We start from the raw sequence: 57271 nt of genomic DNA on the forward strand, positions 1-57271 counted from the left end.
CGGTCCGCAGGCCGGTCGCGTCGTTCACGGCGTACGTCTCGAGCCCGGCCGACGACCGCCGCGTCCGCGCGGCCGCGGCGCGCGTCGACGGCCGGGTGCTGCGTCCCGGTGACGTGCTGCGGCTGCAGCGCGGCTCGGGGGCGGTCGCCACGGCCGTGTTCGGGGCGGCGTTCCGTGCCGGCCTCGCCGACCTCACGGCGGACCTGCCCGTGGTCCTCGACCCGGCCGACGGCAACGACGTGCCGGCGGGCCTGCGGTTCCGCAACGACGGCACCGCGGGCGTGCTCGTCGACGTCGCCACCCGACCGGCCCGGCCCGGCAGCCGCGGCACCGTGCGGGTCCGGCTGTGGTCGACGAGGGCCTGGACCGTCTCGGTCCGCCGGGGTGCGCACAGCGACCCGGTCGCGCCACCGACCCGCACCGAGCACGGCCCCGGCTGCCGGCCGAGTGCGGGCGTCCCGGGCTACACCGTCATGATCACTCGCGTGTTCCGAAAAGTGGGGGAGACGGTCATCGACCATTCCGAGACGTTCCGCTCGGTGACGGCACCGGTCGAGCGGGTGGTGTGCCGATGAGGCGGCTGCGTGCAGTCCCACTGCATCGGATGCACCTGATCCTGATGCTCGCGCTCACCTTCACCACCGGCATCAACGACGCGGTCGGCTACCTGGGCCTGGACAAGGTCTTCACCGGCAACATGACGGGCAACGTCGTGGTGCTCGGCATGGCGCTCGCCGGCGGGTCCGGGCTGCCGATCCTCGGCCCCGCCCTCGCCCTGTTGGGGTACGCCGCCGGGGCGGCCGTCGGCGGTCGCACGATGCGGTACGCCGGCACCGGCTGGACCCGTCCCGTCACGGCCGGATTCGGGACCGTCGCCGCGATCATGCTCGTCCTGGGCACGACGCTGCTCCTGGTCGATCACCCGAGCCACGCGGTCATGGTCGGGGTGACGACCTGCGCGGCCGTGGCGATGGGCATCCAGGCCGCGACGGCCCGCCACGTGGCGGTCGCGGACGTGACCACGGTGGTGGTGACCTCGACCCTGACCGGGCTGGCCGCCGACCCGTTCCGTGGCGAGCACCGCAATCGGGCGGTGCGCCGGTTCGGTGCGATCGCGCTGATCCTGGTCGGTGCGTTCGCCGGCGCCCTGCTGCTCAAGGTCACCCTCGGTCTCGGGCTGCTGGTCGCGGGGGTCGTGATCGGGCTGGTCACGACGGTGGGGCACCTGACCGGCCCGGCGGCCAGGGTGTGACCCACCCCACACGATGACGCCGCGATGGCGTTGAATCAGGGCATGCGGACGCTCCCGACGTACCTGACCGCCCTGCTCGCGGGGCTCCTGCTCACCGCCGGCCTGATGGCGCCGACCCCCGCACGCGCGGACACCACGATCCTGCCGCCGCTGCCGACGGTGCCCGAGGGCGACGTCCCGGGCATCAACGACTGGTCCTGTCGCCCGACCGCGGCCCACCCGGAGCCGGTCGTCGTCGTGCACGGCACCTTCGGCGACAGCCGGCACCTCATCGACGTCCTCGAGACCCGCATCATCGCCGCCGGCTTCTGCACCTTCGCCCTCAACTACGGCAACCGCGCCACCGGCGACATCCCGACCTCCGCCCGCGAGCTGAAGGCGTACGTCGCCAAGGTGCTCGCCGCGACCGGCGCCAGCAAGGTCTCGATGGTCGGCCACAGCCAGGGCGGGATGATGCCGCGCTACTACATCAAGTTCCTCGGCGGCGCCCAGTACGTCGACGACCTGGTCGGCATCGCGCCCTCGAACCACGGCACCAAGCTGCTGCCCTCCGCGAACCCGCTCGCGGCGCTCCTGCCCGGCCTGATCTGCGTGGCGTGCAACCAGCAGACCTGGGGATCGGCGTTCCTGCAGCACCTCAACGCGGGCGACGAGACCCCCGGCGGCGTGAGCTACACCCAGATCGAGTCCAAGTACGACGAGGTCGTCATCCCCTACACCTCGGCCTTCCTGACGCCGGGTCCGCGGACCACCAACGTGACCCTGCAGGACCTGTGCCCGGGCCTCTACGCCGAGCACCTGCTGATCCCGAACAACAAGGTCACCATCGCGGTCACGCTGAACGCGCTGCGGCACCCCGGTCCCGCCGCCAAGGACTTCCGGCCCGCCTGCTGACGATCATCCCCTAGAATAGGAACACGTTCTAGTTTCGAGGGGCTGATCCATGAGCACGGCAGCAGGCACACCCGTCGTCGACGGCTGGTTCACCACGGGCGACGACCCCCGGCTGCTGGCGGCGCGCTGCACCGACTGCGGCAACCTGGTCTTCCCTCCGCCGCCGGCCGACGCGGCGTCGTACTGCCGCAACCCGAGGTGCTCCGGCGAGGCCACCGAGCCCGCCGAGCTCTCGCGCCGCGGCCGGATCTGGTCCTACACCGATGCGCAGTACCAGCCGCCCGCGCCGTACGTGCCGCGCTGCGAGACCTACGAGCCGTTCGCCCTCGCCGCCGTCGAGCTGCCCGAGGGCATCGTCGTGCTGGGTCAGGTCGCCGACGGCTTCGGCGTGGCCGACCTGAGGGTGGGCGCCGCGGTGGAGCTCGTCGTGGAGCCGCTCGACCCCGACGGCCGGACCATCTACCGCTGGAAGCCCGTGGAGGTGCAGTCATGAGCAGGGCCATCGCCGTCGCCGGGGTCGGCATGCACCCGTGGGGCAAGTGGGGCAGGAACTTCGTCGAGTACGGCGTCCACGCGGCCCGCGCCGCCCTGGCCGACTCGGGCATCGCCTGGTCCGACGTCGACCTGGTCGTCGGCGGCGAGACCGTGCGCAACGGCTACGCCGGGTACGTCGCCGGCTCGACCTTCGCCCAGGCACTCGGCTGGAACGGCGCCCGGATCGCGACGTCGTACGCCGCCTGCGCCACGGGCGCCCAGGCCATCGACACCGCCCGCGCCCGCATCCTCGCCGGCATGTCCGAGGTCGCGCTGGTCGTCGGCGCGGACACCACGCCGAAGGGCTTCCTCGCGCCGAACGCGGGGGAGCGGTGGAACGACCCTGACTGGCTGCGGTTCCGGCTGCTCGGGATGACCAACCCGGCGTACTTCGCCCTCTACGCGCGGCGTCGGATGGACCTGTACGGCGCCACCTCCGAGGACTTCGCGGCCGTGAAGGTGAAGAACGCCCGCCACGGCCTGGAGAACCCGAACGCGCGCTTCCGCAAGGAGTCGTCGGTGGACCAGGTGCTGGCGTCGCCGGTGGTCTCCGACCCGCTGCACCTGCTCGACATCTGCGCCACCTCCGACGGCGCGGCAGCGCTGGTGCTGTGCTCGCTCGACTACGCGCGCCAGCACGGGATCGCCGATCCGGTGCGGGTCGAGGCCGTCTCGACGGTGACGCCGACCTTCCCGAACACCGTCATCGACATGCCGCTGCTCTCGACCGACTGCTCGGCGGTGGCCGGCGCCCCGGAGCACACCTTCAAGGAGTCGATCGCCCTGGCGGCGTACGACGAGGCCGGGATCGCCCCCGAGGACGTCGACGTCGCGGAGGTCTACGACCTCTCGACCGCCCTCGAGCTGGACTGGATCGAGGACCTCGGCCTGTGCAAGCCGGGCGAGGCCGAGGTGCTGCTCCGCGCCGGTGAGACCACGATCGGCGGCCGGATCCCGGTCAACCCCTCGGGCGGTCTGGCCTGCTTCGGCGAGGCCGTCCCCGCCCAGGCGATCGCCCAGGTCTGCGAGCTCGCCTGGCAGCTCCGCGGCCGGGCGACGGGCCGCCAGGTCGAGGGCGCCCGGGTCGGGATCACCGCCAACCAGGGCCTCTTCGGGCACGGGTCCTCGGTGATCCTCGCGCGCTGACCGAGGTTTGCCACACCCTCCGCCGACGCATGCTCCCGAGACAGGAGATCGCCGGAGCTCGGGCCCCGCCACCAGCAGGAGGGGTCCATGAAGCACCGTCTCACCACCGCGCTCGGCGTTGTCACCATCGTGTCCGGGTTGCTCGCGGCAGCGCCCACGCCCGCGCTCGCCACATCGGGCACCACGACCACCACGACGACCACGATCACCCCGTCGGCGCTGCCGCACGGCAAGGCAGCCCACGACTACCTGGTGGGCCGGACGATCCACCCGGCGACCGGCCCGGTCATCCGGCTTCCACGAGCATGGAAGCCCGCGCAGCTGCGACTGATCGGCCACAGCACCAAGGGCTGGCTGGTGTCCCGCTTCGACTACGACACCGCGCCGACGCCGACGCGGACGCCGATCAGGACACCGATGCGCCTCTACCGCGTCACGCGTGGAGCGGTCCGGCTGATCGACACGGTGGACGTCCACGGGGTCGGCACGGGCCAGCAGTGGTCGCTCACGTCGGACGGCAGCCGGATCGTCAGCCACCGTGACTACCTCCTCGACAACCAATGCGCCCGGTTCGCCCTGCTGGATCTCCGGGGGCATCGGATCGCAGCTCGTTCCACCGGCTGCAGCGGCAGTCGCGAGGACGTCCTCGGCGCATCCCGAGGCAAGGTGTGGTTCCGCCGCCAGGGTGGCGAGACCCGGGTGTGGGACGTGCGCACAGGCACCATCACCAAGCTCGGGGACGGCGTGTCGGCATCACTGATCGACCGCCGGCACGACCTGTTGTTCACCGACCCCGCCTGGTCGACGACGGACGAGGTGGGCCCGACCTCCTTCTCCTCGCCCGGTACGCCGGCGTGGACGGCGGACTTCACCCCCATCGCGGTCTCGCCCGACGGGGCTCTCGTCGTGGGCCTGAGTGGCGACCAGATCGGGGTGCGCGGCGAGTGGTGGCACACGCTGCCCGCGTGGGCCGATCCGGACATCGAGATCAGGCGAGTCAGCGACGGCACCCTCGTGCACGACTTCCACTTCGCCTCGCACGACACCGACCCGTCGGTGCGTGCCGAGAAGCTCCCGCCGCGCGACATCTGGTGGGAGAACAGCTCGACGCTGCTCATCGCGAAGACGCTGCCGCACCGCACCTGGCTCATCCGGTGCACCGTCGGCGGAGCCTGCGCGACCGCTGCTCCGAGCGTGCCGTGGACCTGGGGCTTCTGGCACCGGCACGTCACCGACTGGCACTGACGCCGACCTGCCTCAGCGACGGGTCGCCGGACCCGGAGCAGGTTTCAACGATGCGGGGCGAACGCATCATGTGGTGACGGAGCGGGCTCGGGGCCCGCCCACATGGACCTGGAGGGAACATGCGGAACCGCCTTGCCACCGCACTCTGTGCGGCCACCGCGCTCGCAGCGCTCGTCGTACCGACCGCGGCCACCGCCGCGTCGACCGCCACCGCTGCGCGCACCGAGACGATCGACCCCTCGGCGCTGAGCCGGGGCGCGGCCCCGCGCGTGGACTTCCTCGGTGGTCGCGTCCTGCACTCGTCGACCGGCGCGACCGGTCGGCTGCCCAGCACCTGGAAGCCCGCCCGGCTGCTGCTCGTCGGCCGCGTCGGCGGCGCCTGGTACGTCCAGCGCTGGGACGCCCAGCACTACCAGGGCTGGCTCTACCGGGTGACCAGCTCGAGCGTGAAGCGCATCAGCTCGGGCAGCAACGCCGGAAGCGGCGTGCTGGGCTGGTACCTCACCTCCGACGACAAGGCGATCGTCCACCACGAGACCGACGGGTACGGCGGCTGCACGCTCCAGCTGCTCGACCTGACCGGTCACGTGACGGCCCACCACGGCTGCGGGTACGACGGCAACTACATCGGCGCGACCAGCACCCAGGTCTGGTACACGCCGTTCGGTTCGACCGCGACGCAGCGTTGGACGGTCGGCGGGACCACGAGCAGCATCGGGGTGAAGGGCGCGCTCGCCGATCCCACCCACGACGTGCTCTTCCTGCGTCCCACGAGCTCGACCACGCAGGGCGGCCCGACCAGCCTCTCGGCCCCCGGCGCGCCGGCCTGGACCGCCGCCTTCCGCGCGGTCGCGGTCTCCCCGAGCGGCACGTACGTCGCCGGCTTCGCCTCGAGCACGCTCCAGATCCGCAGGATGAGCGACGGCACCGTGGTGCGCCAGGTCGCCGTCGGCACCACCAGCGGCGTGACCTGGGAGTCCGACAACAGGTTCCTCGTCGCGACGGTCGGCAGCAAGGACTGGATCGTGCGGTGCCCGCTGTCGGGCGCCTGCTCCACCGCGGCCGGCCCGGCGAGCAGCCGCTACACCTTCGACCAGGTCCCGCGCTGGCACGCCGAGGCGATGAGCTGACGCCCCTCAGCCACAGACCCGACCTGGAGGATCCATGAGGCTTCGTCTCGCCGCCGCTCTCGCCGCGGCAGCCACCATCGCCGCCGGAGTCCTGGCTGCGCCGACCGCGCCCGCCCTGGGTGCGACCGGGAACACGAGCACGACCATCACGCCGTCCGCGCTTCCGCGCGGCAAGGCCGCCCACGACTACCTCGTGGGCCGCACGATCCATCCGGCGACCGGCTCCGTAGTCCGTCTCCCGCGCTCCTGGAAGCCGGCACAGCTGACCCTCGTCGGGCACAGCACGAAGGGTTGGATCATCGACCGGTACGACGGCGTGACCGGTGCCGCGCCGGATCGGCTCTACCGGGTGACCCGCGGCTCCGTACGACTCATCCGCTCGGTCGACCTCGGCGGCATCAACGGGCAGCTGTGGTTCCTCACCGCCGACAACACCCGGATCGTCAGCACCTACATCGGGGCATACGGCAGCGGTGACCGAATCTCGCTGCTCGACCTCAACGGGAAGAAGCTGTACGGACCGCTCTCCGTCGGGGGCGAGGCCGACTTCCTCGCCGCCTCGCGGGGCAAGGTCTGGCTGTCGCTGCAGGAGACGGGGACGGTCGAGGTCTGGGACGCCGTGGCGGGAACCGTGAAGGAGCTTCCGGCGACGGGCTCGTTGATCGACCGCTCGCACGACCTGTTGTTCACCGCCCCCGGCGCCACGGGCATGACCGGGCCGACCTCTCTGTCCGTCCCCGGGACGCCGGCCTGGACGGCCTTCTTCACGCCGATGGCGGTGTCGCCCGACGGGTTGCGCGTCGCGGGTCTCGCCGGTGACCAGATCACGAACGTCGGGACCTACAATCCCAATCCGGACATCGAGATCCGTCGGGTCAGCGACGGCACGCTCCTGCGGCGCATCCACGTCACGAACTCGACCAGGTACATGAACTACGCGGGCGAGATCTGGTGGGAGAGCAACACCTCGATCCTCGTTGCTGAGACGATGCCCTATCGAAGCTTCCTGATCCGCTGCTCGGTCTCCGGCACGTGCGTCACGACGGCTCCCAGCGTCACGTCCGACTGGTGGTTCTCGCACCGCAGCCAGACCGACTGGCACCAGCTCGGCTGAGGAGTAGCGATGAGGAACCGTCTCGCGATCGCGCTGAGCGCTGCGGCTCTCATGGCGGCGGGCCCGCTCGCCGTACCGTCCGGACGGGCCGTGGCGACGACCGGCACGACCGGGACCACCACGACGATCACGCCGTCCGAGCTGCCCCGGGGCGGGGCCGCGCACGACTACCTGGTCGGCCGCTCCCTCCACCCGCGGACCGACGGTGTCATCCACCTGCCGCGTGCGTGGATGCCGAGCCAGCTCACCCTCGTCGGCCACAGCGCGAAGGGGTGGATCGTCCAGCGCGTGCACACCCCCACGCCCGCCCGGATGCGGCTCTACCGGGTGACCCGCACGCGGGTGCGCCTGATCAGCTCGATGCACCTGGACGACGACTGGCAGCTGTGGTTCCTGACCGACGACGGCAGCCGCATCGTCAGCATCCACAGCAGGAGTTTCGGCAACGGCGACCGGATCTCGCTGCTCGACCTCGACGGCAGGGTGCTGTACGGGCCGATCAGCAGCCGCTACGCCCTCGACTTCCTCACCGCGTCGCGGGGAACCGTCTGGTTCGCCCAGCAGAACGACTCCAGCCAACCGGGCGACGTGCCGACGCAGTGGACCGTCAAGGTGTGGCACGCGGCGGCGGGCACGTTGACCGCGCTCGGTCCCGGGGTGACGTCGACGCTCATCGACCGTCCGCACGACCTGCTCTTCACCGCGGCCGACCAGGCGGACGCGCCCGTCGGGCCGACCTCGTTCTCCAGCCCGGGCACGCCGACGTGGACCGCCCCGTTCACGCCGATGGCGGTGTCGCCGGACGGTCGTCGGGTGGCGGGCATCGTCGAGAACTACCCGCTCGTGGACGTCGAGATCCGCCGGGTCAGCGACGGGGCGCTGCTGCGCACCATCCACACCGAGCCCCTGAACAACCTCGCGGGCCTGTGGTGGGAGAGCAGCACCGCACTGCTCATCTCGGAGAACCTGAGGTACCGCAGCTGGCTGATCCGGTGCACGGTCGCCGGCTCCTGCTCGACTCCAGCCCCCAGCGTGCCGAGCAGCTGGACGTTCACCCACCGCAACAGCTACGACACCCACCAGGTCTACTGAGCAGGCGGCCGATCAGCCGATCTCGAGCCGGCTGATCGCGTGCTCGCCGGACAGGCCCTTGAGCTCGTAGACCCCGACCGGGACGGGCGTGAGGTCGCTGTCGGCGATGGCCGCGGTGACAGCCTCGCTCACGAAGGTCTCGCCGCCGCCGGCCACGCTGGCGACCCGGGCGGCCATCGCGACGTTCGTGCCGAAGTAGTCGCCGTCGCGGGCGACCACCTGGCCGGTGTGGATGCCGATCCGCACCTGGATCGGGTGTCGGCGCAGCATCGAGTCGCTGGGCCGGGCGAGGTCGCGCTGGATCGCGATGGCCGCCCGGCAGGCGGCCTCCGCGTCGCGGAACGCGACCATGAACCCGTCGCCGGCGGTCTTCACGACCTGGCCCAGGTGCTGCTCGATGCGGGTGCGCAGGACCCGGTCGTGGGCCGCGAGCACCTTCACCCAGGTCTTGTCGCCGAGCTGGTCGTTGAGGGCCGTGGAGTCCTGCACGTCGGAGAAGAACAGGGTGACCGTGCCGTCGGCAGCGGCCATGTTGAGGATGTCGGCGCGCTCGGTGCTCGCCCACGCCGTGATGTCCTCGATGGTGGACTGGATGACGCCGGTGATGCCGCGCTCGCGGACCCGCGACGCGGTTCGGATGACCCGGCGCATGGCACGCTCCGCCGAGCTGGTGGGCGGGCCGGGCCGCAGCGCGGCGTCGAGGTCGCGCTCGAGGGTCTCGATGTGCAGCCGTGCCAGCGACAGCTGGCGGTGCGTGAACGCGAGCCCCCAGCCGAGCGCGACGCAGGCGATGAGCAGCACCGCGCATCCGACCACCAGCAGCACCGTCACGGCCGCAGCCTAGGCGGTTGCGGCGCCCGACGGGCCGAACGCCGTGCGTTGCTCAGGTCACGTCCCCGTCGACGTACACCCAACGCCCGCGGCGGAGCTCGAAGCGGCCCCGCTCCCGCATCGAGCCGGTCACCGATCCCCGGTACGACGCGGTGAAGTCCACCCAGTCCTCACCGGAGTCGTGGATGACCAGGCCGGTCCAGGTGAGCGCGTCTGGAGCGATCACGGCGGGACGCGTGCGCGGGTGCCAGGTGCGGAAGACGTAGTCCACGTCGCCCCGTGCGTACGCCGAGTAGCGCGACCGCATCAGCTCCTCGGCCGTCGCGGCCTCGCGAGCGCCACGGTGCAACGGCCCGCAGCAGGCGTCGTACGCCGTCCCCGATCCGCACGGGCATCCAGTCAGCACCGGTCAAACCTATTGCGCGCCGTCGTAGCGTGGGAACCGTGACCGCCTCTGTGACCCAGGCCCCCACCCCCAGCCCCAGCATCAGCACCGTCGGAGAGCTGCGCGCCTCCGGCCACGTCCAGAAGTCCCTGCGCCAGGAGATCCGCGACAACCTGCTCGCCAAGCTGGCCGCCGGGGAGAACCCCTGGCCCGGGCTGCACGGGCTCGACGACACCGTCGTGCCGCAGCTGGAGCGCGCGCTCATCGCCGGCCACGACATCGTGCTGCTGGGCGAGCGCGGACAGGGCAAGACCCGCATCCTGCGGACCCTGATGGGCCTGCTCGACGAGTGGTCGCCGGTGATCTCCGGCAGCGAGCTCGGGGAGCACCCGTTCGACCCGATCACCGTGCAGTCGCGGGCCGCGGCGGCCGAGCACGGCGACGCCCTGCGCGTCTCGTGGCGCCACCGCAGCGAGAGGTACGCCGAGAAGCTGGCCACCCCCGACACCTCGGTCGCGGACCTGATCGGTGACGTCGACCCGATGAAGGTCGCCGAGGGCCGCTCCCTGGGCGACCCGGAGACGATCCACTTCGGGCTGATCCCCAGGTCCCACCGGGGGATCGTGGCCATCAACGAGCTGCCCGACCTGGCCGAGCGGATCCAGGTCGCGATGCTCAACGTGATGGAGGAGCGCGACATCCAGATCCGCGGCTACGTGCTGCGGCTGCCGCTCGACGTGCTCGTCGTGGCGTCCGCCAACCCCGAGGACTACACCAACCGCGGCCGGATCATCACCCCGCTCAAGGACCGCTTCGGCGCCGAGATCCGCACCCACTACCCGACCGAGCTGGACGCCGAGATCGCGGTGATCCGGCAGGAGGCGGACCTGCTGACCGACCTGGTCGACGTACCGGACTTCCTGGTGGAGATCCTGGCCCGCTTCACGCGCAACCTGCGCGAGTCCTCGTCGGTCGACCAGCGCTCCGGGGTGTCCGCGCGGTTCGCGATCGCGGGCGCGGAGACGATCGCGGCGGCCGCGCTGCGGCGGGCCACGCTGCTCGGCGAGGACCGCGCCGTCGCCCGCGTCGTCGACCTGGAGACCGCCGTCGACGTGCTCGGCGGCAAGATCGAGTTCGAGTCCGGCGAGGAGGGCCGCGAGGACGAGATCCTCACCCACCTGCTCCGCACCGCCACCGCCGAGGTCGTCCGTGCCCGCTTCCGTGGCATCGACTTCGCGCTGCTGGTCGACGCGGTCGAGGGCGGCGCCACCGTCGTCACCGGTGAGCGGGTGGCTGCCCGCGACCTGCTGTCCGGGCTGCCGGTGCTCGGCGAGTCCGACCTCTACGACACCGTCTGCGAGCGGGTCCTCGGGCCGGGTGGCGGCACGACCGACGGCGAGCGGGCGGCGGCGATCGAGCTGGCCCTCGAGGGCCTCTACCTGGCCCGCAAGATCGGCAAGGACTCCGCCGGTTCCGAGACCATCTATGGCTAGGTACGAGAGGTACGCGGGCGGCGACCCGCTCGCCCCGCCGGTCGACATCGCCGAGGCGCTGGACGCCATCGGCCAGGACGTCATGGCCGGCTACAGCCCGGAGCGGGCGATGCGGGAGTTCCTGCGCCGCGGCGGGCAGGACAACGCCGGCCTGGACGACCTGGCCCGCAAGGTGGCCGAGCGGCGCCGCGAGCTGCTGCAGCGCAACAACCTCGACGGGACCCTGCAGCAGGTCAAGGAGCTGCTCGACAAGGCGGTGCTGGAGGAGCGCAAGCAGCTCGCCCGCGACGTCACGATGGACGACGGCGACCGCGCGTTCCGCGAGCTGCGGATGGAGAGCCTCCCGGACTCGGCGGCCGCCGCCGTCACCGAGCTGGCCGACTACGACTGGCAGTCGAGCGAGGCGCGGGCGGCGTACGAGGAGATCAAGGACCTGCTCGGGCGCGAGCTGCTCGACCAGCGCTTCGCCGGCATGAAGAACGCCCTCGAGAACGCGACCGACGAGGACCGGGCCGCGATCAACGAGATGCTGAACGACCTCAACGAGCTGCTCGAGAAGCGGGCGCAGGGGACCGACACCCAGCAGGACTTCGACGACTTCATGGCCAAGCACGGCCAGCAGTTCCCGGAGAACCCGCAGAACCTCGACGAGCTGCTCGACTCGCTGGCCCAGCGTGCGGCCGCGGCCCAGCGGATGCTCAACTCGATGACTCCCGAGCAGCGCCGCGAGCTGATGGAGCTGTCGGCCGCCGCCTTCGGGTCGCCGCAGCTCATGGAGCAGCTCGATCGGCTCGACGGCAACCTGCAGGCCCTGCGCCCCGGCGAGGACTGGGGTGGGTCGGAGCGGTTCGAGGGCGACCAGGGGCTGGGCCTCGGTGACGGCACCGGCGCGCTCCAGGACATCGCCGACCTCGACGCGCTCGCCGACCAGCTGGCCCAGTCCTACCGCGGTGCGGGGCTGGACGACATCGACCTGGACAAGCTCGCCCAGCAGCTCGGGAACGACGCGGCGGTCGACGCGCGCCGCCTCAAGGACCTCGAGCGCGCACTGCGCGACACCGGCGCGATGGAGCGCGGCTTCGACGGCGAGCTGCGGCTCACGCCGAAGGCGATGCGGCAGCTGGGCAAGGCGCTGCTCCGCGACGTCGCGCAGAAGCTGTCGGGACGGCAGGGGCAGCGCGACGTACGACGCTCCGGCGCGGCCGGCGACCTCACCGGCGCCTCGCGTCCGTGGGAATTCGGGGACACCGAGCCGTGGGACGTCCCGCGCACGGTGCTCAACGGCGTCGTACGGCGTGCGGGTGAGGGCGGTGGCCGGCGCTTCGCCATCGACGACATCGAGGTCCAGGAGACCGACAGCCGCACCCAGGCCGCCGTGGCACTCTGCGTCGACACCAGCTTCTCGATGGCGATGGACGGCCGATGGGTGCCGATGAAGCAGACGGCGTTGGCGCTGCACACCCTGATCGGCACCCGCTTCCGCGGCGACAGCCTGGAGCTGATCGGCTTCGGCCGGCACGCCCAGACCATGCAGATCGAGCAGTTGACCGCCCTCGACGCCCGCTGGGCGAAGGGCACCAACCTGCACCACGCGCTGCTGCTGGCCAACCGACACTTCCGCAAGCACCCGAACGCGCAGCCGGTCCTGCTGATCGTCACCGACGGCGAGCCGACCTCCCACCTGGAGCCGAACGGGGAGGTGTTCTTCGACTACCCGCCGCACCCGCTGACGATCGCGCTCGCCGTACGCGAGCTCGACAACGCCCGCCGCCTCGGCGCGCAGACGACGTTCTTCCGGCTCGGGGACGACCCGGGCCTGGCCCGGTTCATCGACTCGATGGCCCGCCGGGTCGACGGCTCGGTCATCGCGCCCGAGTCCGGCGACCTCGGTGCCGCGGTGGTCGGCTCCTACCTCGGCTCCCGCTCCAGCAGGCCGGCCCCCGGCTCCTACGGCGACTTCTTCCCCGGTCGCGGGTTCTGGGTCGGCTGAACCCCTCCGGTCGTCAGGTTGTGAGCGGCCTATAGGCCGGTCTCAACCTGACGACCCGAGGGCTGTGGAGGACGCCAGCGCGAGGGCCCGATCCGGGGCACGCTCATCGGCATGCTGGATGAGCGGTGGAGGCGTCTGGCCGCGACCCAGGGCGGCCTGCTGACGCGTACCCAACTGGCTGGCTTCGGCGTCGATTCAGACATGGTCCGACACCGCATCAGCTCTGAACGGTGGGCGGAACGCAGCGAGACGGTCATCAGTACGACGACGGGCGTGCTCACCCGCGAACAGCTCATGTGGCTCGGGGTCCTGCACGCCCACGGCCACGGGGTCGTCGGAGACCTGACCGCAGCCGAGCTCGCCGGGCTGCGCAACTGGAACCGCGACGTCATCACGATCCTGGTGCCGCGAGGCACCGAGGTGGGCGATCCGATCGCGGGGATCCGGTTCGCCGAGACGCGGCGCCCGATCCAGCGCTGGATCCGCCCCGACCTCGCACTCCCCGTCGCCCGGATCGAGCCGGCCATCCTGCACTTCGCGGCGTACCAGCCTTCGAAGCGGACGGCTCAGGGAGTGCTCGCGGCCGCGATCCAGCAGCAGCTGACGACGCCCGAGCACCTGGTCGAGGAGATCCTGCAGATGCGACCGCTGCGATGGGCGAAGCTGATGAAGCGCGCGCTCGGCGAGATCGCCGGTGGCGCGCAGTCGGTCGCGGAGCTCGACGTCCGGCGGATGTGCCGCGCCTTCCGGCTCGCCCCACCCGCGCGCCAGGTCAAGCGGCGCGACTCCTCGGGCAGGATCCGGTTCACCGACTGCGAGTGGTCGCTGGCCGACGGCCGCACGCTGGTGCTGGAGGTGGACGGAGCGTTCCACATGGAGGTCGAGCAGTGGGAGGACGACATCGCGCGGCAGCGTGCCCTCACCGACCCGAGCCGCATCATCGTGCGCTGCACCAGCCGCGAGCTCCGCGACGATCCGGGCCGGGTCGCCCGCGACCTGCTCAACCTCGGCGTCCCGCGTGCTGCCTGAGCCGGTCGTCAGGTTGAGAGGGGCGGAAAGCGCACCGCTCAACCTGACGACCGGTGGGGCTGTGGAGAACCCGGGCGGCCGGTTTTCGCGCATCAGGGCCCGGGCAACCGGCTCCCATGTCCACCACACCGCTGCGCCAGGTCGACCCCTCGGTGGTCGATGCCGACCCGTTCTGGGCGACGGTCGTCGCTCGGCACCCGCACGCCACCTACGTCCTGCTGCCACCGGACCCGCCACCGGCCGACCTCCCGCCTGACCGCGTCGCGGCCGCCGAGCGGGCGGTCGCCTCGACCTGGCACCTGCTGGAGGAGTACGTCGAGGCGGCCGGATCGAGCGACACCCCCGCCGTCTCCTGGCGCGGGTCGGGCACGAGCCGGCGACTCGTCGCCCGCCTCGCCCTGATCGGGATCGGCCGCGAGGCCGGCGCTGAGCTCGCGGCCGGCATCGGCGTGGCGCTCGGAGGGCGCGGCTGGTCGCTGCGCCCGTGGCGCGGCCCGGACCTGGCGACGCTGCACCTGCGCAACACGGCGTGCGAGCAGGGCGAGCAGAGGGAGCAGGCCGAGCCGCCGGTCGAGGTCGATCTCGCGATCGGTGAGGGCGCGACCGTCCTGTCCGTCACCGCACACCCGGGGGTGAGGTCATGGCGGTGAGGATCGAGGTCGACTACAGCGTCCTGCGCGACGCCGAGCACGGCTGGGGCGTGGTCGGCGACGACCTGGACGGTGCGGTCGCGCGGATGGGGCTGATCAGCGGTGCCGGTCTCCCGGCGCCGGTCCGGGCCGAGGTGGACGACTTCGTGCACCGGTGGCACCGGGAGGTGGGGGCCATCGCCTCCTCGGCACGCAGCGCACGCATGGCGTTCGGACTGGTCGGCGGCGACTACCGGATCACCGACCGCCACCTCGCCGAGCAGATCCGGTCGCTGATGCCATGGGGCCAGCGCCACGACGCGATCCGGCAGGCCTGAGATGACCGTGCTCCCGGACATCGTCGGCGGCTTCGAGGAGCTGCCCTGCCGGCCGGCCGAGGTCGGCACCCTCGGGTCCGACCTGCGCGGCGTCGCCGCGACCCTGCAGGACGTCTGCGCGTGGGCCGACCGCGGCGCCGCGCCCGCCGGCTGGTCGGGCGACGCGGCGGAGGCGGCCGGGCACGCCCGCACCCGCTTCGCGCGCCGCGCCGACGTGGCGCACAGCGCCCTGCAGCGCGCCACGGTCGCCACCACCGTGTTCGAGGACCGGCTGACCGTGCTGAGGCGCCGTCGTGGGCCGCTCGCCTTCGAGCGGCACGTCCTCAACCAGGAGATCCGCCGCGCGCAGGTGGACCTGCACAACGGTGACTTCACCGGCCCCACCGCCGTCCAGGAGGCCGCCGGACTCCGCTCGCGGGCCGCCCATCTGACCGCTGCGATCGAGGCCTGGGTGCGTGACCTGGCCGAGGCGCAGGCGACGTACGTCGCCGCCCTGCGCCGCATCGACACGGTGGCCGAGGCACGCCGCGAGGCGCGGAGGTCACCACTGCCGCAGACCGGAGGACTGCTGCGCCACCTGGAGGCGATCGGCGGCGACCCGGCCACGGTCGCGGCCTGGTGGCGGACCCTCAGCGTCGCCCAGCGCCAGGCCCTGATCGTGGCGCATCCCTCGATCGTCGGCCGGACCGACGGCATCCCGATCACCGGGCGCGACCGGGCCAACCGCGCCGCGATCGCGGCCCGCCGCAGCTACCTGCAGCAGCGCAGCGCCGCGGGCACCACCACCGCCGCCGAGCAGCACGCCCTGTCCAACCTCGACGCCGTCCAAGCGGTCATCGACGACCACCGGCACGACGTGGACCCGGTGACCGGTCGCGGCCTGCTCAACGTGATCGAGTACAGCCCGGCGGCGTACGGCGGCGACGGTACGTCGATCGTCAGCCTCGGCAACCCGGACCACGCCCAGCACGTCGCGACGTACACGCCGGGCTTCACGACCGACGGTGGCACGCTCAGTGACGTCGGCCGGATCGAGGACCTCCGTCACGCGATGCACCGGCACGCGCACTCCGTGGCGACGGTCCTCTACGAGAACTACGACGCGCCCAGCGCCGACGAGATCCACAGCTTCAGCGACGTCCTCGACCCCGCGAAGCGGCACGCGGCGCTCACCGACGCGATCGGGGTCACGAACACCGCCGACGCCGAGGACGGTGGCCGGCGGCTCGCGGGCTTCCTCGACGGCCTCGACGTGACCCGGGACCACCGCGGCGCCGACGTCACGGTGATCGGCCACAGCTACGGCTCCGTCGTGGCGTCGTACGCCGCCCAGGACGCCTCGCCGCACGGCCGGACCGACCTGGACGCCGTCGTCCTGCTCGCCGACCCCGGCGCCCCCGGCAGCAACGTCCACGACCTGGTGGGGGACAGCGGGATCCGGGTGTACGTCGGGGCCGACGACCACGACCCGGTCTCCCTGATCGGCAGCGGGCCGCACGGCGGTCCGGGCACCCTGGGCGCCGACCCGGCCACGGCGACGTACGGCGCCCAGCGGATCGGGGAGCAGACCGGCCCGGAGAGCATCGACGGCGTGATGAAGTTCGGCAATCACGGGTCGAGCAACTACCTCGGCCCGGGCACGCCGGGTCTGGGCAACGTCGCGGCGCTCGCGACCGGGGGGACGCCGGACGTGGTGCCGGGTCGCGATGCCGACAACTACGAGAGCCTCGGGGACCTGGCCGCCCACAGCCTGCTCAACGCGACCCCGTCCTCCGCGGACAACCTGGTCTACGACTACGGCGGCAAGCAGCTGCTGCACGCGGCCACCAAGCTCGCGGGGCCGATCAGGCTCGCGACGGAAGCGACCCCGGTCGGCGTCGGAGCCGACGCCCTCCTCAGCACCCTGAAGGGATTCCTGTCATGAGGCTCCGCGCCCTCGTCGCGGCACTGCTCTGCGCTCCGGTCCTGGCCACGTGCGGCGCCGCCACACCCGGCCAGGATGCGGGCGACGCGGCCGGCGCAGGTGCCGGCTCGCTCACCGGGACCGCCGCCGCCCGCCAGGCCGAGGCCGAACGGATGGCCGACCTCCTGCTGTCGCTCGCCACCGAGGACGCCGACCCCCAGGGCCTCGTGGGCTGGGCCGGCGGCTGGCAGGAGTGCGTGGTCTACAGCGGGCACCAGGTGGAGTTCCGGGCGTCGGGCTCCTTCGACGTTGAGGGCAGCGGTGACCTGCAAGCCGTCCTCGAGCGCGCGCGGGCGTCGCAGTGGCAGGTCCGCGGGGTGCGGATGCGCCCGGGGCACCTCGCGTTCGACCTCACCGGCGCCGACTTCGACGACCGCCCCGCCGGCAGCTACTACGACGGCCTGTTCGGCGGCCTCGTGCTCAGCGACCACTTCGCCGAGCTGGACGTCGCCACGGGCTGTGTCCCGGTCTCCGGCCCGGAGGCCGAACGGCTGGTGACGGCGGGCTCGGTCTCGAGCGACGACTGACCGCAGCGAAACTCGGTGGCGTTCCGCGCGGGCCGCGAGAACAATCAAGGATCGTGCCCGACCTGAGGATCACCCGCCCGAAGGGGTACGACGACGCCGAGCTGGCCGCCTGGTGGGAGGTCTACCGGGCGGGTCTGGCGCACGACCTGGGCCGGCACGCGACGTACTGGCAGCTGCCGGAGATCGCGGCCATGGTCCGGGGTGAGTGGGTCCGCAACGCCTACCAGATGTTCGCGGCCGAGGCCGACGGCACCGTGGTGGGTGCGGCCTTCTCGACGTACCCGCTGCTCGACAACCTGACCTCGGTCGACGTCGAGATCGCGGTGCCGCCCGCGCACCGCCGGCACGGTGTCGGCACCGCGCTGCTGGCGGCGGTCGAGGAGGCGGCGCTCGAGCGCGGCCGCACCACCGTCACCTCGCTGACCGCGTGGCGGATCGAGGACCCCGACGGGCAGGCGGGCAGTCCGGGCGCGCGCTTCGCGGACCGTCACGGCTACGCGATCGGCCTGGGCGACGTCCAGCGCGAGCTGGAGCTCCCTGCCGACCCGGCCGTCCTCGACGAGCTCGAGGCCGAGGCGGTGGCGCACGCGCAGGCCTACGAGCTCCGCTCCTGGGCCGGTCCGGTGCCCGAGGAGCTGCTGCCCGGCTACCTCGAGCTGTCCTCCCGGCTGAACACCGAGGCGCCGCTCGGCGAGATGGAGTGGGAGAACGAGACCACCGACCTGGAGGCCGGCCGCGAGATCGACCGGCTGCACCAGGCCTGCGGCCGCACGCCGTACCGCGTCGTCGCGCTGGCCGAGGACGGCACCGTGGTCGCCTACTCCTCCCTGGTCCTCGCCGAGCACGACCCGGACTGGGTCTTCCAGTGGGGGACCCTGGTCGACCCGGCGCACCGCGGGCACCGGCTCGGCCTGGCGGTGAAGGTCGCCAACCTGCGCCAGGTGCAGCGTGACCCGCGCGCGGCCGGCCGCCGGCTGGTCACCTGGAACGCCGGCGTCAACGACCACATGATCGGCATCAACGAGCGGCTCGGGTTCCGGGCGACCTGCACCGGCGGCGAGCTGATCAAGAAGCTCTAGGAGTTGCTGCCCGCGTCCGAGCCCAGCTTCAGCTCGGTCGTCGCGGTCTTCCCGCCACGCTCGTAGGTCACCTTCACCTGGTCGCCGGGCCGGTAGGCGCGGATCGTGGCGATCAGCGAGTCGGCGCTGGTGATCTTGTGGTCGTCGATCCCGGTGATGATGTCGCCGCTGCGCAGGCCCGCGCTGCCCGCCGCGGAGCCGGACGTGACCTCGCGGATCCGGGCGCCGTCGGTCACCTCGGCGAGGGACTGGCCGCCCTGCTGCGGGACGTCGGAGATCTGGATGCCGAGCTTGGCGTGGGTGGGGGTCTGGCCGTTCTCGAGCTGCTCGACCACGGGCAGGATCTCGTCGATGGGGATCGCGAACCCGAGGCCGATCGAGCCGCCCTGACCGCCGGTCGTGCTGCTGTCCGACGCGGTCTGGATGGAGGCGTTGATGCCGACCAGGTGCCCGGCCATGTCGACCAGGGCGCCACCGCTGTTGCCGGGGTTGATGGCGGCGTCGGTCTGGATGGCGGGGTACGCCGTGGTGTTGCCCGCGGAGTCCTGGCCGACGTCCACGGGCCGGTCCAGCGCGCTGACGATGCCGGAGGTGACCGTCGAGCTCAGCCCGTACGGCGATCCGATGGCCACCACCTGCTGGCCGACCTGCAGGTTGTCGGACCTGCCGACGGTGACCGGCGTCAGGTCGCTCACGCCGCTGACCTGGATGACCGCCGTGTCGGTGAGGGGGTCGGTGCCGACGACCTTCGCCGCGACCTTGGTGCCGTCGTTGAAGGACACCGAGATCTGGGTGGACTGCGCGGACACGCTGCTGTCCAGGGTCACGACGTGGTTGTTGGTCAGGATCATCCCGGCCTTGTTGAGCACCACGCCCGACCCGCTGCCGGCGCTGCCGCCGCCCTCGACGTCGATCTCGACGACCGAGGGCAGGACGGCCTTCGCCACCGCCTCGACGCTGCCGGACTTCACCACCGACACCGGCGTGCCGTCGACGGTGATGGTCGAGGCGCTCCCGGCGGGACCGGAGCCGTCCAGGGCGTTCCACGCCGCGGCACCGCCGACGCCGGCGGTGCCGCCGACGACGAGGGCGCCGGTCAGGACGGCGGCCGCGAAGCGGCCGCGGCTCGGGGCCGGGCGCTGGGGAGGCAGGAGCGGGGATCCGCTCGGCGGGGGGAACGAGGGAGGTCCGTACGGCGGCAGCGTGCTCATGACCCCACGATCGCTCCGGAACCTGTGCCGATCCTGAGGCTCCGGATGGGGTTCCCTGAGACTTGGGCGGAGACTTACACCTGCCGCTCCTGCGCCTCCCAGTACGGCTTGCGCAGGTCCTTCTTCAAGATCTTCCCGGTCGGGTTGCGGGGGAGCGCGGCGACGATGTCGACGGTCTTGGGGCACTTGAAGTGCGCGAGCCGCTCGCGGCAGAACTCCACCAGCTCGGTCTCGCTCGCCTCGGTCCCGGGGCGGAGGGCGACCACGGCCTTCACCGACTCACCCCACTTCGGGTCCGGTACGCCGATGACGGCGACCTCCGCCACCGCCGGGTGCTCGGCCAGCACCCGCTCCACCTCGGGCGAGTACACGTTCTCGCCGCCGGTGATGATCATGTCCTTGAGCCGGTCCGAGACGTAGAGGTAGCCGTCCGCGTCGAGGTGGCCGATGTCACCGGAGCGGAACCAGCCGTCGTCGGTGATGACCTCCGCGGTCGCCTCGGGCTTGCCCAGGTAGCCCTTCATCAGCTGCGGGGTCCGCAGCCACACCTCACCGGACTCGCCGGTGGGCAGGTCGCGCAGGGTCGCGGGATCGACGATGCGGAGCTCGCACTCCGGCAGCGGCCGCCCGGCCGAGAGCAGCCGCTCGGGCCGGTCGCCCGCGACGGCGGTCCGGTGGTCCTCCGCGAGCAGCTCGGTGGCGACACCGGACACCTCGGTGAGTCCGTAGACCTGGATGAAGTCGGTGCCGGGCCAGGCCTGCATGGCGGCGCGCAGCAGCGGCGGCGGCATCGGGGCGGCGCCGTACGTGTAGGACTTCAGCGCCCCGAACAGCGCGACGGCGTCGCCGCCCGCACCGAGCACCTGCGCGAGCACTGCGGGCACCAGGAAGGTGCGGTTCGCGCCGGCCATGATCGCCCCGGCGAGCGAGGCGGCGTCCGGCTCGCGGGTCATGATCGACGGCACGCCGTCGTTGATGCCGAAGAGCACGTACGACGACCCGCCGACGTGGAACAGCGGCATGGCGACCATCGACTTGTCGCCGGGGTCGAACGCCCAGCCGTGGTGGCCGTTGCGGGTGTGGCTGACCATGTTGTCGTGGGTCAGCATCACGCCCTTGGGCCGGCCCGTGGTGCCCGAGGAGTACATCACCAGGCAGGTGTCGTGCGGGTCGGTCGCGGACTCGCCGGTCTCCGGCTCCACGCCCGCCAGGAACGCCTCGTAGCCGCACCCGTCGGCACCGTCCGGCGTCACCTCGACCACCTGGCGTACGCCGGGAAGCCGGTCGCGCACCGCCGCGATGGCCGGCATCAGCTCGGCCCCCACGAAGAGCACCTTCGCGCCGCAGTCGTTGACGGCGTACTCGACCTCGTCGGGGCTGGAGCGCCAGTTGATGATCGCGTTGGCCGCGCCGAGGTAGCCGGCCGCCATCGAGATCTCGACGCACGCGGGATGGTTCTTGTCGAGGAACGAGACGACGTCGCCATGGCCGATCCCGAGCGCGCGCAGCCCGGCCACGGCCCGGCGGATCCGCTCGCCCCACTCCGCCCAGGTCCAGGTGCGGCCCAGGTAGGTCATCGCCTCCGCATCGGGGGTCGTGGCCGCCCAGTGCAGCGCCCGGTCCGACATCAGCCGCGGCGTGGGCGGGTCGCCGAACGGGACGGTGGGCGCGGTGGTCGGCTCGACGGTGGTCACGTGCCGATTGTGTCCCAGACCACAGGGTCATGTCTCCGGCCCGAGCGGGTGCCGGTCGCCGTCCGTTCACCTGCGTCGACTTGGATGCTCACGTGTCATCCCCGTTGTTGCGCGCCGCCGAGGCGCCCCTGCCCCGCACCCTGGTCGACATCTTCCGGGCCACGGTCGCGCAGCACCCGGACGCGATGGCGCTCGACAGCGGCGCGGACGCGGTCACCTATGCGGAGTTCACCGAGGCGGCCGAGACCGTCGCGGGCGAGCTCGCGGAGCTCGGGATCGGGCGGGGCGACCGCGTCGGCGTACGGCTCGCGTCAGGGACGACCGACCTCTACGTGGCGATCATGGGCGTGCTGTTCGCCGGGGCGGCGTACGTGCCGGTCGACGCCGACGACCCGGAGGAGCGGGCGCGCCTGGTCTTCGGCGAGGCCGACGTGGCTGCCCTGATCACGTCCGGCCTGGCGATCGAGGTGCGCGGCGCCGCGGGTCGTGCGCCCCTGGACGCGGTCACCGGGCCGGACCTCGACGACGACGCCTGGATCATCTTCACCTCCGGCTCGACCGGTACGCCGAAGGGCGTGGCCGTCCGGCACCGCAACGCGGCCGCCTTCGTGGACGCCGAGTCGCTGATGTTCCTCGTCGACGCACCCGTCGGCCCCGGCGACCGGGTGATGGCCGGGCTCTCCGTCGCGTTCGATGCGAGCTGCGAGGAGATGTGGCTGGCGTGGCGGTACGGCGCCTGCCTGGTGCCCGCGCCGCGCACCCTGGTCCGCAGCGGTGTGGATGCCGGACCGTGGCTGGCCGCCAACGAGATCACCGTCGTCTCGACGGTCCCGACGCTGATCAGCCTGTGGCCCGACGAGGCGATCGACCGGGTGCGGCTGCTGATCCTGGGCGGCGAGGCACTGCCGCCGGAGCTGGCGGCGCGGCTGCCGCGCGAGGGCCGCGAGGTGTGGAACACCTACGGCCCGACCGAGGCGACCGTGGTCGCCTGCGGGGCGCTCGTCGACGGGACCGGACCGGTCCGGATCGGGCTGCCGCTCGCCGGGTGGGACCTCGAGGTCGTCGATCCGGCCGGGAACCCCGTGGCCGACGGGGAGCGCGGCGAGCTGATCATCGGCGGCGTGGGCCTGGCCCGCTACCTCGACCCGGCCAAGGACGCCGAGAAGTACGCGCCGATGCCGACCCTCGGCTGGGAGCGGGCCTACCGCTCGGGCGACATCGTGGTGAAGGACCCCGCCGGCCTGCTGTTCGGCGGCCGCGCCGACGACCAGGTCAAGCTCGGCGGGCGCCGGATCGAGCTCGGCGAGATCGACTCGGCCCTGCTGGCACTTCCCGGCGTGACCGGCGCGGCGGCCGCCGTACGCCGCAGCGCCACCGGCAACCAGCTCCTGGTCGGCTACCTCGCCACCACCGAGCAGTACGACGCCGCTGCCGCCACCGCCCACCTCCGCGCCACCATGCCCGCTGCCCTGGTGCCGCGGCTGGCGGTCGTCGACGACATCCCCACCCGCACCTCGGGGAAGGTGGACCGCGACGCACTGCCCTGGCCGCTGCCGACCGGCGACACGGGCGCAGCGGGCTTCCACGGTGTCCAGGCCCGGATCGCCCAGGTGTGGGAGCTCGCCATCGGCGCCGCCCCGACCGCTCCCGGCGACGACTTCTTCAACCTCGGCGGCGGCAGCCTCACCGCCGCGCAGGTGGTGACGATGCTGCGGGCCGACTACCCCGAGCTCGTCGTCGCCGACCTCTACGAGCACCCGACGGTCGCCGGCCTGGCCGGCTACCTCGACACCCTCGGGGGCATGGCGCTGGCCGAGCAGGACCGGTCGGTCGCCCCGATCCCGCGCAAGACCCAGCTGGGCCAGGCCCTGGCGGTGCCCGCCATCCGGCTGCTCGCGGTGCCCCGCCTGGCGACCTGGACCTTCGTGGCGGCGCACGTCGTCCACGACCTGCACCACGCCACCTGGCTGCCGGCCGCGTCGTGGTGGCTGCTGGCCCCCGCCCTGCTGCTGTTCATCAGCCCGTGGGGGCGGATGCTGCTGGCAGCGGGCCTGATCCGGCTCGTGCTCAACGGCATCGGCCCGGGCACCTATCCGCGCGGAGGCAAGGTGCACCTGCGGCTGTGGGCGGCCGAGCGGATCGGCGACGAGCTCGGCGCGACCGGGCTCGCGGGAGCGCCGTACATCACCTGGTACGCGCGTCTCCTCGGCGCCAAGGTCGGCCGGCATGCCGACCTGCACTCGCTGCCGCCCGTCACCGGGCTGCTCCGGATCGGCCGGGGCGCCTCGGTCGAGCCCGAGGTCGACCTCTCCGGGCACTGGGTCGACGGCGACCGGCTCGTGGTGGGCGAGGTCCGGATCGGGCGCGACGCCCGGGTCGGCACCCGCTCCATGCTCTGCCCCGGCGCCCGGATCGGCGACGAGGCGGAGGTCGCACCCGGCTCGGCCGTCTTCGGGCAGGTGCCGGCGGGGGAGTTCTGGTCGGGAGCCCCGGCCACCCGCGCCTCCTCGGCCGCCCGCGGCCCCTGGGCGGAGCGCCCGGCGTCGAGCCGCGCCTGGGTCGTCCTGTACGCCGCCGTGGCCGCCCTCCTCGGATCGCTGCCCGGCATCGCCGCGGCGGCCGTCGGCTCGATCGCCCTGGCGGCCTCCGGCCCGGGCGACGACGTCGGCGACCTGGTCCGCATCGCCGCGATCTGGCTGGTGCCCGGTGCGCTGCTCGGCATGGTCGTGCTGGCCTGGCTGATCGTGCTCGTGGTCCGCGTCGCGGGCGTCGGCCTGCAGCCGGGTGCCCACCCGGTGCGCAGCCTCGGCGCGCTGCGGGTGTGGGCCACGATGCGGGTGCTCGACGAGGCCCGCACCTGGCTGTTCCCGCTCTACTCCTCGCAGCTGACGCCGCACTGGCTGCGGCTGCTCGGCGCGAGGATCGGCAAGGACGTCGAGGCGTCGACCGTCCTGATGATCCCGAGCCTCACCCAGGTCGGCGCGCAGGCGTTCCTCGCCGACGACACCCTGATCGGCGGCTACGAGCTCGGCGGCGGCTGGCTGCGCGCCGAGCGGGTCAAGGTCGGCAAGCGGGCGTTCGTCGGCAACTCGGCGATGGCCGCGCCCGGTCGCAAGGTGCCCAAGCGCTCGCTCGTGGCCGTGCTGTCGCTGGCCCCGAACCGCAAGACGACGACCCCCGGCGCGAGCTGGCTCGGCAGCCCGCCGGCCGAGCTCCGGCGTACCGCCCAGGAATCGGCGGACGAGCGCACCTACGCGCCCCCGGCGCGGCTCAAGGTGGCCCGCGCGTGCTGGGAGCTGGCCAGGATCCTTCCGGTCGCCCTCTCCCTCGCCCTGTACGCCGGCGTGGTGCTCGCCGCGCTGGCCGCGGCCGGCCGGCACGGGCTGACCGGCGGCGTCCTTGCGCTCGTGGCGCTCGGCCTGGCGCTGGTGCTGGCCGGCATGGCCGCGGCCGCCTCCGCGGTCCTCGCGAAGTGGCTGCTGGTGGGCCGGGTCCGCGAGGGCCGACACCCGCTGTGGAGCTCGTTCGTGTGGCGCAACGAGCTGGCCGACACCTTCGTGGAGTCGGTGGCGACGCCGTGGTTCGCCGGCATCGCGACGGGCTCGCCGCTGCTCAACCTGTGGTTCCGGGCCATGGGCGCGCGGATCGGCCGAGGGGTCTGGTGCGAGACCTACTGGCTGCCCGAGCCCGACCTGGTCGAGCTCGGAGACGGCGCCACCGTGAACCAGGGGAGCGTGGTCCAGACCCATCTGTTCCACGACCGGCTGCTCGCCACCGACACCGTCCGGGTGCGCCGTGGCGCGACCCTCGGCCCCAACTCGGTGATCCTGCCCGCGGCGGTCGTGGGCAAGCACGCTACGGTCGGTCCGGTGTCGTTGGTGATGAGGGGCGAGACGGTGCCCGACAAGACCCGTTGGATCGGCAACCCGATCGCGCCGTGGCTCGACGAGCCGGCCGAGCAGTCCGACCAGGCGCCCACCGTCTGATGCTCCCCACCGCCGACGACTACCTGCCCGGCCACGGCGACCGCAGCTTCGCCGTCCACCACTACGACCTCGACCTGGGCTACAGCGTCGAGGGCAACCGCCTCGACGCCACCGCGACGCTCACGATCGAGACCCTCGAGGGCACCCGCCGGCTGGTGCTCGACCTGGCCGGCCTCAAGGTCGCCAAGGTGCGGCTGGCCGGGGCGCGGTTGAAGAAGTTCTCGCAGCGACAGGACCGGCTGGTGCTGGACCTCGCCGACGGCGTCCCCGCGGGCACCGAGATCACCGCGACCATCCGCTACTCCGGCAACCCGCGCCCGACCATCGACGAGCGGCACGGCGACGCCGGGTGGGAGGAGCTCGAGGACGGCGTCATCGTGGCCGCCCAGCCGCACGGATCGCCGACCTGGTTCCCCTGCAACGACCGCCCCGACGACAAGGCCACCTATCGGATCGAGCTGGCCGCACCGGCCGGCTACACGGTCGTCGCCAACGGCGAGCTGACCTCCCGCAAGCGCGGCGGCAGCTACGAGACCTGGGTCTATGAGATGGACCGGCCGATGGCGACGTACCTCGCCACCGTGCAGATCGGGAGGTACGTCGTCCGCGAGCACCCCGCCGGCGACCAGCCCGGCGCGCCGACCCGGACCGTCGCCACCCCCGACGCCGACCTCGCCGGCTGCTTCGACCAGCAGCCCGCCATGATGGCCTGCTTCGAGCGGCTCTTCGGCCCGTACCCGTTCACCTCCTACACCGCCGTCGTCACCGAGGACGACCTCGAGATCCCGCTGGAGAGCCAGGGCCTGGCGACCTTCGGCGCGAACTTCTGCTCGACCGAGTGGTCCCATGTGCGGCTGATCGCGCACGAGCTCGCGCACCAGTGGTTCGGCAACGCGGTGACCCTCGCGCGCTGGCAGGACATCTGGCTGCACGAGGGCTTCGCCTGCTACGCCGAGTGGCTCTACTCCGAGGAGTCCGGCGGCCCGCGCACCACCGAGGAGTGGGCCCAGCACCATCACCAGCGGCTCGGCGAGGCCGACCAGGACGTGGTGCTCGCCGACCCCGGCCCCGCCGACATGTTCGACGACCGCATCTACAAGCGCGGCGCGCTCACCCTGCACGCCCTGCGCCGAACCATCGGCGACGAGGAGTTCTTCGACCTGCTCGCGGCCTGGGTCGAGGAGTACGCCGGCTGGTCGGTCACCACCGAGGACTTCCTCTCCTTCGCCACGACCCGGACCGGCGTCGACGTCGCCGACCTGCTGCGGCCCTGGCTCTACGACACGGCTCTCCCGCCCTATCCGGCATAGTCGCCCGCCCGCAGGGCATGCTGGCGCCATGCGCACGACCCCCTTCAAGGCCTTCGACTGGAGCACCCGCTCGTGCGGGCTCCACGGCCACGTCACCTACCGCCCGACCGAGGAGTCGCTGGCGGCCCGGCTGCACACCGAGACGGCGGCGGGGGAGGCGTGGCGATGCCTGCGCTGCGAGGCCTTCGTCGTCGGGGAGCCGTCCGCCACGGGACCGGCCGACGAGGCGCCGATCGTGCTGCGTGGCAAGGCGCTCAAGGACGCCGCGATCCTGCGCGCCCTCGCCGTCGAGCGCGGGGTGCGCGGCCTGCTGCTGGTGATCCTCGCCTACGGCATCCACCGCTTCGACGGCTCGAAGACCTCGCTGCAGCAGACCTTCGACACCTACCTGCCGCTGCTCCGGCCGCTCGCGACCAAGCTCGGCATCGACCTGCAGACCACCGGCCCGGTCAAGCTGATCGAGAAGGCCCTGAGCCTGCACCACACCACCCTGATCTGGGTGATGATCGGCGTCCTGGCCTACGGCGTCCTGCAGCTCACCGAGGCGACCGGCCTGTGGCTGATGAGGCGCTGGGGCGAGTACGTCGCCGTCATCGGCACCTCGATCTTCATCCCGCTGGAGGTCTACGAGCTGGTCGAGGGCGCGACCTGGCTCAAGGTGGTCGCGTTCCTCGTCAACATCGCGGCCGTCGTCTACCTGGTCTGGTCCAAGCGGCTGTTCGGCGTCCGGGGCGGGCACGCCGCGTTCGAGGCCGAGCGGCACGCCGACTCCCTCCTGGAGGTCGAGCACGCCGCCCTCACCTCCGCGTGAGCGCCGCGCGGAGCGGCCTGGCCGGCCTGCCGGCGTACCGCTGGCTCCTGGTCGGTACGACGATCAACAGCCTCGGCAACTCGATCTCGCCGGTGGCGCTGGCCTTCGCGGTCCTCGACCTCGGTGGCAGCGCGACCGACCTGGGGCTGGTCGTGGCGGCGTACGCGCTGGCCGACCTGCTGGCCGTGATGGCCGGCGGCGTCCTCGGCGACCGCCTGCCGCGGACCGTGCTGATGCGCCTGTCCAACGCGGGTGCGGGACTGGTCCAGGTGAGCGTCGCCGTGGCCCTGCTGATGGACTGGGCGACCATCGCGTACCTCGGCGTCGCCGGTGCGCTCATCGGAGCGCTGGGCTCGCTCGCCGGGCCGAGCACGCAGGCGATCCTGCCGCAGACCGTGCCGACGGGCCTGCTGCGCACCGGGATCACGGTCAGCCGGCTCAGCCAGAACGTGGCCCGGATCGTGGGGGCGGGCGCGGCCGGCCTGCTGGTGGAGTGGATCGAGCCGGGCGGCGCGGTGGCGGTCGACGCGGCCACCTTCCTGGTCGCCGCGGCGTGCTTCCTGCTGATCCGCGTCCCGCGGGTGCGTGACGAGGATGCCGCGCCGAGCCGCTTCCTGACCGAGGCGCGCGAGGGTCTCAGCGAGGTCATGCGGCACTCGTGGCTGTGGTCGCTGATCGCGATGGCGCTGATCTACCACCTGTTCTTCGGCGGTGCGCAGGGCGTGCTCGGCCCGGTGGTCGTCGGTGGCCGCGCGGGTCCCGCGGCCTGGGGCTACGCCCTCGCGGCGATGATGGCCGGCTTCCTGGCGGGCGGCCTGCTGAGCCTGGTCTGGCGCCCGCGCCGGATCCTGCTCGCCGGCGAGCTCGGGCTGCTGCTGACGGTCTGCTTCCCGCTCGCCATGGCGCTGTCGGACCAGGCGTGGGTCGTGGTGCTCGGCGCCGCCCTGCACGGCTTCGGGCTGGAGATCTTCAGCGTCGGCTGGGACCTCGCGATCCAGGAGAACGTGCCGGAGCGGATGCTGGCGCGGGTCTACTCCTTCGACCAGCTCGGCTCGTTCCTCGCCCGGCCGCTCGGGCTGGCGCTCACCGGCCCGATGGCCGCCCTGGTCGGCGACCGGACCTGGCTGCTGGTCGTCGTCGGCGCGATGCTGGTGGCCGAGGTCGTCCCGTTCGCGCTGCCGGACGTACGCCGCCTCGAGCGCCGGCCGGCCGCTGCCGCCTGAGCCGGCGGATCAGACCGGCAGGCCCAGCCCGCGCAGGTCCGCCCGCAACGACGCCGCGTCGGTGAACACGAACGCGTGGAAGCCCAGCTCGCGGGCGGCCGCCACGTTCCCCGGGCCGTCGTCGACGAAGACCAGCCGGTCCGGCGCCAGCCCGGCCCGCTCGGCCGCGATCCGGTAGACCGCCGGGTCCGGCTTCGCCACGCCCTCGGTGCCGGAGACGACCACGTCGTCGAGCAGCCCGATCACGTCGTACGTCGCCGGGGCGATCGGGTAGAGCTCGTGCGACCAGTTCGTCAGGCCGACCTGCGGCACCCCGGCCGCATGCAGCGCCCGCACCAGCGCGTGGGTGCCCGGGACCGGCCCGGCCAGCGAGGCGGGGAAGTTGTCGACGTAGGCCCGGCCGTGCGCCAGCCACTGCGGCGTCTCCCGCTCGAGCCGGGCCAACGCGTCGGTCCACGTGCCGCCGGCGTCGCAGGAGTGGTTCCACGCGGCGAAGTCGTAGCCCGACAGGAAGCGGTCGGCCTCGGCCTCGCCGACCCCCGCCGCGACCGCGCGCCGCGGCTCCCAGCGGATCAGGACGTTCCCGAAATCCCAGACGACCCCCGACACGGCGGACGTGTCGGGGGTCGTCATGGGAGGTCGAGGGCTCAGGCCCAGCGCTCCTCGCGCGGGACGAAGGTCAGGCCGCGGTCACCCGTGTAGATCTGCTTGGGGCGCGCGATCTTCTGCTCCTTGTCGGTGGTGAGCTCGAGCCACTGCGCCAGCCACCCCGGCGTACGCCCGATGGCGAACAGGACGGTGAACATCTCCGGCGGGAACTGGAGCGCCTCGTAGATCAGGCCCGAGTAGAAGTCGACGTTGGGGTAGAGCTTGCGCTTGATGAAGTACTCGTCCTCGAGCGCGATCTTCTCCAGCTCCTTGGCCACGGCCAGGAGCGGGTTGACCCCGGTGACCTCGAAGACGTCGTCGCAGGCCTTCTTGATGATCTTGGCGCGCGGGTCGAAGTTCTTGTAGACCCGGTGGCCGAAGCCCATCAGCCGCTCGTTGCCGGCCTTGACGCCCTCGATGAACGCGGGGATGTTCTCGACCGAGCCGATCCGGCGCAGCATCTTCAGCACGGCCTCGTTGGCGCCGCCGTGCAGCGGGCCGTAGAGGGCGCCGACGCCGGCCGCGACCGCGGAGTACGGGTCGACCTGCGAGGAGCCCACCGAGCGCACCGCGTTGGTCGAGCAGTTCTGCTCGTGGTCGGCGTGCAGGATGAAGAGGGTGTCGAGCGCCTTCGAGATGCGCGGGTCGGCCTGGTAGCGGGCCTCGCTCATCTTGAACAGCATCGAGAGGAAGTTCTCGGTGTAGGACAGCTCGTTGTCCGGGTAGATGTACGGCTTGCCCTGCGCGTGCCGGAAGGCCCAGGCGCCGAGGGTCGGCATCTTGGCGATCATCCGCACGATCTGCAGGTGCCGGTTGTCGGGGTCGGCGATGTTGCCCGACTCCGGGTAGAACGTGGACAGCGCGCCGACGGAGGCCATCAGCATGCCCATCGGGTGGGCGTCGTACCGGAAGCCCTGCATGAAGCCCTTGACGTTCTCGTGCACGTAGGTGTGGTAGGTGATCTCGTGCACCCAGGCGTCGAACTGCTCCTTGGTGGGCAGCTCGCCGTAGATGAGCAGGTAGGCCACCTCGAGGAAGGTCGACTTCTCGGCCAGCTGCTCGATGGGGTACCCGCGGTACTCCAGGATGCCCTTGTCGCCGTCGATGAAGGTGACGGCGCTGCGGCAGGAAGCGGTGTTGACGAACCCCGGGTCGTAGGTGGCGATGCCAGGCTGGTCCTCAGCCGTCCTGATCTGGCCCAGGTCGGCGGCGCGGATGGTGCCGTCGACGATCGGGATCTCGTACTCCGCTCCGGTGCGGTTGTCGCGAACGGTGAGAGTTTCAGTCACGCTTGCCACCGTAGTCGGCGAGGTCACACCGCGATAACCCGGTGTCCCGAAGAATGGCTCGTGCCGAGATTTGGCCGGCGCCTCCGCGCCGCCGTACTCTGCTTGCTGCGTCTCCTGCCGCTCTCACACGTGAGGGCAGTCTCCCCGCCGGCTGGCCGGGAGCAGTGTTCGTCAGAAGATGCCTCCGGCCAGAGCCCTGGACGGGGTCCGACACGAACGAAATGGTCTCTCCATGCGTACGTATGCTCCGAAGCCGGCTGACGTCGAGCGTCAGTGGCTCGTGATCGACGCCGAGGATGTCATCCTCGGCCGTCTCGCCGTCACCGCGGCCAACCTCCTGCGCGGCAAGCACAAGGCGATCTACGCCCCGAACGCCGACACCGGTGACTACGTCATCGTCATCAACGCCGAGAAGGTCGCCCTCTCCGGCAACAAGCGCACCAACAAGATGGTCTACCGGCACTCCGGCTACCCGGGCGGCCTCACGGCCACCCCGATCGGCCAGGTCATCGACAAGGACGCGCGCAAGGCCATCGAGGCTGCTGTCTGGGGCATGCTCCCCAAGAACCGTCTCGGTCGTCAGATCATCAAGAAGCTGAAGGTCTACACCGGCCCGGCCCACCCGCACCAGGCCCAGCAGGCCGTCCCCTTCGAGATCACGCAGATCTCCCAGTAATCGACTTCGAGGATCAGACACATGACTGAGAACAGCACCGAGGTCGAGGAGACCTTCGAGACCGACGAGCAGGGCCTCGCCTACACCAGCGAGTCCAGCCCCTCCGCCGACACGCCCTCGCGCCCCGCGACGATCGCCCCGGGTGCCGCGACCGGCCGCCGCAAGGAGGCCGTCGCCCGCGTCCGCATCGTCCCCGGCACCGGCGTCTGGACCATCAACGGCCGGACCATCGAGGACTACTTCCCGAACAAGCTGCACCAGCAGGTCGTCAACGAGCCGTTCTCGGCTCTCGGCCTCGAGGGCCGCTTCGACGTCATCGCCCGCATCCACGGCGGCGGCATCACCGGCCAGGCCGGCGCCCTGCGCCTCGGCGTGGCCCGCTCGCTCAACGAGATCGACGTCGAGGGCTACCGGCCGACCCTGAAGAAGGCCGGCCTGCTGACCCGCGACGCCCGCGCGACCGAGCGCAAGAAGGCCGGTCTCAAGAAGGCCCGCAAGGCCCCGCAGTACAGCAAGCGCTGATCGTCCTCCGGGACTCATTGCCAGCAGGGCCACCTCCGTTCGCGGTGGTGGCCCTGCTGCCTTTTCCGTCGCGTAGGTGTGAGCGTGACCGATAGGTCACTCTGGCTCCTACGCGAGCTCTAGATTGGAGAACTGTGGCGCGCATCTTCGGGACCGACGGGGTCCGCGGACTGGCCAACACCGACGTGACGGCCGAGCTGGCGCTGGACCTGTCCGTGGCGGCGGCCCACGTGCTGGCCGAGCGGGGCACCTTCGACGGGCACCGCCCGCTGGCCGTCGTCGGCCGGGACACCCGCATCTCCGGGCAGTTCCTCGAGGCCGCCGTGGTGGCGGGGCTGGCCTCGGCCGGGGTCGACGTGCTGCTGCTCGGTGAGATCCCGACGCCCGGCGTCGCCCACCTGACCGCGTCGCTCGGCGCCGACCTCGGCGTGGTGCTGTCCGCCTCGCACAACGCGATGCCCGACAACGGGATCAAGTTCCTGGCGCGCGGCGGGGTGAAGCTGGACGACGCCATCGAGGACGCGATCGAGGCACGTCTGCGCGAGCCGTGGGAGCGGCCGACCGGTGCCGAGGTGGGGCGGGTCCGCCCGCACCCCACCGCGATCGAGGAGTACGCCGCCCACCTGGTCGCCAGCGTCGGCGACCTCGGCCCGGCGACCGGCGAGCGGCCGCTGCGGGTCGTGCTCGACTGCGCCAACGGGGCCGCGTCCGTGGCCGGCCCGCGGGCGCTGCGCGACGCGGGCCTCGACGTGGTCGCGATCTGCGCCGAGCCGGACGGGCTCAACATCAACGACGGCTGCGGCTCCACCCACCTCGAGGTGCTGCAGAAGGCGGTCCTCGAGCACGGCGCCGACGTCGGCTTCGCCCTCGACGGCGATGCCGACCGATGCCTGGCGGTGGACGCCTCCGGCGAGATCGTCGACGGCGACCAGATCCTGGCCGTCCTCGCCCTCTCGCTGCGTGAGCAGGGCCGCCTGATCGACGACACGATCGTGGCGACGGTGATGTCGAACCTGGGCTTCGTGCAGGCCATGACGGCGGCGGGGCTGGTCGTGCGGCAGACCGCGGTCGGCGACCGCTACGTCCTCGAGGCCATGAAGGCCGGCGGCTTCTCGCTCGGCGGCGAGCAGTCCGGCCACGTCATCCTGAGCGACCACGCCACCACCGGCGACGGGATCCTCACCGCGCTGCAGGTGCTGTTCCGGATGGTCGCCACCGGCCGCACGATCGCCGACCTCGCCGGGGTGATGACCCGGCTGCCGCAGGTGCTCGTCAACGTGGCGGGCGTCGACAAGGACCGGTGCGCCGCCGACGAGGCACTCGCCGCCGCGGTGGGCGAGGCCGAGGCGTCGCTGGGCGGCCGGGGCCGGATCCTGCTGCGCCCCTCGGGCACCGAGCCACTCGTGCGGGTGATGGTGGAGGCGCCGACCGCGGAGCAGGCCCAGGCCGTGGCGGACGACCTCGCGCTCGTGGTGCGGGAGCGGCTGGCCCTGTGAGGTCGTCAGGTCGTGGCCGGCCTCCAGACCGGTCTCAACCTGACGACCCTCAGATGCGGCGGACCCGGACGTAGCGGACCGAGTGGTCCGACTCCTTGCGCAGCACCAGCCGGGCCCGGGAGCGGGTCGGGAGGACGTTCTGCTCCAGGTTGGGGCCGTTGATGGTGTCCCAGATCCGGCGCGCCTCGTCGACCGAGGTGTCGTGGGAGAGGGCGGCGTACTTGGCGAAGTAGGAGTCGGGGTCGCGGAAGGCCGTCTCGCGCAGGCGGAGGAAGCGGTCGACGTACCACTCGCGGATGTCGGGCACGGCCGCGTCGACGAAGATCGAGAAGTCGAAGAAGTCCGAGATCGCCAGCCCGGTCCGCCCGTCCTCGCGCACGCGCGCGGGCTGGAGCACGTTGAGGCCCTCGATGATGACGATGTCGGGGCTGTGGATGGTGATCCGCTGGTCGGGAACGACGTCGTACACCAGGTGGGAGTAGACCGGCGCGTCGACCTCCTCCTTGCCCGACTTGATGTCGACCACGAACTTCATCAGCGCGCGCCGGTCATAGGACTCCGGGAAGCCCTTGCGCTCCATCAGCCCGCGCCGCGCGAGCTCGGCGTTGGGGTGCAGGAAGCCGTCGGTGGTCACGAGCGCGACCTTCGGGTGCTCCGGCCAGCGCGCGAGCATCTGCTGCAGCACGCGCGCGGTGGTCGACTTGCCGGCCGCCACCGAGCCCGCCAGGCCGATCACGAACGGCGTGCGGACCCCCGCGTGGCCGTGCAGGAAGGACTGCTGCTCGCGGTAGAGGCTGCCCGCGGCCTCGACGTACAGGCTGAGCATCCGGGACAGCGGCAGGTAGACCTCCACGATCTCGCGCAGGTCGATCGCCTCGCCGAGACCGCGCAGCTTGGCGAGCTCCTCGGCCGTGATGGGGCTCTCGGTCTCGTGCGCGAGCGCGGCCCAGGTGGCGCGGTCGAGCTCGAGGTACGGCGAGGCCTCACGGGCGTGCTCGCCCGCCGGGATGCCGGTCGACATGGCAAAGATTGTTCCAGGGTGCCGGTCTGACGTGGCGGCGGGTCCACGTCAGGGCGAACCTCTAGAGTTGGCGACCATGTGCGGGATCGTCGGGTACGTCGGAGGCCAGCAGGCCCGGGACGTCGTGATCGGCGGTCTCCGGCGTCTGGAGTACCGGGGCTACGACTCGGCCGGCATCGCGGTCGTCACCGGCGGCGAGGTCGTCGTGGCGAAGCGGGCCGGCAAGCTCGGCAACCTGGAGAAGGCGCTCGACGAGACGCCGCTGGCGCCCGCCACGCTCGGCATCGGGCACACCCGCTGGGCGACCCACGGCCGCCCCTCGGACGCCAACGCGCACCCGCACACCGGTGGTGCCGGCCGGGTCGCGGTCGTCCACAACGGCATCATCGAGAACTTCCACGAGCTGCGCAGCCGGATCGAGGCCGACGACCACGTCTTCCTCTCCGACACCGACACCGAGATCGCGGCGCACCTGGTGGAGCTGCAGGTCGAGTCCGGGGTGGACCTGCCCACCGCCATGCAGCGCGTGTGCCAGCAGCTCGACGGCGCGTTCACGCTGGTCGCCGTCGACGCGGAGGACCCGGAGCGCGTCGTCGCCGCGCGCCGCAACTCGCCGCTGGTCGTGGGGCTGGGCGACGGGGAGAACTTCCTGGGCTCCGACGTCGCCGCGTTCATCGACCACACGCGCGAGGCGCTGGAGCTGGGGCAGGACCAGATCGTCGTACTGACGCGGGACGGGGTGGAGGTCACCGACTTCTACGGCCGCCCGGCCGAGGCGACCCGGTTCCACGTCGACTGGGACCTGTCGGCCGCCGAGAAGGACGGCCACGACTGGTTCATGCGCAAGGAGATCTTCGAGCAGCCGCGGGCGGTGGCCGACTCGCTGATCGGCCGCCGCGGCGTCGGCGGGCTGCTCCAGCTCGACGAGATGCGGCTGGCCGACCAGGAGATCCGCGACCTCGACAAGATCATCATCATCGCCTGCGGGACCTCCTTCTACGCCGGCATGGTCGCCAAGTACGCCATCGAGCACTGGACCCGTACGCCGGTCGAGGTCGAGCTCGCCTCGGAGTTCCGCTACCGCGATCCGATCATCGACGCCACCACCCTGGTCGTGGCGATCTCGCAGTCGGGGGAGACGGCCGACACGCTGCAGGCGATCCGGCACGCGCGCTCGCAGCGGGCCAAGGTGCTCGCGATCTGCAACACCAACGGCTCCTCGATCCCGCGCGAGTCCGACGCGGTGATCTACACCCATGCCGGCCCGGAGATCGGGGTCGCGTCGACCAAGGGCTTCCTGACCCAGCTGATCGCCTGCTACCTGCTGGCGCTCTACGTCGCGCAGACCAAGGGCACCCGGTTCGGCGACGAGATCGCCGAGATCATGCAGCAGCTCGAGGACATGCCGGGCAAGATCGAGGAGGTGCTCGACCGCTCCGAGCTGGTCTATCGGCTGGCCCGCGACCACGTCGGCAACAAGTCGGTCCTCTTCCTCGGCCGGCACGCGGGCTACCCGGTGGCGCTCGAGGGCGCGCTGAAGCTCAAGGAGCTCGCCTACCTGCACGCCGAGGGCTTCGCCGCGGGCGAGCTCAAGCACGGCCCGATCGCCCTGGTCGAGGAGGGTCTGCCGGTGCTGTGCGTCGTACCTCCCCGGGGCCGGGACCAACTGCACGAGAAGATGCTGAGCGGCATCCAGGAGGTCCGCGCGCGCGGCGCCCGCACGCTCTGCCTCGCCGAGGAGGGCGACACGTCCATCCAGCCGTACGCCGACGAGCTGATCCCGCTGCCCAAGGTGCCCGTACTGCTCCAGCCGTTGGTGGCGATCGTGCCGCTGCAGCTGTTCGCCTGCGAGCTGGCGACCGCGCTCGGCCACGACGTCGACCAGCCGCGCAACTTGGCGAAGTCCGTCACCGTCGAGTGACCCGGGCGCGGGGCCGGTCGGGCGGTCCCCTCTGCGCAGGCAGGCGCCGCTTGCCTGCGCAAGCAAGGAGCGAGCCGGGGCACTACCGTGGGACGGGTGATCCGCGCGTACACGGTCGAGCAGGTCCGGGCGGCGGAGGCCGAGCTGATGGCGCGCGTGCCCGAGGGCACGCTGATGCAGCGGGCGGCGGCCGGGCTCGCCGCTGCGATCGCCGACCTCCTCGGGGGCGTGTCCGGGCGGCGGATCGTGCTGCTCGTCGGCAGCGGCGACAACGGCGGCGACGCGCTGTACGCCGGTGCGCGGCTCGCGCGCCGCGGTGCCCGCGTGGAGGCATGGCTGCTCTCGTCCGGCGCCCACGAGGCAGGAGTCGCCGAGCTGCGGGCCGCCGGCGGCCGGATCATCGACGAGCCGCCCCGGCAGCGCCCCGACCTGGTCGTGGACGGCATCGTCGGGATCGGCGGCCGCCCGGGCCTGCGCCCCGTCGCCCAACTGGCCCTCGACGCGCTCGCGGGCGTCCCCGTGGTCGCCGTCGACGTCCCGTCCGGCGTCGGTGTCGACGACGGCAGCGCGTCCGCCCCCCACGTGACGGCCGACCTCACCGTCACCTTCGGCACCCACAAGGTCGCCCACCTGGTCGACCCCGCCGCGCGCGCCTGCGGCGCCGTCCAGCTGGTCGACATCGGTCTCGACCTCCCGACCAGCGCCGCCGTCGAGGCGCTGCAGCCCGACGACGTCGCCCGTCTCCTGCCCCGGCCGACCCCCGACGCCCACAAGTACACCCGCGGTGTCGTCGGCGTCCGGGCCGGCTCCACGACCTACCCCGGCGCGGCCCTGCTCAGCGTCGCCGGCGCGAGCTGCGGCCTCGCCGGCATGGTGCGGTACGTCGGCGACGCGGCCCCCGCCGCGCTGATCCACGGCCGGCACCCCGAGGTGGTCGGGGCCGGCCGGGTGCAGGCCTGGGTCGTCGGCTCCGGCAGCGCCGGCACGGCCGATCGGCACCTCGCCGAGGCGATCGCGGACAACGTGCCGCTGGTCGTCGATGCCGACGCGATCCGCCACGCCGACCAGGTCCGCGGACGGTTCGCGGTGCTCACCCCGCACGCCGGCGAGCTGGCCGAGCTGATCGGTGTCCCACGTGACGACATCGAGGCCGCGCCCCTGTTCCACGCGCGCCGCACCGCCCAGGAGTACGCCGCCGTGGTGCTCCTCAAGGGCCGGCGCACGATCACCGCGCACCCCGACGGCCGGGTCCGCGTCACGACCAGCGGCACCCCGTGGCTGGCCACCGCCGGAGCCGGCGACGTGCTCGGTGGCCTGATCGGCGCCCTCCTCGCCGCCGGCCTCGACCCGTACGACGCCGCCTCGGCCGGCTCCTGGCTGCACGGCGCCGCCGCCACCCTCGCCACCGACGCCGGACCGATCGTGGCGGGCGACGTCGCCCGGGCCCTCCCGCGCCTCATCGGCCGCGTCCTGGGAGAATCGACCCCATGACCGCGCCCGCCGACGCCCGCCCGGGCCTGGGCCCCGGCCGGATCGAGGTCGACCTCGGCGCCATCCGGCACAACGCCGAGGTCCTGCGCGCCACCACCGGAGTGGCCCTGATCGCGGTGGTCAAGGCGGACGGCTACGGGCACGGCATGGTCGCCTCGGCCCGGGCCGCGAAGCAGGGCGGCGCCGAGTGGCTGGCCACGGCCACGCCGGAGGAGGCGGTCGCGCTCCGGCGGGCCGGCCTGGGCGGCCCGATCCTGTGCTGGCTGACGGTCCCCGACACCGACCTCACCCCCGCGATCGAGGCGGGCGTCGACCTCACCGCCTACAGCACCGACGAGCTCGAGGCGATCGCGGCCGCGGCGCCCGACGGAACGACGCCCCGGGTCCAGCTCAAGGTCGACACCGGCCTGTCCCGCGGCGGCGCACCCCGGAGCGCCTGGCCAGAGCTGTTCGCCCACGCAGCAGCAGGGGAACAGCAGACCCGCTGGCGGATCACCGGCATCTGGTCGCACCTCGCCTCCTCCGACGAGCCGGACGACCCCGCCAACGACGAGCAGGAGAAGCGCTTCCGTGAGGCGCTCGACGAGGCCGCGCAGGCGGGCCTGACGCCCGAGATCCGCCACCTGGCCAACTCCGCGGCCGCGATCCTGCGCCCGAGCGCCCGCTTCGACGCCGTCCGGTGCGGGATCGCGCTCTACGGCCTGGACCCCGCGCCCGGCCACACCCCGGACCTCGGTCTGGTCCCCGCCATGACCGCCCGCGCCCAGCTGGCGATGGTCAAGGACCTCGCGCCCGGCGATGCCGTGTCCTACGGCCGGATCTGGATCGCCGACCACGCCACCACGGTCGGGCTGGTCCCGGTCGGGTACGGCGACGGCATCCCGCGCCACGCCTCCTCCCCGGACCCCGCCACCAGCGCCCAGGTGGGTGTCGGGGACAAGTTCCGGCCGATCCGCGGGCGGGTCTGCATGGACCAGTTCGTGGTGGACCTGGGCGGCGACCGGCCGGCCCCGGGCAGCGACGTACTCCTCTTCGGGCCGCCGTCCCTCGGTGGCCCGACCGCCCAGGACTGGGCGGAGGCGTGCGGCACCATCAACTACGAGATCGTCACGAGGATCGGAGGGCGGATGGCCCGCACCTACGTCGACTCCGAGCCGATGGAGAAGCCATGAGCACCCGCAATCGCATCCTCGGCTCCGTCGCCGGCGCGCTCGGCATCGCCGCGGCCGGTACGGCGATCAGCATCGCCCGCCAGCAGCGCCAGATCAGCCACCGGGCCGGTGAGCGGGTGCCCTTCGGCACGCTGCACTCGGACCCGATCATGGTGATGGCCGACGACGGCGTACCCCTGCACGTGGAGATCGACGAGGTCGCGCCGCCCACCGGAGGACGGTTCTTCGGCAAGAAGCCGCTCGGCGGGGTGACGATCGTCTTCGTCCACGGCTACTGCCTCAACCTCGACTGCTGGCACTTCCAGCGGGCGGCGTACCGCAATCTGGTGCGCGCGGTCTACTACGACCAGCGCTCGCACGGCCGCTCCGGCGACAGCAGCCGCGAGAACTGCACCATCGACCAGCTCGGCCGCGACCTCAAGGCCGTGATCGAGACGGCCGCCCCCGACGGCCCGGTGGTACTCGTGGGTCACTCCATGGGCGGCATGTCGATCGTGGCGCTCGCCGAGCAGTTCCCGGAGATGATCGGCACGAAGGTGATCGGCGCCGGCCTGATCTCGACCACCGCCGGCGGTCTCGACGTCGGCCGGATCCTGCTGCCGATGGTCCCGGCCCGGCTCGGGATGCCGTTCGCCAGCGGCGCGATCCGCACCCTCCACCTGGGCCACCGTGCCGTCGACGTGCTCCGCCGCCTGGGCAGCAACGTCGCGACGGTGGTGACCGACACCTTCGCGTTCGGCGACGAGGTGCCCTACGGGTACGTCGAGTTCGTCGACTCCATGCTCGCCGCGACCCCGTTCGAGACGGTCGCGGAGTTCTTCCCGAACTTCGCCTCGCTCGACAAGTTCGACTTCGTCGAGCACCTCGGCGTGATCCCGACCTCCATCATCTGCGGCACCAAGGATCGGCTGACCTCGATCGGCCACTCCCGCAAGCTGCACTCGCGGATCCCCGGCTCCAACCTGCTCGAGTGCGACGGCGCGGGCCACATGGTGATCCTCGAGCGGCACGAGCTGGTCAACGCCGAGCTCGACCAGCTGATCACGGCCGCGACCGAGGGGGCCGCGCGCCGGTGACCCAGACCGTCCCCGGGGTCGTCGTCGAGGTGGTCGGACCCGCATCGGCCGTCGACGTCCTCGCCGTCGTCCAGGCCGCCTTCGCCGCGCGCCCGCCCCTCGATCCGCCCGCCGACGCGCTGGCGGAGACCGAGGTGACCATGGCCGGGCACCTCACCTCCGACGGCGGCCTGCTCGCCAGCGTCGACGGCCGGCCGGTCGGCGCCCTGGTCTTCGACCGGGTGCCCGGCGAGGACGCCCTGTACCTGCGGCGGGTCGGCGTCGTCCCGGGCGCGCAGGGCCACGGCGTCGCGCACGCGATGGTCGCGGCCGCCCTGCGCGAGGCCGAGGCCCGGGGTGTCGAGCGCGTGTCGCTGCTCGCCCGCGAGGAGCTGCCCGCCACGATCGCCTTCTGGCGCGACGCGGGGTTCACCGAGACCCACCGGAGCTCGCCCTACGTCCACTTCGCGCGTCGTACGCCGCAGCGGGTCGAGGTGCCGACCGCGGACGCGATGCGCGACCTCGGCATCCGCCTCGCCGCGCAGCTGCGGGCCGGCGACGTGCTGGTGCTCAGCGGTGAGCTGGGGGCCGGCAAGACGACGTTCACCCAGGGCCTGGGCGCCGGCCTGGGCGTGCGCGGCGGCGTCACCTCGCCCACCTTCGTGATCGCCCGCGTGCACCCGAGCCTCGCCGCGGGTCCCGCCCTGGTGCACGTCGACGCCTACCGGCTGGGCGGTGCCCCCGAGCTCGACGACCTCGACCTGGACGCCGACCTCGACCAGGCCGTCACCGTCGTGGAGTGGGGGAGCGGACTCGCCGAGGCGCTGAGCGACTCCCCGCTGGAGATCCGCATCGAGCGGGCCGTCGCCGCACCCGACCTCGACCCGGAGGACGACCCCCGGGTCGTCACCCTCGAGCCGATCGGCCCGTCCTGGTTGGGCCGCCCGCGGCTCCTGGCCTAACCTTCGCCACGTGCTCCTCGCCCTCGACACCGCCTCTCCGACGGTCGCCGTGGGCCTGTACGACGGCACCTCCGTGCTCGCCGACCTCGTCTCCGAGCAGGCCATGCGCCACGGCGAGGCCCTCGCCCCGCTGATCGAGGCCGCGCTCGCGGCGGGCGGGATCACCCCCGCCGACCTGACCGGCATCGCCGTCGGTGTCGGCCCCGGCCCGTTCACCGGCCTGCGCGTCGGGCTGGTCACCGCCCGCACGCTCGGCCTGGTCCTCGGCCTGGAGGTGCACGGCGTCTGCTCGCTGGACGTCCTCGCCGCCGAGGCCGTGGCGACGGGCGCGGTCACCGGCCCGTTCACGGTCGCCACCGACGCGCGCCGCAAGGAGGTCTACCTGGCGGCGTACGACGCGGCGGGCCGGCGTACCTCCGGACCCGCGGTGGAGCGCCCGGCCGCCGTCGCCACCCACGGCCCGGTCGTGGGGGAGGGCGCGCTGCTCTACCCCGAGGCCTTCCCGCACCCGGTCGGCCCGGCCCGGCCGTCGGGCGCCTGGGTCGCGCGTGCCGTCGCCGACGGGCTCGCCGAGGTGCTGCCCCCCGATCCGCTCTACCTGCGCCGACCGGACGCCGAGATCCCGCGCGCGCCGAAGCCTGCATGACCGCCACCGTCCGCACGGCCGTTCCCGACGACCTCGCCGCGATCGTCGCCTCCGAGGCTGCCGGCTTCCCCGAGGACCCCTGGGGCGAGGGCCTGGTCGGCGAGGGCGTGGCCGGGCTGCTGCCGACGATCGCCTACCTGGTGCTGGAGCAGGACGGTGAGGTGGTCGGCCACGCCGTGGTCAGCGTCGCGGCCGAGGACGCCGAGCTGCAGCGCATCGCCGTCGACACCGCGCACCGCGGCCGCGGGCTGGGCCGGCGGCTGCTCGACGGCTGCCTGGCCGACGCCGCCCGGCGCGGCGCGGAGCGGCTGATCCTCGAGGTGCGCGAGACCAACGCCCCCGCGCTGGCCCTGTACGCCGCCGCCGGCTTCACCGAGCTGGGTCGGCGCGAGCGCTACTACCGTGACGGGTCGACCGCCGTCGTACTCTCCCGATCCCTGGAGGTCACCCCATGACCGACGAGCCCCTGGTCCTCGGCATCGAGACCTCCTGCGACGAGACCGGCGTCGGCATCGTCCGCGGTCACACCCTGCTGGCCGACGCCGTCGCGAGCAGCGTCGAGGAGCACGCCCGCTTCGGCGGCGTGGTGCCCGAGGTCGCCAGCCGGGCGCACCTGGAGGCGATGGTCCCGACCATCCAGCGGGCCTGCGCGACTGCCGGCATCGCGCTGGGCGACGTCGATGCGATCGCGGTCACCCACGGCCCCGGCCTCGCCGGTGCCCTGCTGGTCGGCGTCGCGAGCGCCAAGGCGCTCGCGCTGGGCCTCGGCAAGCCGCTGTACGGCGTCAACCACCTCGCCGCCCACGTCGCGGTCGACCAGCTCGAGCACGGGGCGCTGCCCGAGCCCAGCCTCGCGCTGCTGGTCTCCGGCGGTCACTCCAGCCTGCTGCGGGTCACCGACATCACCGGAGGCGGCCCGGGCGGCAGCGGTGTCGACCCGCTCGGCGCGACCATCGACGACGCGGCGGGGGAGGCCTTCGACAAGGTGGCGCGACTGCTCGGGCTGCCGTTCCCCGGCGGGCCGCACATCGACCGCGCGGCGCGCGAGGGCCGGATCACCATCGACTTCCCCCGCGGGCTGTCGACGCGCAAGGACCTGGAGCGGCACCGCTTCGACTTCTCGTTCTCCGGGCTCAAGACCGCGGTCGCGCGCTGGGTCGAGGCCCGCGAGCGCTCCGGCGAGCCGGTCCCGGTGGCCGACGTCGCGGCGTCCTTCCAGGAGGCCGTGTGCGACGTACTGGTGCGCAAGGCCCTCGACGCCGCCGCGAGCGAGGGCATCGAGGACCTGATGATCGGCGGCGGCGTGGCGGCCAACTCGCGGCTGCGAGCGCTGGCCGAGGAGCGGGCCGCGAAAGTCGGCGTACGCATCCGGGTGCCGCGGCCCGGGCTGTGCACCGACAACGGCGCCATGGTGGCCGCGCTGGGGTCCGCGATGGTGGCCCGCGGGCGTACGCCGAGCCCGCTGGACCTCCCGGCCGACTCCAGCCTGCCGGTCACCGACGTGCTGGCCGGCTGATCCCCGCTAGCCCTGCTCCGCGGGGCGCCGCCTCCGCCGCAGCGGCTGCAGCACCAGGCTGGAGACCACGGCGCCGATCGAGGACAGCCACAGGCTCATCGCCGCACCGCCAGGTAGGCGGCCACGATCAACAGGATGATGCCGAGGGCGGCGGCGATGGGGAGATCGCTGCTGCGGCCCGCGCGGTGGTGTGCGGACACCGAGGGTCGCTCATCGCGCAGCGGCTCCGTGGCGCGATGCTTCGAGGTCGTGGTGCTCATCGAGTGCTCCTTGTCCGAGACGGTCACCAGTCCAGACGCAGCGGAACCCGCGAACATCACGCGATTTCCCGGACTTCTGCGTCGTTGTAGAAGTCCGCTGCCAGACTCGGACGGATGAGGGCACTCCTGAGGCGGCTGCCGGGCCACCGGGTCTGGATGCTGCTGAGGATGTGGGTCGACGGCGGCGAGCAACGGGAGGCCGCGGTGGCGCTCGCCCTGCGCCCCCGCAACCTGTTCCAGCCGTTCACCACCACAGCGAGGGATCGGTACCCGGAGGAGCTGGCGTGCATGCGCGACGCCCTCGCCGACGTACCCCCGGACCGGCTGCGGCTGCTGTCCTTCGGCTGCGCGTCCGGCGAGGAGCTGCTGACGCTGCACGAGCAGTTCCCGCAGGCCCGGATCACCGGGATCGACGTGAACCCGTTGGCGCTGCGCACGGCCCGCCGGCGCATCGACGAGGCGGCTGCGGGCGCGTGGATCCGGCTGGTCCGGGCGGGTGACGCGCTGGGGGAGGAGCCGGCGGCGTACGACGCCGTCCTGGCCTTCGCGGTGCTGCGCCACGGCGGGCTCAACGACGCCCCGCCGACCTGCGCGCCGATGCTGCGCTTCGACGACTTCGAGCGGACCGTCGAGGGTCTGTGCCGGGCGGTCCGGCCGGGTGGGATCCTCGCGATCCGGCACGCCAACTTCCGGTTCACCGACTGCTCGGTCGCGGCCGGCTTCGAGCCGGTGCGGACCGGCTTCCCGTCGGTCTCCGCGATCGGGCCGACGCCGGTCTACGGCCGCCACGACGAGCTGCTCGACGTGGCCCTCCGCGACGACGGCCTCTACCGCAGGCTCCGTCGTACCTGACGATCAGGTACGACGGAGCCGGGCGGGTCAGGCCTTCTTCTCGTCCCCGTGCCCGGGCCACCAGGCGGCGTGCCCGACGAGCGCGGTGAGGGCGGGGGTGAAGAACATCGCCATGATGAACGCCGCGGTGAAGATGCCGAACGAGAGCGCGAAGCCCATCGACACGATCAGCGAGTTGCCGCCGAGCATCAGCGAGGCGAAGGTGCCGGCCAGGATGACGCCGGCGGCCGCGATCGTCGGGCCGGCGTGCTTGACCGCCTCGGCGGCCGCCTCGCGGGGCTCGCGCCCCTCCTGCGCCTCCTCGCGCAACCGGGCGATCATCAAGATGTTGTAGTCGGTGCCGAGGGCGACCACGAACAGGTAGATGTAGATCGGCAGCATGAAGATCAGGCCGTCGTCGCCCTTGATGTGCTGGATCACCAGGACCGTCGCGCCGAGCGAGGCGAGGAAGCCCAGGCCGACCGAGACCATGAGGTACCACGGCGCGACCAGCGAGCGCAGCAGCAGCGCCAGGATCAGCAGGATGATCGCCGCGGCGACCGGGAACACGACCTTGTAGTCGCGCACCATCGCCGCGTCGATGTCCACGAAGACCGAGGTCGTCCCGCCGACGTACGCCGTCGCACCGATCTGCTGCGCGGCCGCGTGCGCCTCGGAGCGGATGGGTCCCTTGACCGCGGCGGCTGCCGCGTCCGAGCCGGGGGCGTCCTTGAGCACGGTGGCGATCACGACGGTCGTGCCGTCGGAGGAGATCGGGCCGATCGGGGCGGCGGCGCTGACGCCCTCGGTCCGGCCGAGGTCGCCCGCGAACGCTCCGACCTGGGCGTCGGTGAGCTTGTTGCCCGACGACTTCAGCACCACCAGCGCCGGGTCGGTCGCACCCGCCGAGAAGTGGGACTGGATCACCGCGTCGGCCTTGGACGACTCGAGGTCCTTGGGCTGGCTGGAGGTGAAGTCGAAGGAGGGGTGGAAGCCGAGCGAGAACACCGCGAGAACGACCAGGATCAGGCCGGAGCCGGCAGCGAACAGCGCGGGGCGCCGGCCCAGGGCGTCGCCCACCTTCGCGAACCGCGCGCCCTCGGACTCGACGCGCCACTTCTTCGAGGGCCAGAACAGCGCCCGGCCGAGCAGGGTGACGATCGCCGGGACCAGCGTGAGCGCGGCGACCAGGGTCACCGCGACGGCGATCGCGAGCGCCGGGCCGATGGCCTTGAAGATCCCGAGCGAGGACAGGATCAGCGCACTGAACGCCACGATCACCGCGCCGCCGGCCGAGGCGATGGCCTCGCCGGCGCGCTCCATGGCCGTCACGATCGAGGTCTTGACGTCCTCGCCGAGCCGGAGCCGCTCACGGTGCCGGAAGATCAGGAACAGGATGTAGTCGGTCCCGATCCCGTAGAGGACCACGATCAGGATGACCTCCAGCGAGGAGTCCGCCTGCAGGTTGAACGCCTCGTTGGCCCAGCCGATGAGGCCGGTCGCGACCTGGGACACCAGGCCGACGACGAGGATCGGCAGCAGGCAGATGATCACGCTGCGGAAGATGATCGCGAGCAGCAGCACGATGAGGACCACGGTCGCGATGCCGACGATGGCCAGCGTCTTGGCGCTGGAGTTCTGCGAGTCGAGCTGCTGGGCGGCCGGGCCGCCGACGTACAGGGTGAGATCGGTGCCCTGGGTGAGCTTCGCGGCGTCGTCGCGCAGGGTCTGGGCGTCGTCCATCGCCGTCTTGTCGTACGCCGTCCGGTCCTTGGTGATGCCGAACGCCGCCTTGGCGGCGACCTTGTCCGGGGACGGCTGCGCGACCGCGGCGGCCGGGGCCAGCTTCTGGAAGGTGCCCGGCAGCTCGGCGTTGAGGTCGCGCACGATCGAGCTGGCCTTGGTCAGGTCCTGCGGCGTCAGCGCGGCGCCGTCGCTGCGCGAGAACGCGAGCGTCGCTCCGGTCTGGGTGCTGAACTGCGGGAACTCGGCCGCCATGGTGTTCGCGGCCTTGATCGACTCGTACTTGGCGGGCAGGAACGAGGACTGGTCGGTCGTTGACTTCAGGCCGGGAGCGAAGGCGATCACCAGACCGGCCAACAGGATCCAGGCACCGACGACGTACCAGGGGCGACGGGAGACGAAGCGTCCTAGGGCAGCGAACATGCAGCGGAATCTACGACCTCGATGCTTGTCAGTCGCATGCTTTTCGTCATGGGCCCGCGGTGACCTGGGCCACGAGCGGAGCGGGACGGGCGGAGGGCGGGTACGCCGCCGTCACGCCGGGCGGATCGGCTCGACCAGAAGGCAGGTGCCCTCGCCGGCCACCCGCGTCAGCACGATCGTCGCCTCGTCGTCGCCGGCCAGCGCGAGCCGCTTGCGCAGCTGCTCGGGGGAGACGTCGACGCCGCGCTTCTTGATCGTGATCCGGCCGATGCCGCGCTCGCGCAGGGCCGCCCGCAGCGGCTTCTCGCGGTAGGGCAGCTCGGTGATGACCCGGTAGCCGCGGGCGAACGGCGTCGTGAAGGGCTGGTCCGAGGTCACGTAGGCGATCTTCGGGTCGACCAGGGCCCCGCCCACGCCGGCGGCGACCGCGGTGACCAGGCCGGCCCGGATGACGGCGCCGTCGGGCTCGTAGAGGAAGCCGCCGATCGCCCGCACCCCGACCGCGTCGGGGCCGGGGTCGTCCTCGTCGTCCAGCGTGGCAAGGCCGCCGTCGAGGATGACGGTGGCGCGGCGGGCGGCCGTCGCCGTACGCCCCGACCACAGGGCCGCCTCCTTGACCTCGCCGCCGTCGCTGACCCACTCCGCCTCGACGCCGTCGGGGATCAGGTCGTGCGGGATGCCGGGCGCGACCTTGACGCAGGCGTCGCGCGCAAGGAGCTGCTGGACCCAGGCCCACGGCGGCGTCCAGTCGTCGACGTGGAAGCTGCGGCCCGCGCCGGTACGCCGCGCGGGGTCGGCGAACGCGAGGCCGAAGGGCGTGTGGTCGACGGTCGTGGCGTCGGCGACCGCCACCGCGCCGGGCAGCCCGAGCGCGGCCAGGTTGGCCTCGGCCATCGCCACCCGCAGCGGGTCCAGGTCCACGCCCGCGCAGACGATGCCGGCGCGGGCCGCCGCGACCAGGTCGCCGCCGATGCCGCAGCCCAGGTCGATCAGGGTCTCGGCGCCGAAGGCGCGCATCCGGGCCGCCCGGTGCTCCGAGACGCGGAGCCGCGTCGCCTGCTCGAGCGCGTCGCGGGTGAAGTACATCCGTCCCGCGAGGTCGCCCAGCTTCGCGGCGGCGTGGGCGCGCAGCTCCACCTGGGTGAGCACCGTGGCGGCCTGCTCCGCCGTCGTCGTACGCCGCAGCAGGGACTGGACCTGCAGCTCGGACCCACCCTCGCCCACCGCGTCCGTGGCGGACGCGAGCGCGGCCTGGCCGTCGTCGGTCAGCAGCCAGGCGAAGGTAGTGAGGTCCACGGCCCGATCCTCTCAGGATCGGAGCCCGGACCGGAGTCGGCCCGCTCTGGCACTCGTCCCAGGTGAGTGCTAACGTCTGAGTTGGCACTCTCCACCGGAGTCTGCCAATGCCTGCGGCCGGAGTGCGGCACCCGCGACGACGCCCTCTGCGTGCGCAGGCGAAGACGTGAATTGCCACATCAACCATGTGAAGGGGAGGTCGACACCGTGTCGATCAACATCAAGCCTCTCGAGGACCGCATCGTCGTCAAGCAGGTCGAGGCCGAGCAGACCACCGCTTCCGGCCTCGTCATCCCGGACACCGCCAAGGAGAAGCCCCAGGAGGGCGAGGTCCTGGCCGTCGGCCCGGGCCGCATCGACGACAACGGCAACCGGGTCCCGCTCGACGTCGCGGTGGGTGACAAGGTCATCTACAGCAAGTACGGCGGCACCGAGGTCAAGTACTCGGGCGAGGAGTTCCTGATCCTGAGCGCGCGCGACATCCTCGCGGTCGTTTCCTGATTTCCATCGAGTCGTGAGTGTCAGCGTGACCCCCGGGTCACGCTGACACTCACGACTCGTTCTCGTTAAGGAGAAAGCATGGCTAAGATCCTCGAGTTCGACGAGAAGGCTCGTCGCTCGCTCGAGCGCGGTGTCGACGCGCTCGCGAACGCCGTCAAGGTGACGCTCGGCCCCAAGGGCCGCTACGTCGTCCTCGACAAGAAGTGGGGCGCCCCCACGATCACCAACGACGGCGTGACCGTCGCGCGTGACATCGAGCTGGACGACCCGTTCGAGAACCTCGGGGCGCAGCTCACCAAGGAGGTCGCGACCAAGACCAACGACGTCGCCGGTGACGGTACGACGACCGCGACGGTCCTGGCCCAGGCGATGGTCCACGAGGGCCTGCGCGCCGTCGCGGCCGGCTCGAACCCGATGGGCATCAAGCGCGGCATGGACAAGGCCGCCCAGGCCGTCTCCGAGGCGCTGCTGAAGTCGGCTCGCGAGGTCGACTCCAAGGAGGACATGGCCTCCGTCGCCACGATCTCCAGCCGCGACGCCCACATCGGCGCGCTGCTGGCCGACGCCTTCGACAAGGTCGGCAAGGACGGTGTCATCACCGTCGAGGAGTCCAACACCATGGGCACCGAGCTGGAGTTCACCGAGGGCATGCAGTTCGACAAGGGCTACATCTCGGCGTACTTCGTGACCGACCCGGAGCGCATGGAGGCCGTCCTCGACGACCCCTACATCCTGCTCAACCAGGGCAAGATCTCCTCGATCCAGGACCTGCTCCCGGTGCTGGAGAAGGTCATGGCGACCGGCAAGCCCCTGTTCATCCTGGCCGAGGACGTCGAGGGCGAGGCGCTCTCGACCCTGGTCGTGAACAAGATCCGCGGCACCTTCAACGCGGTCGCCGCCAAGCAGCCCGCGTTCGGCGACCGCCGCAAGGCGATCCTGCAGGACATCGCGATCCTGACCGGTGGCCAGGTCATCAGCCCCGAGGTCGGCCTCAAGCTGGACCAGGTCGAGCTGGAGTCCCTGGGCCGCGCCCGCCGCGTGGTGGTCACCAAGGACAGCACCACGATCGTCGACGGAGCGGGCGACAGCGCGCAGGTCGAGGGCCGGGTCAACCAGATCAAGAAGGAGATCGAGGCCTCCGACTCCGACTGGGACACCGAGAAGCTGCAGGAGCGCCTGGCCAAGCTGGCCGGCGGCGTCTGCGTGATCAAGGTCGGCGCCGCCACCGAGGTCGAGCTCAAGGAGAAGAAGCACCGCATCGAGGACGCCGTCTCCGCGACGCGTGCCGCGATCGAGGAGGGCATCGTCCCCGGCGGTGGCTCCGCGCTCATCCACGCCGTCTCGGTGCTCGAGGGTGACCTCGGGCTCGAGGGCGACGAGGCCGCCGGCGTACGCATCGTGCGCAAGGCCGCCGACGAGCCGCTGCGCTGGATCGCCGAGAACGGTGGCGAGAACGGCTACGTCATCACCTCCAAGGTGCGCGAGGCCGGCCCGGGCGTCGGCTACAACGCCGCGACGGGCGAGTACGGCGACCTGGTCGCCCAGGGCGTCCTCGACCCGGTCAAGGTCACCCGCTCGGCGCTCGTCAACGCGACCTCCATCGCCGCGATGCTGCTCACGACCGAGACCCTGATCGTGGAGAAGCCCGAGGAGGAGACCGAGGCCGCGGCCGCCGGTCACGGCCACGGGCACGGTCACTGACCGATCGCTCCGAGCGCCCCGTCTGCCCCGGCAGGCGGGGCGCTCTGCGTTTCTCGCGGTCCGGTCAGTGGCTCAGTTGTAGTGGACCCACGGGGTCCAGTGGTACGGCGACGGGAGGTAGTCGTCGGTCGTCACCGTGTCCGTGATCTCGTGGTAGGTGTCGCCCTTGACGTTCACGCGAACGCGGGGCGGGCGATCGATGCACCAGCGCGGGATGTTCGCGACGATGATCGGGTAGAGGCCCCCGACGCCGAAACGACGGCCCGCTCGCTCAGCTCCGGCCGAGCCGCCATCCGCCGGTGGGCAGCGCGAGTGCGTCCTCCGGCCCCCAGGAGCCCTTGGCGTAGGGCTGCACCCGCGGCCGGTGGTCGAGCACCGGCTGGCAGATCTCCCAGAGCCGCTCGACCTCGCGCGCGCCGATGAACAGCGTCCGGTCGCCGCGCATCACGTCGAGCAGCAGCCGCTCGTAGGCCTCCAACGGGCCCGCGTCGGGTGCGTCGCACAGCAGGTCCAGCCGGAACACCGCCTCGACCAGGGCCATGTCCGGCCCCGGCCGCTTCGCCCGTACGTCGATCGCGATCCGCGGCTCGTCGCTGAGCTCGATGACCAGCTCGTTGGGCTCCGAGCGGGTCGCGTGCGCCGGCTTGAGCCATTGGTGCCGCGGGTCGCTGAACCGGATGGTGATGGTCCGCTGGCCGGCGGCGAGCGCCTTGCCGGTGCGCAGGTAGAACGGCACGCCGCGCCACCGGTCGTTGTCGATCCACGCCTCGATCGCGACGAAGGTCTCGACCTCGGAGTCCGGCGCGACGTCGGGCTCGTCGCGGTAGCCGTCGTACTGGCCGAAGACGACGCGCTGCGGGTCCAGCGGCCGTACGGCGGCGAAGGCCGCCGCCTTCGCCGCGCGGATCGCGCCCTCCCGGAACGCGTGCGGGTCCTCGATCGCGACGAAGCCCAGCAGCTGGCACAGGTGCGTGGTGACCATGTCGCGCAGGCAGCCGGTGCCCTCGTAGAACGCGCCGCGCCCCTCGATGGTCAGCTTCTCCGGCACGTCGATCTGCACCGACTCGATGCTGTGCCGGTTCCACGCGGGCTCGAACAGGCCGTTGGCGAAGCGCAGCGCGAGCAGGTTCTGCACGGCCTCCTTGCCGATGAAGTGGTCGATCCGGAAGACCTGCTCCTCCTCGAACACCGCGCCGAGCGTGGCGTCCAGCTCGCGCGCCGTCGCCAGGTCGGTGCCGAACGGCTTCTCGCAGACCAGGCGCGCCCGCTCCGCCAGCCCCTCCTGGGCCAGCATGCCGACCATCGCGGGCACGGCCGACGGGGGCACGGACAGGTACAGCAGGCGGCGTACGTCGCCCAGCGTCAGCCCCGCGTCGATGGCGAGCCGGTCCTCGGCCCGGTGCACGGCGTCGGCGAGCGCGGAGCCGTCGTCGTCGGAGGAGGCGACGAACGAGATCCGCTCGAGCAGGCGGTCGGCGACGACGTCGTCGAGGTCGCCGACGAACTCCTCGAGCGACTCGCGGACGTGCGCGCGGAAGTCGTCGTCGGAGCCGGGGGACCGGCGCCCGCTGCCGATGACGGCGACGTGCTCGGGCAGCCGCTTGGCCAGCGCGAGGCGGTACAGCCCGGGGAACAGCTTGCGGGCGGCGAGGTCGCCGGTCGCGCCGAACAGGACGAGGACGTGGGGAGGGAGGTCTGCGGCCATGTCTCCAGCCTGCCCGTCCCGTCAAGGTCGGCCGCAACACGGGAGCGACGGCGACGCAACCTCCGCGACATGTGCCCGGCGCACCATCGGTGCATGTTGTGGAGAGTCCGTGCCAAGCTGCCCGACCGCCCGGGCGTCCTCGCCCTGCTGGCGTCCGCCTGCGGACGGGCGGAGGGCAACATCGTGGCGCTGCACGTCTTCCGGGACCGCGGATCGGTGACCGACGAGCTGGTGATCGACCTGCGCGACGAGGCGGGCCTGCCCGCGATCACGGCGATGGTCGCCGAGGCCGGTGGCGAGCTGGTCTCGGCCGCGCCCTGCTCGGCTGCGGCGGCCGACGACCAGCCGACCCGCTACGTGCGGGCGGCCGAGCAGATCCTCAGCCAGCCCACCGCGTTCCCCGAGATCGCGGCGGAGCTCTTCGACGCCCGGGTCGCGGTGGACGACCCGGCCGCGGACGTCCTGGAGATGGTGGTCGGCGACAGCGCCACCCTGCAGATCCGGCGTGCGGTCCCCTTCACGGCGGTCGAGCGCGAGCGCGCGGCGGCGCTCGCCGACCTGGTGGGCCGGGCGCTGGAGGCACGGGTCCCCGTCCCCTCGCGCACCTTCGGCTCCGCGCTCGAGTACGTCGCCGACGGCGCAACGATCTCGGCGCTGGCCGGCGGGCTGGTCGCCGGTCGGGCGACGTACGAGGTGCCCGATGCCGGGCCCTGGCCGGTCGACATCTGGGTGGACCCGGCGTGGCAGCGGCGCGGCATCGGCACCCGCCTGCTCACCGAGATCGCCCGCGCGGCCAGGTCCCGCGACGCGGCCGAGATCGTGCTGCTCGCGCCGGGCGACTCCCGCGCGGTCCTGCCGATGGTGCTGGCCGCCGGCCTGCGCGGCCGGATCCGGGTCGCCGAGGGCACCCTCACCGTGCGGATCTCGCTGGCCGAGCTGCGAGCGTCCGCGCCGGCGGGCTGATCAGCCGCGCCGCACCCAGGGCGTCCAGTGGTAGCGGGTCGGCAGCCGGTCGAAGACGGTGCCGGTCTCGAACACCGACTCCACGTTGACCCGGACCCGCGGCGGCCGGGCGATGCAACGGTTCGGGATCGAGATCCAGACGGTCGCCGGCATCGAGGACCCGTAGTGGGCGGCGCCGCTGCACCCGGGGCGGCCGAGCGGACCGCCCGACTCGTCGCTGGCCCACTTGTTCGCGTGCGCCATCCCCCACTGCTCGACCTCGCCGTAGATCCCGACGAACCAGTCCGGGTAGCCGTGACCGGCGGTGTCGAGGTAGACGTGGAAGTGGTCGCTGAAGTAGCCCTCGGAGCCGGAGACGATCCGGATCGTCAGGGCGCGTGGACCGTAGGTGACCTTGACCCTGCCGATCTGGTCGTGGCCGCCGGGCTGGTCGACGGTGTCGATGAAGGTGCGGGTCTGCGCCATGGCGGGCGCCGCAGTGACCGTGGGGGCCAGGGCGGCTGCTGCCACGACGACGCCTGCGATCGAGTTCCTGAGCTTCATGAGGGCGCTCCGCGGGTTGAAGGGATCGTCACCCGTCGTGCTGCCCGGGTGGCCGGTGGCCGAAACGGCAGGCGGGCTGCCCGGGTCGCGGTCAGGGGGCGTTTCCCCGCCTAGATCACACCCCGGTCGGTTCGTTCAGCCGGGTGTGCGCGCCGTAGGATCTCTGCATGGATGAGGTTCCCGCGAAGTTCGCCCCGCTCGGTCTCACCTACGACGATGTGCTGCTGCTGCCGGGTCATTCCGACTTCGCGCCGGACGAGATCGACACCACCGCGCGGCTGACCCGCGAGATCTCGATCAAGGCGCCGCTCATCAGTGCCGCGATGGACACCGTGACCGAGTCGCGGATGGCCATCGCGATGGCCCGCCAGGGCGGCATCGGCATCCTGCACCGCAACCTCTCCGCCGACGAGCAGGCCTATCAGGTCGACCTCGTCAAGCGCACCCAGACCGGCATCATCTCCAACCCGGTCACCATCGGGCCCGATGCGACGCTGGAGGATCTGGACCGCATCTGCGGTGAGTACCGGGTGTCCGGCCTGCCCGTCGTCGACACCGACAACCGGCTGATCGGCATCATCACCAACCGCGACCTGCGGTTCACCCCCGTCGCGGAGTGGAGCACCACCAAGGTCGACGAGGTGATGACGCCGATGCCGCTGATCACCGGCCACGCCGGGATCTCCCGCGAGGACGCCACGCTGCTGCTGCGTCAGCACAAGCGCGAGCGCCTGCCGCTGGTCGACGACGCCGGCCGGCTCGCCGGTCTCATCACGGTCAAGGACTTCGTCAAGGGCGAGCAGTTCCCCAACGCGTCCCAGGACGCTGACGGCCGGCTCATGGTGGGCGCCGCGATCGGCTACTTCGGCGACGCCTGGGACCGCGCCACGATGCTCATCGAGGCCGGTGTCGACGTGCTCGTCGCGGACACCGCGCACGGCAACGTCCGGATGCTGCTCGACATGGTGGCGAAGCTCAAGAGCGACCCCGCGACCAAGCACGTCCAGGTGATCGGCGGCAACGTCGCCACCCGCGAGGGCGCGCAGGCCTTCATCGACGCAGGATCCGACGCGATCAAGGTCGGCGTGGGCCCCGGCTCCATCTGCACGACCCGCGTCGTCACCGGCGTCGGCGTCCCGCAGATCACCGCTGTCTACGAGGCCTCCCTCGCCGCCGGCCCCGCCGGCGTACCCGTCATCGCCGACGGTGGCATGAAGCACTCCGGTGAGATCGCGAAGGCCCTCGTCGCGGGCGCCGACGCGGTCATGGTCGGCTCGATGCTCGCCGGCACCGAGGAGTCGCCGGGCGAGATCGTGTTCCACAACGGCAAGCAGTACAAGGCCTACCGCGGCATGGGCTCGCTGGGCGCCATGTCGAGCCGCGGGAAGAAGTCCTACTCCAAGGACCGCTACTTCCAGGCCGAGGTCACCAGCGACGACAAGATCGTGCCGGAGGGCATCGAGGGCCGCGTGGCCTACAAGGGCCCGCTGGCCACCGTCGCCCACCAGCTCCTCGGCGGCCTCAACCAGTCGATGTTCTACATCGGTGCGCGCAACATCCCCGAGCTGAAGGAGAAGGGCCGGTTCGTCCGGATCACCTCCGCCTCGCTCAAGGAGAGCCACCCGCACGGCGTCGAGATGACCGTGGAGGCCCCGAACTACTCCGGTCGCTGAACTACTCCGGTCGCTGACCGCGGCCCCTCCTGCTCCGGTCGCATGGCCGGTGGCGGGTCGGGTACCGCCCCGTCGGCGAGAGGAGCCGACGATGAGTCTCAACGAGTGGTTCGGAGAGTGGAACGACCCCGGCTGGATCGCGGTCTACGTGATCGTGGCGCTGCTGGTCCTCGGTGCGCTGCTGACGGCCGGGCGGAGGAAGAAGCACGACCGCGACCGGCAGCGCGCGGAGTCCCTCCGCGCCGAGGCGCGGGGCGACGAGCCGATGCTGGCCCGCCGCGAGGCGGAGGCCCGACGGCTGGAGGCCGAGTCGCAGGAGGCCCGCGCCGAGGCGGACCGGCGCGAGGCGATGGCGCGCTCGCAGCGCGAGAAGCTCGACAGCCAGCGCGCGGCGTACGCCGACCGGATGCAGGAGGCCGACCGGATCGACCCCGACGTCAAGACCGGCAAGAACGGCGAGCGGTTGGACACGAGCGACACGGCCGACACGACCCGCGGCGACACTGCGCGCGATCCTGAGCGGCACGACGTCAGTCACTGAGCTCCGGCGTACCGCCACCGGCGTATCGTCCCTGCTGCAGGAGGGGCGATATGTCGGTGCGTGTGGATGCCTGGTGCTGGGCGGTGCGGCTCTACAAGAGCCGCTCGCAGGCGACCGCTGGCGTCAAGGCCGGCCACGTGCGCATCAACGGCGCTCGCGCGAAGCCGTCGCAGCCGGTGAGGGTCGGCGACGAGGTGCGGGTGTTCACCGACCGCGAGCACATCGTCGTGGTCAAGGAACTGCTCGCTAAGCGGGTCGGCGCGCCGCTGGCGGTGCTCGCCTACGAGGACCGCACGCCCGCGCTGCCGCCCAAGGAGGCGCGACCCGCGCCGGTGTTCCAGCGCGAGCGCGGCGCCGGCCGGCCCACCAAGCGTGATCGCCGGGTCCTCGATCGGCTGCGCGACCCCCGTTAGGCGAAGGCCGCCCTGCTCTTCGCGCGCTCGCCGTGGATGGTCGCGACCGTGAAGATGGCGACCAGGGGTGCCTCCAGGCAGATCGCGAGGAGCGCTGCGCCGAGGACGGCTCCGCGGGGGCTGGTCCACACGTCGAACCAGGCATCGACGGCGAACATCACCGCACAGATGCCGGTGAAGATCGTCGTCGATCGGTGGTGCCGCCAGGAGGCGAACGCCGCGAGCGCGACCATCGACCACTCGAGCAGGTCGAACCCCAGCCACGCGACGTCGTAGTGGCGCGTCGTCACCTGCGAGGTGATGGACGTCGAGAGGTACACGATCCAACCGAGGAACCCGACGGCGACGCACAGGGCGAACCACGTGATCCATCGAGGCAGGCGCGCGGGGATCCTCACACCTGTCCATCGGCGCGTACGGAACGGTCCTGAGCCGGCCATCGAGGACGCCCGTCCTCGAGCCGGATCAGGCCACTCGCCGGTGCCGAGAAGTGAAAGCTGTTCTCGTTCCGAGGTCGGGAGTGTGTGTCGATAGGATCCCGGGGTGAGTGAGATCGAGATCGGCCGTGCCAAGCGGGCCCGCCGCGCCTACTCCTTCGACGACATCGCGATCGTGCCGTCACGGCGCACGCGCGACCCGGAGGAGGTCTCGACGGACTGGCAGATCGACGCCTACCGCTTCGAGCTGCCGATCCTGGCGGCGCCGATGGACTCGGTGATGTCGCCGGAGACCGCCGTCGCGTTCGGCCGGCACGGCGGCCTGGGCGTCTTGAACCTCGAGGGCCTCTGGACGCGGTACGACGACCCGACGCCCCTCCTCGCGGAGGTCGCCGAGCTCGAGGGCGTCGAGGCGACCCGCCGGCTGCAGGAGATCTACACCGAGCCGATCCGTGCCGAGCTGATCACCGAGCGGCTGCGGTTCGTCCGCGACGCCGGCGTGACGGTGGCCGGCTCGCTGAGCCCGCAGCGGACCAAGGAGTTCGCCAAGACCGTCGTGGACGCGGGCGTCGACATGTTCGTCATCCGCGGCACCACGGTGTCGGCCGAGCACGTCTCCAGCCAGGCCGAGCCGCTGAACCTCAAGGAGTTCATCTACGAGCTCGACGTGCCCGTCATCGTCGGCGGCTGCGCCACCCACCAGGCCGCGCTGCACCTGATGCGCACCGGCGCCGCCGGCGTGCTGGTCGGGTTCGGCGGGGGCGCCGCGCACACCACGCGGACGGTGCTGGGCATCGCCGTACCCATGGCGTCGGCGGTCGCCGACGTCGCCGCCGCCCGCCGCGACTACCTCGACGAGTCCGGCGGCCGCTACGTCCACGTCATCGCCGACGGCTCCATCGGCACCTCGGGGGACCTCG

The 57271-nt window shown here is 72.4% G+C and carries 53 protein-coding genes (1 of these 53 cut by a window edge); 40 read left to right on the forward strand and 13 right to left on the reverse strand.

Translation table 11 applies throughout. From position 1 onward, the window contains the following. From ACYU8V_RS19840 to ACYU8V_RS19880, 9 genes are all read left to right on the forward strand, one after another. Positions 1-575: hypothetical protein (locus tag ACYU8V_RS19840; RefSeq protein WP_460849828.1), on the forward strand; the 575-nt coding region annotated here is incomplete at its 5' end. A 29-nt stretch (positions 576-604) separates the two neighbouring features. Continuing rightward, entirely contained in the window at positions 605-1252 is a 648-nt protein-coding gene (locus tag ACYU8V_RS19845) for a YoaK family protein (RefSeq protein WP_460849830.1), read from the forward strand. Positions 1253-1294: 42 nt separating this feature from the next. Next, complete coding sequence (locus tag ACYU8V_RS19850; protein ID WP_460849831.1) at positions 1295-2146, forward strand: esterase/lipase family protein; 852 nt, start codon at positions 1295-1297, stop codon at positions 2144-2146. A gap of 49 nt (positions 2147-2195) precedes the next feature. Continuing rightward, positions 2196-2639 (forward strand): Zn-ribbon domain-containing OB-fold protein, encoded by a 444-nt coding sequence (locus tag ACYU8V_RS19855; protein ID WP_460849832.1) that lies wholly within the window; start codon positions 2196-2198, stop codon positions 2637-2639. Beyond that, the gene (locus ACYU8V_RS19860; protein WP_460849834.1) at positions 2636-3826 is read left to right on the forward strand and encodes a lipid-transfer protein; all 1191 of its coding nucleotides are present in this window, start codon (positions 2636-2638) and stop codon (positions 3824-3826) included. Before ACYU8V_RS19855 ends, ACYU8V_RS19860 begins: the two co-directional genes overlap by 4 nt. Positions 3827-3913: 87 nt before the next feature. Then, entirely contained in the window at positions 3914-5071 is a 1158-nt protein-coding gene (locus ACYU8V_RS19865; RefSeq protein WP_460849836.1) for a hypothetical protein, read from the forward strand. Positions 5072-5190: 119 nt separating this feature from the next. Further along, the gene (locus ACYU8V_RS19870) at positions 5191-6201 is read left to right on the forward strand and encodes a hypothetical protein (RefSeq protein WP_460849837.1); all 1011 of its coding nucleotides are present in this window, start codon (positions 5191-5193) and stop codon (positions 6199-6201) included. Between the two features lie 34 nt (positions 6202-6235). Next, entirely contained in the window at positions 6236-7315 is a 1080-nt protein-coding gene (locus ACYU8V_RS19875; RefSeq protein ID WP_460849839.1) for a hypothetical protein, read from the forward strand. Between the two features lie 9 nt (positions 7316-7324). Then, positions 7325-8407, forward strand: a complete 1083-nt coding sequence (locus tag ACYU8V_RS19880) for a hypothetical protein (protein WP_460849840.1) — start codon at positions 7325-7327, stop codon at positions 8405-8407. 12 nt (positions 8408-8419) lie between these two features. Here the strand turns inward: ACYU8V_RS19880 and ACYU8V_RS19885 are convergent, their stop codons facing one another. Together ACYU8V_RS19885 and ACYU8V_RS19890 are read right to left on the reverse strand one after the other, a co-directional pair. Further along, a complete protein-coding gene (locus ACYU8V_RS19885; protein ID WP_460849841.1) occupies positions 8420-9238 on the reverse strand; it encodes an adenylate/guanylate cyclase domain-containing protein in 819 nt (272 codons plus the stop codon). 52 nt (positions 9239-9290) lie between these two features. Then, entirely contained in the window at positions 9291-9644 is a 354-nt protein-coding gene (locus ACYU8V_RS19890; RefSeq protein WP_460849842.1) for a YchJ family protein, read from the reverse strand. A gap of 38 nt (positions 9645-9682) precedes the next feature. Between ACYU8V_RS19890 and ACYU8V_RS19895 the strand changes: the two genes are divergently transcribed. The 8 genes from ACYU8V_RS19895 (at position 9683) to ACYU8V_RS19930 (ending at position 18671) form a co-directional block, all read left to right on the forward strand. Then, positions 9683-11116 (forward strand): MoxR family ATPase, encoded by a 1434-nt coding sequence (locus tag ACYU8V_RS19895; protein ID WP_460849844.1) that lies wholly within the window; start codon positions 9683-9685, stop codon positions 11114-11116. Beyond that, positions 11109-13106 (forward strand): vWA domain-containing protein, encoded by a 1998-nt coding sequence (locus ACYU8V_RS19900; protein WP_460849845.1) that lies wholly within the window; start codon positions 11109-11111, stop codon positions 13104-13106. Before ACYU8V_RS19895 ends, ACYU8V_RS19900 begins: the two co-directional genes overlap by 8 nt. A gap of 273 nt (positions 13107-13379) precedes the next feature. Beyond that, positions 13380-14135 carry a hypothetical protein gene (locus ACYU8V_RS19905; RefSeq protein ID WP_460849846.1) on the forward strand — a complete coding sequence of 252 codons (756 nt, stop codon included), beginning with the start codon at positions 13380-13382 and terminating at the stop codon, positions 14133-14135. 116 nt (positions 14136-14251) lie between these two features. Then, positions 14252-14785, forward strand: coding sequence for a hypothetical protein (locus ACYU8V_RS19910; RefSeq protein ID WP_460849848.1), 534 nt, complete (start codon positions 14252-14254; stop codon positions 14783-14785). Beyond that, positions 14776-15102, forward strand: a complete 327-nt coding sequence (locus tag ACYU8V_RS19915) for a hypothetical protein (protein ID WP_460849849.1) — start codon at positions 14776-14778, stop codon at positions 15100-15102. Before ACYU8V_RS19910 ends, ACYU8V_RS19915 begins: the two co-directional genes overlap by 10 nt. Before the next feature lies 1 nt (position 15103). Beyond that, positions 15104-17026 carry an alpha/beta hydrolase gene (locus tag ACYU8V_RS19920; RefSeq protein ID WP_460849851.1) on the forward strand — a complete coding sequence of 641 codons (1923 nt, stop codon included), beginning with the start codon at positions 15104-15106 and terminating at the stop codon, positions 17024-17026. After that, complete coding sequence (locus ACYU8V_RS19925) at positions 17023-17592, forward strand: hypothetical protein (RefSeq protein WP_460849852.1); 570 nt, start codon at positions 17023-17025, stop codon at positions 17590-17592. Before ACYU8V_RS19920 ends, ACYU8V_RS19925 begins: the two co-directional genes overlap by 4 nt. A 53-nt stretch (positions 17593-17645) precedes the next feature. After that, a complete protein-coding gene (locus tag ACYU8V_RS19930) occupies positions 17646-18671 on the forward strand; it encodes a GNAT family N-acetyltransferase (protein ID WP_460849854.1) in 1026 nt (341 codons plus the stop codon). Here the strand turns inward: ACYU8V_RS19930 and ACYU8V_RS19935 are convergent. Both ACYU8V_RS19935 and ACYU8V_RS19940 read right to left on the reverse strand, forming a co-directional pair. Continuing rightward, a complete protein-coding gene (locus ACYU8V_RS19935; protein ID WP_460849855.1) occupies positions 18668-19882 on the reverse strand; it encodes a S1C family serine protease in 1215 nt (404 codons plus the stop codon). The genes ACYU8V_RS19930 and ACYU8V_RS19935 overlap by 4 nt on opposite strands. Positions 19883-19956: 74 nt before the next feature. After that, a complete protein-coding gene (locus ACYU8V_RS19940; RefSeq protein WP_460849857.1) occupies positions 19957-21576 on the reverse strand; it encodes a long-chain-fatty-acid--CoA ligase in 1620 nt (539 codons plus the stop codon). Between the two features lie 92 nt (positions 21577-21668). Here ACYU8V_RS19940 and ACYU8V_RS19945 point away from each other — a divergent pair, with 92 nt between their 5' ends. The 4 genes from ACYU8V_RS19945 to ACYU8V_RS19960 are packed head-to-tail and all read left to right on the forward strand — an operon-like array spanning position 21669 to position 28906. Further along, positions 21669-25562: a Pls/PosA family non-ribosomal peptide synthetase gene (locus ACYU8V_RS19945; RefSeq protein ID WP_460849858.1), complete on the forward strand. Its 3894-nt coding sequence runs from the start codon at positions 21669-21671 to the stop codon at positions 25560-25562. Further along, a complete protein-coding gene (locus ACYU8V_RS19950; protein WP_460849859.1) occupies positions 25562-26872 on the forward strand; it encodes a M1 family metallopeptidase in 1311 nt (436 codons plus the stop codon). The genes ACYU8V_RS19945 and ACYU8V_RS19950 overlap by 1 nt, the downstream gene beginning before the upstream one ends. Positions 26873-26900: 28 nt before the next feature. Further along, the gene (locus ACYU8V_RS19955; protein ID WP_460849861.1) at positions 26901-27683 is read left to right on the forward strand and encodes a DUF2127 domain-containing protein; all 783 of its coding nucleotides are present in this window, start codon (positions 26901-26903) and stop codon (positions 27681-27683) included. After that, entirely contained in the window at positions 27680-28906 is a 1227-nt protein-coding gene (locus tag ACYU8V_RS19960; RefSeq protein WP_460849862.1) for an MFS transporter, read from the forward strand. Before ACYU8V_RS19955 ends, ACYU8V_RS19960 begins: the two co-directional genes overlap by 4 nt. 9 nt (positions 28907-28915) lie before the next feature. On the opposite strand, the gene ACYU8V_RS19965 is transcribed toward ACYU8V_RS19960, so the two are convergent. Then, the gene (locus tag ACYU8V_RS19965; protein ID WP_460849864.1) at positions 28916-29539 is read right to left on the reverse strand and encodes an HAD family hydrolase; all 624 of its coding nucleotides are present in this window, start codon (positions 29537-29539) and stop codon (positions 28916-28918) included. Positions 29540-29553: 14 nt separating this feature from the next. Beyond that, positions 29554-30843 (reverse strand): citrate synthase, encoded by a 1290-nt coding sequence (locus ACYU8V_RS19970; RefSeq protein ID WP_460849865.1) that lies wholly within the window; start codon positions 30841-30843, stop codon positions 29554-29556. 232 nt (positions 30844-31075) lie between these two features. Between ACYU8V_RS19970 and rplM the strand changes: the two genes are divergently transcribed. The 3 genes from rplM (at position 31076) to glmM (ending at position 33537) form a co-directional block, all read left to right on the forward strand. Further along, positions 31076-31519, forward strand: a complete 444-nt coding sequence (gene rplM / locus ACYU8V_RS19975) for a 50S ribosomal protein L13 (protein WP_460849867.1) — start codon at positions 31076-31078, stop codon at positions 31517-31519. A 21-nt stretch (positions 31520-31540) separates the two neighbouring features. Next, entirely contained in the window at positions 31541-32041 is a 501-nt protein-coding gene (gene rpsI, locus ACYU8V_RS19980) for a 30S ribosomal protein S9 (RefSeq protein ID WP_460849868.1), read from the forward strand. A gap of 134 nt (positions 32042-32175) precedes the next feature. After that, entirely contained in the window at positions 32176-33537 is a 1362-nt protein-coding gene (gene glmM, locus ACYU8V_RS19985) for a phosphoglucosamine mutase (protein ID WP_460849869.1), read from the forward strand. A gap of 49 nt (positions 33538-33586) precedes the next feature. On the opposite strand, the gene coaA is transcribed toward glmM, so the two are convergent. After that, positions 33587-34558: a type I pantothenate kinase gene (gene coaA, locus ACYU8V_RS19990; protein ID WP_460849870.1), complete on the reverse strand. Its 972-nt coding sequence runs from the start codon at positions 34556-34558 to the stop codon at positions 33587-33589. A gap of 76 nt (positions 34559-34634) precedes the next feature. On the opposite strand from coaA, the gene glmS reads away from it, so the two are divergent. From glmS to tsaD, 8 genes are all read left to right on the forward strand, one after another. Then, positions 34635-36479, forward strand: coding sequence for a glutamine--fructose-6-phosphate transaminase (isomerizing) (gene glmS / locus ACYU8V_RS19995; protein WP_460849871.1), 1845 nt, complete (start codon positions 34635-34637; stop codon positions 36477-36479). Between the two features lie 96 nt (positions 36480-36575). Further along, positions 36576-37970 carry an NAD(P)H-hydrate dehydratase gene (locus ACYU8V_RS20000; RefSeq protein ID WP_460849873.1) on the forward strand — a complete coding sequence of 465 codons (1395 nt, stop codon included), beginning with the start codon at positions 36576-36578 and terminating at the stop codon, positions 37968-37970. Beyond that, positions 37967-39142 carry an alanine racemase gene (gene alr, locus ACYU8V_RS20005; RefSeq protein WP_460849875.1) on the forward strand — a complete coding sequence of 392 codons (1176 nt, stop codon included), beginning with the start codon at positions 37967-37969 and terminating at the stop codon, positions 39140-39142. The genes ACYU8V_RS20000 and alr overlap by 4 nt, the downstream gene beginning before the upstream one ends. Beyond that, entirely contained in the window at positions 39139-40218 is a 1080-nt protein-coding gene (locus ACYU8V_RS20010; protein WP_460849876.1) for an alpha/beta fold hydrolase, read from the forward strand. Before alr ends, ACYU8V_RS20010 begins: the two co-directional genes overlap by 4 nt. Continuing rightward, a complete protein-coding gene (tsaE, locus tag ACYU8V_RS20015; protein ID WP_460849878.1) occupies positions 40215-41159 on the forward strand; it encodes a tRNA (adenosine(37)-N6)-threonylcarbamoyltransferase complex ATPase subunit type 1 TsaE in 945 nt (314 codons plus the stop codon). Before ACYU8V_RS20010 ends, tsaE begins: the two co-directional genes overlap by 4 nt. 10 nt (positions 41160-41169) lie before the next feature. After that, complete coding sequence (gene tsaB / locus ACYU8V_RS20020; protein WP_460849880.1) at positions 41170-41805, forward strand: tRNA (adenosine(37)-N6)-threonylcarbamoyltransferase complex dimerization subunit type 1 TsaB; 636 nt, start codon at positions 41170-41172, stop codon at positions 41803-41805. Continuing rightward, the gene (rimI, locus tag ACYU8V_RS20025; protein ID WP_460849882.1) at positions 41802-42260 is read left to right on the forward strand and encodes a ribosomal protein S18-alanine N-acetyltransferase; all 459 of its coding nucleotides are present in this window, start codon (positions 41802-41804) and stop codon (positions 42258-42260) included. Before tsaB ends, rimI begins: the two co-directional genes overlap by 4 nt. After that, a complete protein-coding gene (gene tsaD, locus ACYU8V_RS20030; protein WP_460849883.1) occupies positions 42257-43321 on the forward strand; it encodes a tRNA (adenosine(37)-N6)-threonylcarbamoyltransferase complex transferase subunit TsaD in 1065 nt (354 codons plus the stop codon). Before rimI ends, tsaD begins: the two co-directional genes overlap by 4 nt. 95 nt (positions 43322-43416) lie before the next feature. Here the strand turns inward: tsaD and ACYU8V_RS20035 are convergent, their stop codons facing one another. Further along, positions 43417-43581, reverse strand: coding sequence for a hypothetical protein (locus ACYU8V_RS20035; protein ID WP_460849884.1), 165 nt, complete (start codon positions 43579-43581; stop codon positions 43417-43419). Between the two features lie 114 nt (positions 43582-43695). On the opposite strand from ACYU8V_RS20035, the gene ACYU8V_RS20040 reads away from it, so the two are divergent. Then, positions 43696-44433 (forward strand): class I SAM-dependent methyltransferase, encoded by a 738-nt coding sequence (locus ACYU8V_RS20040; RefSeq protein ID WP_460849885.1) that lies wholly within the window; start codon positions 43696-43698, stop codon positions 44431-44433. A 27-nt stretch (positions 44434-44460) separates the two neighbouring features. Here the strand turns inward: ACYU8V_RS20040 and ACYU8V_RS20045 are convergent, their stop codons facing one another. Together ACYU8V_RS20045 and ACYU8V_RS20050 are read right to left on the reverse strand one after the other, a co-directional pair. Further along, positions 44461-46578 carry an MMPL family transporter gene (locus tag ACYU8V_RS20045; protein WP_460849886.1) on the reverse strand — a complete coding sequence of 706 codons (2118 nt, stop codon included), beginning with the start codon at positions 46576-46578 and terminating at the stop codon, positions 44461-44463. Between the two features lie 111 nt (positions 46579-46689). Continuing rightward, positions 46690-47874 carry a THUMP-like domain-containing protein gene (locus tag ACYU8V_RS20050; RefSeq protein ID WP_460849888.1) on the reverse strand — a complete coding sequence of 395 codons (1185 nt, stop codon included), beginning with the start codon at positions 47872-47874 and terminating at the stop codon, positions 46690-46692. A gap of 207 nt (positions 47875-48081) precedes the next feature. Between ACYU8V_RS20050 and groES the strand changes: the two genes are divergently transcribed. Together groES and groL are read left to right on the forward strand one after the other, a co-directional pair. Next, entirely contained in the window at positions 48082-48375 is a 294-nt protein-coding gene (groES, locus tag ACYU8V_RS20055) for a co-chaperone GroES (RefSeq protein WP_460849890.1), read from the forward strand. A gap of 78 nt (positions 48376-48453) precedes the next feature. Next, the gene (gene groL / locus ACYU8V_RS20060; protein ID WP_460849892.1) at positions 48454-50076 is read left to right on the forward strand and encodes a chaperonin GroEL; all 1623 of its coding nucleotides are present in this window, start codon (positions 48454-48456) and stop codon (positions 50074-50076) included. A 271-nt stretch (positions 50077-50347) separates the two neighbouring features. On the opposite strand, the gene zwf is transcribed toward groL, so the two are convergent. Then, positions 50348-51781, reverse strand: a complete 1434-nt coding sequence (gene zwf, locus ACYU8V_RS20065; protein ID WP_460849893.1) for a glucose-6-phosphate dehydrogenase — start codon at positions 51779-51781, stop codon at positions 50348-50350. A 93-nt stretch (positions 51782-51874) separates the two neighbouring features. On the opposite strand from zwf, the gene ACYU8V_RS20070 reads away from it, so the two are divergent. Further along, positions 51875-52744 (forward strand): GNAT family N-acetyltransferase, encoded by an 870-nt coding sequence (locus ACYU8V_RS20070; RefSeq protein WP_460849895.1) that lies wholly within the window; start codon positions 51875-51877, stop codon positions 52742-52744. On the opposite strand, the gene ACYU8V_RS20075 is transcribed toward ACYU8V_RS20070, so the two are convergent. Next, positions 52745-53287 carry a hypothetical protein gene (locus ACYU8V_RS20075; protein ID WP_460849896.1) on the reverse strand — a complete coding sequence of 181 codons (543 nt, stop codon included), beginning with the start codon at positions 53285-53287 and terminating at the stop codon, positions 52745-52747. Positions 53288-53454: 167 nt separating this feature from the next. Here ACYU8V_RS20075 and guaB point away from each other — a divergent pair, with 167 nt between their 5' ends. The 3 genes from guaB (at position 53455) to ACYU8V_RS20090 (ending at position 55914) form a co-directional block, all read left to right on the forward strand. Further along, positions 53455-54960, forward strand: coding sequence for an IMP dehydrogenase (gene guaB, locus ACYU8V_RS20080; protein ID WP_460849899.1), 1506 nt, complete (start codon positions 53455-53457; stop codon positions 54958-54960). Positions 54961-55051: 91 nt separating this feature from the next. Beyond that, positions 55052-55501 carry a hypothetical protein gene (locus ACYU8V_RS20085; RefSeq protein ID WP_460849900.1) on the forward strand — a complete coding sequence of 150 codons (450 nt, stop codon included), beginning with the start codon at positions 55052-55054 and terminating at the stop codon, positions 55499-55501. 50 nt (positions 55502-55551) lie between these two features. Further along, positions 55552-55914: an RNA-binding S4 domain-containing protein gene (locus ACYU8V_RS20090; protein ID WP_460849901.1), complete on the forward strand. Its 363-nt coding sequence runs from the start codon at positions 55552-55554 to the stop codon at positions 55912-55914. Here the strand turns inward: ACYU8V_RS20090 and ACYU8V_RS20095 are convergent. Continuing rightward, on the reverse strand, positions 55911-56234 hold the full coding sequence (locus ACYU8V_RS20095) for a hypothetical protein (RefSeq protein ID WP_460849903.1): 324 nt from the start codon (positions 56232-56234) through the stop codon (positions 55911-55913). The genes ACYU8V_RS20090 and ACYU8V_RS20095 overlap by 4 nt on opposite strands. A 223-nt stretch (positions 56235-56457) precedes the next feature. On the opposite strand from ACYU8V_RS20095, the gene ACYU8V_RS20100 reads away from it, so the two are divergent. Beyond that, positions 56458-57271, forward strand: partial view of a GuaB3 family IMP dehydrogenase-related protein gene (locus tag ACYU8V_RS20100; RefSeq protein ID WP_460849904.1) — the 5' portion only. Its footprint extends 305 nt past the window's final position; only the first 814 of its 1119 coding nucleotides appear in the window; the start codon lies at positions 56458-56460; the stop codon falls past the right edge of the window.

It is taken from the genome of Nocardioides ultimimeridianus, assembly GCF_054777895.1.

Bases quoted from the DNA above. Each gene is read 5' to 3' on its own strand.
- ACYU8V_RS19845 (WP_460849830.1), top strand. From the start codon at position 605: ATGCACCTGATCCTGATGCTCGCGCTCACCTTCACCACCGGCATCAAC.
- ACYU8V_RS19850 (WP_460849831.1), top strand. From the start codon at position 1,295: ATGCGGACGCTCCCGACGTACCTGACCGCCCTGCTCGCGGGGCTCCTG.
- ACYU8V_RS19855 (WP_460849832.1), top strand. From the start codon at position 2,196: ATGAGCACGGCAGCAGGCACACCCGTCGTCGACGGCTGGTTCACCACG.
- ACYU8V_RS19860 (WP_460849834.1), top strand. From the start codon at position 2,636: ATGAGCAGGGCCATCGCCGTCGCCGGGGTCGGCATGCACCCGTGGGGC.
- ACYU8V_RS19865 (WP_460849836.1), top strand. From the start codon at position 3,914: ATGAAGCACCGTCTCACCACCGCGCTCGGCGTTGTCACCATCGTGTCC.
- ACYU8V_RS19870 (WP_460849837.1), top strand. From the start codon at position 5,191: ATGCGGAACCGCCTTGCCACCGCACTCTGTGCGGCCACCGCGCTCGCA.
- ACYU8V_RS19875 (WP_460849839.1), top strand. From the start codon at position 6,236: ATGAGGCTTCGTCTCGCCGCCGCTCTCGCCGCGGCAGCCACCATCGCC.
- ACYU8V_RS19880 (WP_460849840.1), top strand. From the start codon at position 7,325: ATGAGGAACCGTCTCGCGATCGCGCTGAGCGCTGCGGCTCTCATGGCG.
- ACYU8V_RS19900 (WP_460849845.1), top strand. From the start codon at position 11,109: ATGGCTAGGTACGAGAGGTACGCGGGCGGCGACCCGCTCGCCCCGCCG.
- ACYU8V_RS19910 (WP_460849848.1), top strand. From the start codon at position 14,252: ATGTCCACCACACCGCTGCGCCAGGTCGACCCCTCGGTGGTCGATGCC.
- ACYU8V_RS19915 (WP_460849849.1), top strand. From the start codon at position 14,776: ATGGCGGTGAGGATCGAGGTCGACTACAGCGTCCTGCGCGACGCCGAG.
- ACYU8V_RS19920 (WP_460849851.1), top strand. From the start codon at position 15,104: ATGACCGTGCTCCCGGACATCGTCGGCGGCTTCGAGGAGCTGCCCTGC.
- ACYU8V_RS19925 (WP_460849852.1), top strand. From the start codon at position 17,023: ATGAGGCTCCGCGCCCTCGTCGCGGCACTGCTCTGCGCTCCGGTCCTG.
- ACYU8V_RS19935 (WP_460849855.1), bottom strand. From the start codon at position 19,882: ATGAGCACGCTGCCGCCGTACGGACCTCCCTCGTTCCCCCCGCCGAGC.
- ACYU8V_RS19950 (WP_460849859.1), top strand. From the start codon at position 25,562: ATGCTCCCCACCGCCGACGACTACCTGCCCGGCCACGGCGACCGCAGC.
- ACYU8V_RS19955 (WP_460849861.1), top strand. From the start codon at position 26,901: ATGCGCACGACCCCCTTCAAGGCCTTCGACTGGAGCACCCGCTCGTGC.
- ACYU8V_RS19965 (WP_460849864.1), bottom strand. From the start codon at position 29,539: ATGACGACCCCCGACACGTCCGCCGTGTCGGGGGTCGTCTGGGATTTC.
- rplM (WP_460849867.1), top strand. From the start codon at position 31,076: ATGCGTACGTATGCTCCGAAGCCGGCTGACGTCGAGCGTCAGTGGCTC.
- rpsI (WP_460849868.1), top strand. From the start codon at position 31,541: ATGACTGAGAACAGCACCGAGGTCGAGGAGACCTTCGAGACCGACGAG.
- coaA (WP_460849870.1), bottom strand. From the start codon at position 34,558: ATGTCGACCGGCATCCCGGCGGGCGAGCACGCCCGTGAGGCCTCGCCG.
- glmS (WP_460849871.1), top strand. From the start codon at position 34,635: ATGTGCGGGATCGTCGGGTACGTCGGAGGCCAGCAGGCCCGGGACGTC.
- alr (WP_460849875.1), top strand. From the start codon at position 37,967: ATGACCGCGCCCGCCGACGCCCGCCCGGGCCTGGGCCCCGGCCGGATC.
- ACYU8V_RS20010 (WP_460849876.1), top strand. From the start codon at position 39,139: ATGAGCACCCGCAATCGCATCCTCGGCTCCGTCGCCGGCGCGCTCGGC.
- rimI (WP_460849882.1), top strand. From the start codon at position 41,802: ATGACCGCCACCGTCCGCACGGCCGTTCCCGACGACCTCGCCGCGATC.
- tsaD (WP_460849883.1), top strand. From the start codon at position 42,257: ATGACCGACGAGCCCCTGGTCCTCGGCATCGAGACCTCCTGCGACGAG.
- ACYU8V_RS20035 (WP_460849884.1), bottom strand. From the start codon at position 43,581: ATGAGCACCACGACCTCGAAGCATCGCGCCACGGAGCCGCTGCGCGAT.
- ACYU8V_RS20040 (WP_460849885.1), top strand. From the start codon at position 43,696: ATGAGGGCACTCCTGAGGCGGCTGCCGGGCCACCGGGTCTGGATGCTG.
- ACYU8V_RS20045 (WP_460849886.1), bottom strand. From the start codon at position 46,578: ATGTTCGCTGCCCTAGGACGCTTCGTCTCCCGTCGCCCCTGGTACGTC.
- groL (WP_460849892.1), top strand. From the start codon at position 48,454: ATGGCTAAGATCCTCGAGTTCGACGAGAAGGCTCGTCGCTCGCTCGAG.
- zwf (WP_460849893.1), bottom strand. From the start codon at position 51,781: ATGGCCGCAGACCTCCCTCCCCACGTCCTCGTCCTGTTCGGCGCGACC.
- ACYU8V_RS20070 (WP_460849895.1), top strand. From the start codon at position 51,875: ATGTTGTGGAGAGTCCGTGCCAAGCTGCCCGACCGCCCGGGCGTCCTC.
- ACYU8V_RS20075 (WP_460849896.1), bottom strand. From the start codon at position 53,287: ATGAAGCTCAGGAACTCGATCGCAGGCGTCGTCGTGGCAGCAGCCGCC.
- guaB (WP_460849899.1), top strand. From the start codon at position 53,455: ATGGATGAGGTTCCCGCGAAGTTCGCCCCGCTCGGTCTCACCTACGAC.
- ACYU8V_RS20085 (WP_460849900.1), top strand. From the start codon at position 55,052: ATGAGTCTCAACGAGTGGTTCGGAGAGTGGAACGACCCCGGCTGGATC.
- ACYU8V_RS20090 (WP_460849901.1), top strand. From the start codon at position 55,552: ATGTCGGTGCGTGTGGATGCCTGGTGCTGGGCGGTGCGGCTCTACAAG.